48 protein-coding genes (1 of these 48 running past the window's edge) are annotated in these 57671 nt (G+C 44.7%); 19 read left to right on the top strand and 29 right to left on the bottom strand.

Features of this window, described 5'->3' with window-relative positions:
- The 3 genes from DVG78_RS14740 to DVG78_RS14730 all read right to left on the bottom strand — a co-directional run.
- A protein-coding gene (locus DVG78_RS14740; RefSeq protein ID WP_114461835.1) for a vWA domain-containing protein crosses the window boundary here: on the bottom strand, positions 1 to 722 show its 5' portion. Its footprint begins 325 nt before the window's first position; 722 of the gene's 1047 nt are visible here — the first part of the coding sequence; its start codon is at positions 720 to 722; the stop codon falls past the left edge of the window.
- Positions 723 to 793: 71 nt separating this feature from the next.
- Complete coding sequence (locus DVG78_RS14735; RefSeq protein ID WP_114067664.1) at positions 794 to 1033, bottom strand: DUF4834 domain-containing protein; 240 nt, start codon at positions 1031 to 1033, stop codon at positions 794 to 796.
- 51 nt (positions 1034 to 1084) lie between these two features.
- Positions 1085 to 3421: an efflux RND transporter permease subunit gene (locus DVG78_RS14730; protein ID WP_114461834.1), complete on the bottom strand. Its 2337-nt coding sequence runs from the start codon at positions 3419 to 3421 to the stop codon at positions 1085 to 1087.
- A gap of 100 nt (positions 3422 to 3521) precedes the next feature.
- Between DVG78_RS14730 and msrC the strand changes: the two genes are divergently transcribed.
- On the top strand, positions 3522 to 4007 hold the full coding sequence (msrC, locus tag DVG78_RS14725) for a free L-methionine (R)-S-oxide reductase MsrC (protein WP_114461833.1): 486 nt from the start codon (positions 3522 to 3524) through the stop codon (positions 4005 to 4007).
- Between the two features lie 427 nt (positions 4008 to 4434).
- Here the strand turns inward: msrC and DVG78_RS14720 are convergent, their stop codons facing one another.
- The gene (locus DVG78_RS14720) at positions 4435 to 5421 is read right to left on the bottom strand and encodes a glycosyltransferase family 9 protein (RefSeq protein ID WP_114461832.1); all 987 of its coding nucleotides are present in this window, start codon (positions 5419 to 5421) and stop codon (positions 4435 to 4437) included.
- Between the two features lie 78 nt (positions 5422 to 5499).
- Between DVG78_RS14720 and DVG78_RS14715 the strand changes: the two genes are divergently transcribed.
- On the top strand, positions 5500 to 5823 hold the full coding sequence (locus tag DVG78_RS14715) for a hypothetical protein (protein ID WP_114067660.1): 324 nt from the start codon (positions 5500 to 5502) through the stop codon (positions 5821 to 5823).
- Positions 5824 to 5855: 32 nt separating this feature from the next.
- On the opposite strand, the gene DVG78_RS14710 is transcribed toward DVG78_RS14715, so the two are convergent.
- The 4 genes from DVG78_RS14710 to DVG78_RS14695 all read right to left on the bottom strand — a co-directional run bounded on the left by DVG78_RS14710 (position 5856) and on the right by DVG78_RS14695 (position 8796).
- Positions 5856 to 6422, bottom strand: coding sequence for a precorrin-2 dehydrogenase/sirohydrochlorin ferrochelatase family protein (locus tag DVG78_RS14710; RefSeq protein ID WP_114461831.1), 567 nt, complete (start codon positions 6420 to 6422; stop codon positions 5856 to 5858).
- 41 nt (positions 6423 to 6463) lie between these two features.
- Complete coding sequence (locus DVG78_RS14705) at positions 6464 to 6904, bottom strand: DUF2147 domain-containing protein (RefSeq protein WP_114461830.1); 441 nt, start codon at positions 6902 to 6904, stop codon at positions 6464 to 6466.
- Between the two features lie 141 nt (positions 6905 to 7045).
- Positions 7046 to 7216 (bottom strand): hypothetical protein, encoded by a 171-nt coding sequence (locus DVG78_RS30085; RefSeq protein ID WP_158550035.1) that lies wholly within the window; start codon positions 7214 to 7216, stop codon positions 7046 to 7048.
- 104 nt (positions 7217 to 7320) lie between these two features.
- Complete coding sequence (locus DVG78_RS14695; RefSeq protein WP_114461828.1) at positions 7321 to 8796, bottom strand: xylulokinase; 1476 nt, start codon at positions 8794 to 8796, stop codon at positions 7321 to 7323.
- 214 nt (positions 8797 to 9010) lie between these two features.
- On the opposite strand from DVG78_RS14695, the gene DVG78_RS14690 reads away from it, so the two are divergent.
- A complete protein-coding gene (locus tag DVG78_RS14690; RefSeq protein WP_114461827.1) occupies positions 9011 to 9865 on the top strand; it encodes an alpha/beta hydrolase in 855 nt (284 codons plus the stop codon).
- Between the two features lie 136 nt (positions 9866 to 10001).
- Here DVG78_RS14690 and gatB read toward each other — a convergent pair whose 3' ends face one another.
- The 3 genes from gatB to DVG78_RS14675 are packed head-to-tail and all read right to left on the bottom strand — an operon-like array spanning position 10002 to position 12165.
- Complete coding sequence (gatB, locus tag DVG78_RS14685; protein WP_114461826.1) at positions 10002 to 11489, bottom strand: Asp-tRNA(Asn)/Glu-tRNA(Gln) amidotransferase subunit GatB; 1488 nt, start codon at positions 11487 to 11489, stop codon at positions 10002 to 10004.
- A complete protein-coding gene (locus DVG78_RS14680) occupies positions 11486 to 11995 on the bottom strand; it encodes a DUF6169 family protein (protein WP_147277089.1) in 510 nt (169 codons plus the stop codon). The genes gatB and DVG78_RS14680 overlap by 4 nt, the downstream gene beginning before the upstream one ends.
- Positions 11911 to 12165, bottom strand: a complete 255-nt coding sequence (locus DVG78_RS14675; protein WP_147277088.1) for a hypothetical protein — start codon at positions 12163 to 12165, stop codon at positions 11911 to 11913. The genes DVG78_RS14680 and DVG78_RS14675 overlap by 85 nt, the downstream gene beginning before the upstream one ends.
- Before the next feature lie 126 nt (positions 12166 to 12291).
- Between DVG78_RS14675 and DVG78_RS14670 the strand changes: the two genes are divergently transcribed.
- Both DVG78_RS14670 and DVG78_RS14665 read left to right on the top strand, forming a co-directional pair.
- Entirely contained in the window at positions 12292 to 14103 is a 1812-nt protein-coding gene (locus tag DVG78_RS14670) for an acyl-CoA dehydrogenase FadE (RefSeq protein ID WP_114461823.1), read from the top strand.
- Between the two features lie 179 nt (positions 14104 to 14282).
- Positions 14283 to 15656 (top strand): OmpA family protein, encoded by a 1374-nt coding sequence (locus DVG78_RS14665; RefSeq protein WP_114461822.1) that lies wholly within the window; start codon positions 14283 to 14285, stop codon positions 15654 to 15656.
- A gap of 151 nt (positions 15657 to 15807) precedes the next feature.
- On the opposite strand, the gene purN is transcribed toward DVG78_RS14665, so the two are convergent.
- Entirely contained in the window at positions 15808 to 16386 is a 579-nt protein-coding gene (gene purN / locus DVG78_RS14660; RefSeq protein WP_114461821.1) for a phosphoribosylglycinamide formyltransferase, read from the bottom strand.
- 171 nt (positions 16387 to 16557) lie between these two features.
- Here purN and DVG78_RS14655 point away from each other — a divergent pair, with 171 nt between their 5' ends.
- Positions 16558 to 17742, top strand: coding sequence for a hypothetical protein (locus DVG78_RS14655; protein ID WP_114461820.1), 1185 nt, complete (start codon positions 16558 to 16560; stop codon positions 17740 to 17742).
- Between the two features lie 6 nt (positions 17743 to 17748).
- On the opposite strand, the gene DVG78_RS14650 is transcribed toward DVG78_RS14655, so the two are convergent.
- Positions 17749 to 19062, bottom strand: a complete 1314-nt coding sequence (locus DVG78_RS14650; RefSeq protein ID WP_114461819.1) for an Nramp family divalent metal transporter — start codon at positions 19060 to 19062, stop codon at positions 17749 to 17751.
- 186 nt (positions 19063 to 19248) lie between these two features.
- On the opposite strand from DVG78_RS14650, the gene DVG78_RS14645 reads away from it, so the two are divergent.
- The gene (locus DVG78_RS14645) at positions 19249 to 20616 is read left to right on the top strand and encodes an alpha/beta hydrolase family protein (RefSeq protein WP_114461818.1); all 1368 of its coding nucleotides are present in this window, start codon (positions 19249 to 19251) and stop codon (positions 20614 to 20616) included.
- 2 nt (positions 20617 to 20618) lie between these two features.
- On the opposite strand, the gene DVG78_RS14640 is transcribed toward DVG78_RS14645, so the two are convergent.
- Together DVG78_RS14640 and DVG78_RS14635 are read right to left on the bottom strand one after the other, a co-directional pair.
- Entirely contained in the window at positions 20619 to 21251 is a 633-nt protein-coding gene (locus DVG78_RS14640; RefSeq protein ID WP_114068721.1) for a LysE family translocator, read from the bottom strand.
- A gap of 69 nt (positions 21252 to 21320) precedes the next feature.
- Entirely contained in the window at positions 21321 to 21878 is a 558-nt protein-coding gene (locus DVG78_RS14635; protein WP_114461817.1) for an NUDIX domain-containing protein, read from the bottom strand.
- A gap of 126 nt (positions 21879 to 22004) precedes the next feature.
- Here DVG78_RS14635 and DVG78_RS14630 point away from each other — a divergent pair, with 126 nt between their 5' ends.
- The 3 genes from DVG78_RS14630 to DVG78_RS14620 all read left to right on the top strand — a co-directional run bounded on the left by DVG78_RS14630 (position 22005) and on the right by DVG78_RS14620 (position 26198).
- Positions 22005 to 23000 (top strand): cation diffusion facilitator family transporter, encoded by a 996-nt coding sequence (locus DVG78_RS14630; RefSeq protein WP_114461930.1) that lies wholly within the window; start codon positions 22005 to 22007, stop codon positions 22998 to 23000.
- A 170-nt stretch (positions 23001 to 23170) separates the two neighbouring features.
- Positions 23171 to 25078 carry an amidophosphoribosyltransferase gene (locus DVG78_RS14625; protein ID WP_114461816.1) on the top strand — a complete coding sequence of 636 codons (1908 nt, stop codon included), beginning with the start codon at positions 23171 to 23173 and terminating at the stop codon, positions 25076 to 25078.
- A gap of 196 nt (positions 25079 to 25274) precedes the next feature.
- Positions 25275 to 26198, top strand: a complete 924-nt coding sequence (locus tag DVG78_RS14620; protein ID WP_114461815.1) for a sugar phosphate isomerase/epimerase family protein — start codon at positions 25275 to 25277, stop codon at positions 26196 to 26198.
- A gap of 3 nt (positions 26199 to 26201) precedes the next feature.
- Here the strand turns inward: DVG78_RS14620 and DVG78_RS14615 are convergent, their stop codons facing one another.
- Positions 26202 to 26624, bottom strand: a complete 423-nt coding sequence (locus DVG78_RS14615) for a hypothetical protein (protein WP_147277087.1) — start codon at positions 26622 to 26624, stop codon at positions 26202 to 26204.
- Positions 26625 to 26843: 219 nt separating this feature from the next.
- Here DVG78_RS14615 and DVG78_RS14610 point away from each other — a divergent pair, with 219 nt between their 5' ends.
- From DVG78_RS14610 to DVG78_RS14590, 5 genes are all read left to right on the top strand, one after another.
- The gene (locus DVG78_RS14610) at positions 26844 to 28424 is read left to right on the top strand and encodes a sensor histidine kinase (RefSeq protein WP_114461813.1); all 1581 of its coding nucleotides are present in this window, start codon (positions 26844 to 26846) and stop codon (positions 28422 to 28424) included.
- 43 nt (positions 28425 to 28467) lie between these two features.
- On the top strand, positions 28468 to 29214 hold the full coding sequence (locus tag DVG78_RS14605) for a LytR/AlgR family response regulator transcription factor (RefSeq protein ID WP_114461812.1): 747 nt from the start codon (positions 28468 to 28470) through the stop codon (positions 29212 to 29214).
- Between the two features lie 94 nt (positions 29215 to 29308).
- Positions 29309 to 29725, top strand: coding sequence for a DUF1761 domain-containing protein (locus tag DVG78_RS14600; protein ID WP_158550034.1), 417 nt, complete (start codon positions 29309 to 29311; stop codon positions 29723 to 29725).
- 96 nt (positions 29726 to 29821) lie between these two features.
- Positions 29822 to 31114 (top strand): MFS transporter, encoded by a 1293-nt coding sequence (locus DVG78_RS14595; protein ID WP_114461810.1) that lies wholly within the window; start codon positions 29822 to 29824, stop codon positions 31112 to 31114.
- 59 nt (positions 31115 to 31173) lie between these two features.
- Positions 31174 to 32394: an MFS transporter gene (locus DVG78_RS14590; protein WP_114461809.1), complete on the top strand. Its 1221-nt coding sequence runs from the start codon at positions 31174 to 31176 to the stop codon at positions 32392 to 32394.
- 68 nt (positions 32395 to 32462) lie between these two features.
- On the opposite strand, the gene DVG78_RS14585 is transcribed toward DVG78_RS14590, so the two are convergent.
- The 3 genes from DVG78_RS14585 to DVG78_RS14575 all read right to left on the bottom strand — a co-directional run bounded on the left by DVG78_RS14585 (position 32463) and on the right by DVG78_RS14575 (position 34827).
- Positions 32463 to 33536, bottom strand: coding sequence for a hypothetical protein (locus DVG78_RS14585; protein ID WP_114461808.1), 1074 nt, complete (start codon positions 33534 to 33536; stop codon positions 32463 to 32465).
- Positions 33514 to 34182, bottom strand: coding sequence for a hypothetical protein (locus DVG78_RS14580; RefSeq protein WP_114461807.1), 669 nt, complete (start codon positions 34180 to 34182; stop codon positions 33514 to 33516). The genes DVG78_RS14585 and DVG78_RS14580 overlap by 23 nt, the downstream gene beginning before the upstream one ends.
- Before the next feature lie 72 nt (positions 34183 to 34254).
- A complete protein-coding gene (locus DVG78_RS14575) occupies positions 34255 to 34827 on the bottom strand; it encodes an RNA polymerase sigma factor (RefSeq protein WP_114068732.1) in 573 nt (190 codons plus the stop codon).
- Positions 34828 to 35010: 183 nt separating this feature from the next.
- Between DVG78_RS14575 and corA the strand changes: the two genes are divergently transcribed.
- Positions 35011 to 35955 carry a magnesium/cobalt transporter CorA gene (gene corA, locus DVG78_RS14570; protein ID WP_114461806.1) on the top strand — a complete coding sequence of 315 codons (945 nt, stop codon included), beginning with the start codon at positions 35011 to 35013 and terminating at the stop codon, positions 35953 to 35955.
- 93 nt (positions 35956 to 36048) lie between these two features.
- Here corA and DVG78_RS14565 read toward each other — a convergent pair whose 3' ends face one another.
- The 7 genes from DVG78_RS14565 to DVG78_RS14535 all read right to left on the bottom strand — a co-directional run bounded on the left by DVG78_RS14565 (position 36049) and on the right by DVG78_RS14535 (position 44225).
- Positions 36049 to 36708 (bottom strand): OmpH/Skp family outer membrane protein, encoded by a 660-nt coding sequence (locus tag DVG78_RS14565; protein ID WP_114461805.1) that lies wholly within the window; start codon positions 36706 to 36708, stop codon positions 36049 to 36051.
- A 6-nt stretch (positions 36709 to 36714) separates the two neighbouring features.
- The gene (locus DVG78_RS14560) at positions 36715 to 37332 is read right to left on the bottom strand and encodes an OmpH/Skp family outer membrane protein (RefSeq protein WP_114461929.1); all 618 of its coding nucleotides are present in this window, start codon (positions 37330 to 37332) and stop codon (positions 36715 to 36717) included.
- Between the two features lie 69 nt (positions 37333 to 37401).
- Positions 37402 to 40041, bottom strand: coding sequence for an outer membrane protein assembly factor BamA (bamA, locus tag DVG78_RS14555; protein WP_114461804.1), 2640 nt, complete (start codon positions 40039 to 40041; stop codon positions 37402 to 37404).
- A gap of 159 nt (positions 40042 to 40200) precedes the next feature.
- Positions 40201 to 40950 (bottom strand): undecaprenyl pyrophosphate synthase, encoded by a 750-nt coding sequence (gene uppS / locus DVG78_RS14550; protein ID WP_114461803.1) that lies wholly within the window; start codon positions 40948 to 40950, stop codon positions 40201 to 40203.
- 155 nt (positions 40951 to 41105) lie between these two features.
- On the bottom strand, positions 41106 to 42491 hold the full coding sequence (locus tag DVG78_RS14545; RefSeq protein ID WP_114461802.1) for an MATE family efflux transporter: 1386 nt from the start codon (positions 42489 to 42491) through the stop codon (positions 41106 to 41108).
- Between the two features lie 121 nt (positions 42492 to 42612).
- On the bottom strand, positions 42613 to 43230 hold the full coding sequence (locus DVG78_RS14540; RefSeq protein WP_114461801.1) for a hypothetical protein: 618 nt from the start codon (positions 43228 to 43230) through the stop codon (positions 42613 to 42615).
- A gap of 80 nt (positions 43231 to 43310) precedes the next feature.
- Positions 43311 to 44225: a WD40 repeat domain-containing protein gene (locus DVG78_RS14535; protein WP_114461800.1), complete on the bottom strand. Its 915-nt coding sequence runs from the start codon at positions 44223 to 44225 to the stop codon at positions 43311 to 43313.
- Between the two features lie 96 nt (positions 44226 to 44321).
- Here DVG78_RS14535 and DVG78_RS14530 point away from each other — a divergent pair, with 96 nt between their 5' ends.
- Positions 44322 to 44957 (top strand): 4'-phosphopantetheinyl transferase family protein, encoded by a 636-nt coding sequence (locus DVG78_RS14530; protein ID WP_114461799.1) that lies wholly within the window; start codon positions 44322 to 44324, stop codon positions 44955 to 44957.
- 14 nt (positions 44958 to 44971) lie between these two features.
- On the opposite strand, the gene DVG78_RS14525 is transcribed toward DVG78_RS14530, so the two are convergent.
- Positions 44972 to 45820: a transglutaminase-like domain-containing protein gene (locus tag DVG78_RS14525; RefSeq protein ID WP_114461928.1), complete on the bottom strand. Its 849-nt coding sequence runs from the start codon at positions 45818 to 45820 to the stop codon at positions 44972 to 44974.
- Positions 45821 to 45913: 93 nt separating this feature from the next.
- Between DVG78_RS14525 and galE the strand changes: the two genes are divergently transcribed.
- Together galE and rfbB are read left to right on the top strand one after the other, a co-directional pair.
- The gene (gene galE, locus DVG78_RS14520; RefSeq protein WP_114461798.1) at positions 45914 to 46933 is read left to right on the top strand and encodes a UDP-glucose 4-epimerase GalE; all 1020 of its coding nucleotides are present in this window, start codon (positions 45914 to 45916) and stop codon (positions 46931 to 46933) included.
- A gap of 44 nt (positions 46934 to 46977) precedes the next feature.
- A complete protein-coding gene (gene rfbB, locus DVG78_RS14515; protein WP_114461797.1) occupies positions 46978 to 48033 on the top strand; it encodes a dTDP-glucose 4,6-dehydratase in 1056 nt (351 codons plus the stop codon).
- 68 nt (positions 48034 to 48101) lie between these two features.
- On the opposite strand, the gene DVG78_RS14510 is transcribed toward rfbB, so the two are convergent.
- Both DVG78_RS14510 and DVG78_RS14505 read right to left on the bottom strand, forming a co-directional pair.
- Positions 48102 to 53477: an SdrD B-like domain-containing protein gene (locus DVG78_RS14510; protein WP_158550033.1), complete on the bottom strand. Its 5376-nt coding sequence runs from the start codon at positions 53475 to 53477 to the stop codon at positions 48102 to 48104.
- 711 nt (positions 53478 to 54188) lie between these two features.
- The gene (locus DVG78_RS14505) at positions 54189 to 57134 is read right to left on the bottom strand and encodes an SdrD B-like domain-containing protein (protein ID WP_114461795.1); all 2946 of its coding nucleotides are present in this window, start codon (positions 57132 to 57134) and stop codon (positions 54189 to 54191) included.
- Positions 57135 to 57671: the final 537 nt, after the last annotated feature.

Genomic DNA, 57671 nt, shown 5'->3' with positions numbered 1-57671 from the left:
CCGATGGCGATGGTATAGACACGTACGCCGTAGGCTTTGGACAGTTTGGCAGCCGTGATGGGGTCCAAATTGCCCGCGGTACTTTCGCCGTCACTTAATAAAACAACCACTTTTGATTTAGAGGCACTTTCACGCAATCGGTTGATACATACCGCTAAGGCGCTACCAACGGCGGTTCCTGCAATGGTAATTTGGTCATGACTGACCTCGTCCAAAAAACTGTATAGTAATTCGTAATCGTTGGTTAAGGGACAAAGAGTGAAGGCCTCTCCCGCAAATAAAACAATACCGATACGGTCTTGTAAGCGTCCGCCAATAAATGATTTGGCAACCGATTTGGCAGAAGCCAATCGACTAGGAGGCAGGTCTTTATCGCGCATGGATTCAGAAATATCCAAAGCCAGCATGATGTCAATAACTTCGGCGTCGCGCTCGGTGAGGGTGTTGATAGACTGCGGGCGAGCCAGCGCCAACAAAAGACAACTTAACCCCAAAAAGCCCGAAATAGGAAAGAGTAACCGCAGCCACACCGAGAAACTTTTTGGAGGGTCGGTATTCACAAACGTAATTCCTAACCGTTGAAAAGCACCTGCATGAAACGCTTGTCGCAGCCAAAAAGCGATGGGAATCACCAATATTCCGTACAAAAAGTAAGGATGTGCCCAGCTGAAAGCACGTAATTTAGCGAGTGAAAACCATTCGACAGAAAACCAATCCCACATGTTTATTACTGGTCAAAAGTCGATGGTTTACAGAGGTGAGAAAGACTTATCTGTAGAACAACGACCAACACTTAATCTTTTACTTCTTCGTAATCAACGTATTCGCCGCCCCGAAACCGCGATTGGTCGGAGCTAGTGGGTTTTGGTTCTACCCTGATTTCGCCTTCGCGGCGTTGGGAGGGTTGGTTTGCCTTTTTCTGTTCTTTTACCAATTGACGTCCCACCAACAACCAAAACATGAAGCGCCGGAAGGGAGGAACAAAGGCTACAAAGAAGATAAAAATGAGGAGTATGTTAAAAAGTATTTTCATTGTTTTAGGGAGATTACCTGTTAAAGCTAACCATTGGTGTTTTTTTACTATTTAGCTATTAACTAACTTTTTATTCATCCAAAGTAAAAACGTTGGCAGCAGGATTAAATTGGACAACATTCCCATTAACAACGTAATGGCGACCAAAATTCCCAACGCAACGGTCCCTTTGAAGCTTGAAGCCGTAAAAATAACAAATCCTGCAAACAGTATGATGGCATTGTAAAACATACTTATTCCCGCAAACTGAATTGTTGCAGAAACGGCTTCGCTTACACTCTTTTTATTGTTACGAAATTCGTCTTGGTATTGGGTCAAAAAATGGATGACGCTCATAGAAGAAAGCCCCAAAGCAATGCTGAAAACAATCGTGGTGGTAGCGTTTAGAGGTATTTCTCCAAAACCCATGATTCCTGCCGTCATAACCAAAGGAAGGCAGCTCGGAACTAGGGCAATCAAAATCAGGCGCCAATGACCGAAAGCTACCACCATTAATATTGCAATCAAAACGATAACTAACAAGGTACTTTCGACTGAGTTTTGTAACAAACAATCATTGCCTTTGCTAAATACCACACCACGTCCCGTAATTTTGGCTTCGTATCGTTCCTCCTTCTCAACTTGTTTGCCAGTGTTGGTATCTATATTGAACAAACTATCAATTTTGGGTTGGAGAAGTGCATGCAATGCGGCAATCCGATGGGTGCCAATGTCGTCGATTTGAAAACTGACTCGGGTATATCGCCGCGTGCTGTCCATAAAACTACTTATACGATTATCGTTGCTTTTGAAATTGCCAGCGTATTCGGCCAATTTACTGAGTTCGAGCGCATCAGGCAATACAAAATACTTAGGGTCGCCGTCTCGGTAGCCTTGGTAAATGAATTTGGTGGCTTCAACTACCGAAAGCGGTTTGCTAAACTCGGGATACTGAGCAAATTCTTTCTGCAAAAGATTAATTTTTGTCAACGTTTGAGGCGTCAAAGCGCGTCCTGGGCGGCCAGTGTCAATGTTTATTTCAAACGCCATTACTCCTTTAAAATATCTTTTGAAAAAATCTAAATCATTCAGAAGTGGGCCGTTTTGAGGGAGATTATCTGCCATAAAGCCCGTGTTTTTGATTCGGGTGAGCCCCACCAAGGCCACGATAAGCAACGCCGCCAATGAACCATAAATAACGGGGGAGCGATGGTGTACCCATCCATCAATTTTTTTCAGAAAGAAGCTGATATGTTTGTTTTCTAGGTGTCGAGGGTGTTTTTCGGGGGGGAGGGACAAATAACTGTAAAGAATGGGAAGAAGCGCCAGCCCAATAATGTAGGTGCAAAGCAGACTCAAAGCCGCAATCTGGCCGAATTCCGCCAAGAACTTACTGCCCGTTACGGAAAAGACACCAAACCCAATGGCGGTCATCAGATTGGTCCAAAAAATGATTTCTCCGATTCTGCCGGCCGTACTTTTTAGAGCTTGGCGTTGATTGCCCAGTCGGGCTAATTCTTCGTAGTATTTATTGGTCCAAAAGAAGGTATTAGCTACGCCAATCACCACCATCAGAGAGGGTAGGAGACTGGTGAGTTGGGTGATTTCGTGCCCCAAGAGGCCCATAAACCCCACACTCCACACCGCCCCGACCACGGCTACCCCCCACGAAATAAGCACCACCACCCACGAACGGAAAAAAAGCAGAATAAGCCCCGTGACTATGACGGATAAAATGCTAAAAAGTACGATTTCCTGACGCACCTTAGCGACGTATTCGGTACGGATGTAGGGCAGGCCCGATAAATGTACTTTGAGACCGTGGAGGTTTTCAAAAGCCAGTGCTTCCTGCTTGATTTGGTCGATAGATGTGTTTCTGCTTGGGTGATTGAGAGCGTCTTGTGTAAACGTAATTGCCATCAAATACGCTTTGCCATCCTCGCTGACGATAAATCCTTGGTAAAAAGGTAAACGGCTGATTTTGGCTTTAATCGAATCTACTTCGGTCTGGCTATTGGGTTTGTTGGGGATGATTTGCCTGAAATCAAATTGTTTAAGGCTGTCATTGCGAACAATTTCCACTAGATTGGCACTAGAAATAACGTCTTTGACTCCGCTAATCTTTTTGATTTTATGATTCAGTTCGTACCAATCCCTGAAAATAGGTAACGTAAACAGTTGGTCAGTAGCCACACCGACTACCAACAGATTGTCATTTTCTCCGTATCGTGCTTTAAACGATTCGTACAATTGAAAATCAGGGTTGGTTTCGGATAAAATTTGGGGTAATTCGTAAGAAAAGCGAACTTTGGTGGCTTGATACCCCATAAAGACCGTCAGGCCGATATAGGCGACCAAGAGACCAAGACGGTGTTTGAGAATAAAAGTGGATACAGTATGGCTGAACATTCGATGAGTATCAAGGTACGAAAGAATGCAAATCTAAAAATATCAGTGGAATAAGTTTAAAGTTCAGAAAGTAGTTAGCCTCATCAACCATTAAAAAATCATGGCCGAAACCTTATATCTTCCCACTACCACCGACCGCGCTGCGCTGTATGAGAGTCTGGTGCCGCAGATTGCGGCGCTTATTGAAGGTGAAAACGATTTAATTGCCAATTTGGCCAATATTTCGGCGGCACTGCGCGAGGCGTTCGGCTTTTTCTGGGTCGGATTTTACCTCAAAAAAGACCAACAATTGGTGCTAGGGCCTTTTCAGGGACCGATTGCCTGTACGCGTATTCATTTTGATAAAGGCGTGTGCGGGGCGTGTTACACCCGTAAACAAACCATTGTTGTACCCGACGTGGAACAATTTCCTGGGCATATTGCGTGCAGTTCGGCGTCCAAATCGGAGATTGTATTGCCCGTTTTTGCCCCTGACGGGAGCGTGGCAATGGTGTTGGATGTTGACAGTGACCAATTAGATGATTTCAGTGCCGTGGATGCGCAGGGATTGGGAGCCGTTGTAAAATTGGTGGAAGGGTTGCTGTGATTATTTAGCAGAGAAACCAGAAAACCGAGGAATGTAGAACCGCGAAACTGAAAAATGTAAAACCGAAAGGTTAAATCGGGAAACCGAAAAATGTAGAACTGAGAAACTGAAAAATGCAAAACCGCGAAATGTAGAACCGCGAAACTGAAAAATGTAGAACCGCGAAATGTAGAACCGCGAAACTGAAAAATGTAGAACCGAAAGGTTAAATCGGGAAACTGAGAAATGTAGAACCGCGAAACCGTGAAATGTAAAACCGTGAAACTGAAAAATGTAAAACCGCAAAACTGAAAATGTAAAACCGCGAAAATGAAAAAGGCGTGTGGTTTGTAACAAGCTGTATTTTAAACCCTAAACTTTTACATTTTACATTTTTCTGTTCTTCTGTTTATCTGTTACTTTCTTCTGTTTATCTGTTACTTCCGCTCTACTGCCAGCTTTGTCGTTTTAACTCCTTGATTTCAAATGAAAACGATAGTTCGTTCATGCACTTGAAATGACCCTTCGGGCAGCGTTTGTGGCCGATTTTGGAGCACGGACGGCAGGTAAGCTGGCGATTCTCTAGCATTACAAACTGCGTTTGATACGGATACATACCAAACTCAGGAACGGTATTGCCCCAAATCGAATAGATTTTCTTTTTGAAAGCCGCCGCCACGTGCATCAGGCCTGTATCGTGACTAAATACCAGCTTGGATTGCTGAATCAGGGAAGCCGATTGGTTGAAATTACACTTACCGCAGGCGTTGTAGATAAAATGCTTACCGATGGCCTTCTCAATCATATCACCGTTGGCGGCATCCTCTTTTCCGCCCAAAAGAACGACGGGGAAGTTGATTTTTTCGCACAGCTCAATCATGCGGTTGAGGGGGAGTTTTTTGGTCTCGTGCTGCCCGCCGATAGCGTAGGCCACAAACCCCTTTTGGTGACTTTCTGGTAACCAATCAGGCTCGATAATATCGCGGTAAGGAATGAAATAATCCAACCCTCGGTCATCGTTGACCACTCCCAATGTTTGCAGTGTGTTGAGGTAACGGTCTACAATATGAACGTTGGGTAAAGCGTTTATTTTCCAGTTGACATACAACCACTTTTCCCAATTCAGCTTGTTAAAACTAATCGCTTGCACGCCAAGTGCGGCTTTGATTTGAAGGGTTCGGAGGTTTTGGTGAAGGTCAATGACGAGGTCAAATTTCTCCTTCCGAAGCTGCTTGGCAATGCCCCAAATGCTTCCTTCCAACAGGTGTAACTGGTCGATGTAAGGGTTGTCGGTGAGCAAGTATTTGTACGAAGCCTTGGTCAAATAATGAATTTCCACATCGGGGCGCTGTGTTTTGAGGCAACGAACAACTGGGGTGGTCAAAACAATGTCACCGATGGAAGAAAAACGAATAATCAACACTTTCAGGGACATAAAACGTATAAGGGTTGGAAGAATTTGACTTTTAGTACAAAACTAACTAATTTTACTGAAAACCAGCCTCCTACTCAGATGAATGATAAACTCTTTGATCTTAAAAATGATCGCCGTTTGAGCGTTTATTTATACCGAATGGGGTTCGGGACGTGGTTGCTTTATATTTTGATGGGGGCGCCTTTTCTGCATCAATTTATTATGTATCGCACCCATTGTGCCATCATGTGCGTGATGCTGATGGTGTTTGGCTTATCGGCTTCGATGTATTATGATTACTATCATCATCACCGTGAGTTTGAACAAAAGAAGAAATGGCTTATCGTTAGCTATATCGTATTGGCGGGCCTGATTTACTTCTTAATTCTGAGAGATAAGCCTTTCAATTTCAATTTGTTTTAAGTCTTAAAAACGGCATCGCTCCCTGCTTTACCCTACTTCATTACTTTTGTGATTTCATTCAGCTTATCCATTTTTTCCTGAAAATCTCCTTTCAGCTTATTTCTGATTTGCTGTAAATTATCCAATGTCTCCTGCAAAGTATCGGGCAGGATTTCTTCCAATACTTCACGGAATCGTTTGGCAAAAGTCGGCGACTTGCCATTGGTCGAAATCGCAATTTTTAAATCTCCTTTTTTGACGACTGAGCTTAAATAAAAATCGCAAAGGTCGGGGGTGTCGGCTACGTTTATGAGTAGGCGTTTGGCTTTGCAATCTTCCTGTATCTGCCGATTGACGCTCTTATCGTTGGTACCCACAATCACTAAATCTTTTTCCTCTAAAAAAGAGGGTTTGTATACATCAACCACGAGCTTAACATGGGGATGCTGCTGCGCTAATTCGTGGATTTCAGCCCTTATTTCGGGAGCAACGAGCATTACGTCGGTTTGGGGAGCATTGGCCAATACCGCCGTAAGTTTTTCCAATCCGACGTAGCCGCCTCCCACGATGAGTACTTGAAGTTGTTCGAGTTTTAGAAAAATAGGAAAGAGCGTATTCATTTAATGTGATTTATGTAGTGGGTTTTGATGAGCCGAGCCGTTTATTTTACTCTCACCCAACTGTCGGTGCGGCCAATGAGCGACACGCCAATAAAGCCGCGTACATCCAGTTGATTGGCATTGGTGAGTTTGATTTTACAACTGTATTCTTTGCCAGTTTCGGGGTCGTAGATTTTGCCTTCTTCCCAGGTATTATTGCCTTCATATTTAAAATTACTCAGGTTGACCAAGCCTAGTAAATGCCGACTTTTTTTATGCACATCTGGGTTTTTGGCGTCGGTTCGGGGTTTGCCAGTGGCGGGGTCGTTGGGTTCTTTGAGCCATACAATTTTTCCAAAATATTTATCACCCTGTTTATAGATTTGAACATGGCCTTTTTTGGAGCCAGTAAGCCAAGTACCCAGGCAGGCATCGGGATTGGTACCCGCCAGTGCCTGCATCGACAAAAACAGCAAAAAAAGAGAAATGCGGACTTTCTTCATGGGTAGGTAAGTTTGGATTGGTTTTGTAGAAAAACGTAAATCTGCCTCGGTTTGTTATGGTATCAATAAAAGGTTGTTGTCCAAAATACCACAAAAAAAGCCGACACTCGTCGGCTTTGTATTTTTTTACTCAAAGGTGAGCTAGATTTCTTTATGTAACTCGTTGTGGTATCCTGCAAAAATAATTCCCTGAATGAGGGTGCCGAGAAGGGCAACGAATACATCGCCAAATACGAACAACAAAACGATAATAACCAAAAAGTAGGCCAGTAGCCAACCCCAGTGAACTTCCTGTTCTTGATGCGCTTCCATGTGAAAACGTTGTTTTTGTGAGTGATTGCCTAAGAAATAACGCTGCAAGTTAGGGATAAATCCCCCTTTGTCAAAGTACAGCGCTTTGACAAAGGGGCGAAATGTTATATTTTTTTCAATGCTTCTTCCCAAACGGCGTAGGTGTTGGCGTATTTTTCTTGTAAATCGGCCAACGGCTCCACCGTGGCGATTTGCGTCAGACCGTTGAAAGCTGATTTGAAATCAAACACACCCGTACCAATACCCGCCGCCCGGGCGGCTCCCTGCGCTCCGTCAGTATCGTATAACTCAATGGTAGCGCCCGTGGTGTTGGCAAAGGCTTCGCGGAACAATGGACTCAGGAACAAATTGGCGTGACCAGCGCGTACGGTATGCGTTTGGACCCCCATTTCTTTCATTACCTGTAAACCATACTGAAGCGCAAATACAATACCTTCCTGCGCCGCTCTGAACACGTGCGCGGGCGTGTGGGTATTAAAGTTGATTCCCTGCAACTGACCACCCAACAAACGGTTTTCGAGCACGCGCTCGGCTCCGTTGCCAAAAGGCAAAAACGTGAGTCCTTCGGCACCGACGGGCGTTTGCGCGGCCTGTTGGTTCATTTCATCGTACGAAATGCCGCCTGCAAAACGACGTACCCAACTGTTCAGAATTCCCGTTCCGTTGACGCACAACAATACGCCGTTGCGCTGCTCTTCGGGGGTGCTGTTGACGTGCGCAAAGGTATTCACGCGTGAGAGTGGGTCGGAGGTAGCCTGAGCGTTGATGCCGTACACCACGCCCGAAGTCCCCGCCGTAGTAGCTACTTCGCCCGGATTCAGCACGTTGAGTGAAAACGCATTGTTGGGCTGGTCGCCAGCGCGGTAGGCGATGGGGATTCCTACTTTGAGGCCTAGTTCCGCTGCTGCCGAAGCCGAAAGCTGACTTTGGGGAGAGAAAGTATCCACTATCTCAGGTATCAATGACGAATCAAACCCGTATAAGTCGAGGAGTTTTTGGGAGACTTTTTGCTCGGCAAAATCCCAGAAAATCCCTTCGGAAAGCCCCGAAACGGTGGTTTGCGGCGTGCCCGACATGCGCATAGCGAGGTAATCGCCAGGGAGCATGAAATAGCGAATTTGCTCAAAGATTTGTGGTTCTTTGTCTTTTACCCATTTGAGCTTTGACGCCGTAAAATTGCCCGGTGAATTGAGCAAATGCTGTAAACTATAGTCATTGCCTAAGTCATCAAAAGCATGATTGCCGATTTCAACAGCGCGGCTATCGCACCAGATGATAGAGGGGCGCAGGGGGCGTAAGTCTTTATCCACTACCACCAAGCCGTGCATTTGGTACGAAATACCAATGCCCGCTACCAGCGCGGGGTCAAAGGGATATTTGGCTTTTAACTTATGCGTGGCATCGACGGCTTCCTGCCACCAACTGTCGGGGTGCTGCTCGGCCCAACCCGCTTCGTGGGCAATCATTCCCATTTCCTGGTCGGGCGAGGTGCCCGTGGCGAGGGCTTTGCCCGTTTCTATATCCAACAAAGCAACTTTTACGGACGAGCTGCCTACGTCGTAGCCTAAAAGGTATTTCACAGGTAAATAAGTTATGGTAAGTTAATATGCAAAAAAGCGAAAAATGGCTGATTTTACTTAAAATCACGGCAAAGGTAAGCAGTAAGCGCTTTTCAATCACGCAAAGTCGCTAAGGAGCAAAGAAATAAAAGTAGGGGCAATGAAAATTCTCATTGCCTACTCTCGCTTCCCACGTCTTTATTGCTATTTTCGTAGAAAAAATAGGTTAAAACCGATGCTTGAGTTTTTTACCACCGAACGCTTGATTTGGATTGGGGGGATTTATGTCGTCCTGTGCATTGTTGCGTATTTGATTCAGGGCAAATTTATCTTCAAACCCGAGAAACTCCCACAGGATTTTGAATACAAGTACGAGGATTTGTTTGAAGAGCTTTTTTTTGACCCCGAACCCAACGTTCGCATCAATGCACTGCGGTTTTATCAGGAAGAAGCCTCGCGCGGTTTGTTGATCTACTTTCACGGCAATACGCGCAGCATCAAAGGCTGGTCCAAATACGCCAAGGATTTTACGCAGCACGGCTACGATGTATTGATGATTGATTACCGTGGTTTTGGAAAAAGCGTAGGCAAACAAACTGAGGATGGTATCAAAAACGACGCCCAGTACATCTACAATAAAATGCGCTCCAAATATGGCTATGTTGAAGAAAAAATTATCATTTACGGGCGTTCGTTAGGCTCGGGCTTTGCAACCAAACTTGCCTCGGTTAACCACCCCAAAATGCTGATTCTGGATGCACCGTATTACAGTTTTACGCGTTTGACCACGCGTTTTCTGCCTTTTTTGCCCGTTTCTTACATCCTCAAATTTTCCATTCGGACCGATGTTTGGATCAAATACGTCAAGTGCCCTATCTACATTATTCATGGTACCAAAGATGTGCTGATTCCATTTCGGTCGAGCGTACGCCTCGCCAATCTGGTGCCGCAATCGTCGCGCCTGATTCCCATCTACGGCGGTGGGCACAATAACCTGCCCGATTTTCCCGAATACCATCGCCACTTAGCCGACATCCTCAATGACCGCTTTGATTTGATTTTTGATAAGTATGAGAAAAGATTGGAGTGAGGAATGTTTGAAGTTCTGCTTGTATTTTTCTGATTGAGCTACAGTAGAAACGTTTGATAATGAGAAGGTAATATCTGTTTTTGGTAAATTTATAGTTTAAAAGCAGCGGTCGGTTTTAAACCGACCGCCACAGATTTTACCCCAATTTCTTGCCCAATAGCTGATTGACCACTTTCGGGTCGGCGCTGCCCTTTGATTTTTTCATGACTTCGCCCACAAACAAGCCCATCAATCCTTTTTTGCCTTTTTTGAATTCCTGCACTTTGTCAGCCATCGCAGTCAAAACTTCATCGACTATGCCTTCCAAAGCACCGGCGTCGCTGTTTTGCAGCCAATTGTTTTGTTTTGCTACTTCTAGCGGATTTTGCGTTGGATTTTCGAGCAAAATCGGTAAAAGCTTGTGCGAAGCCGTCGTGTGACTTACCTGATTGCTTTCCACCAATTTGATTACTTCTGCCAATTGAACAGGAGAAAGTGGAAATTGGTCGGCTGTCTTATCGGAATTCTCGTTTAAATACGTTTTGACAGGTCCTAAAACCCAATTGGCGGCCGCTTGGTAATTTCCAGCCTTCGCGCTCAATTCTTCAAAATATAAAGCTACTTCTTTGGTGTCGGTCAGTGTAGTCGCGTGGCCTGCCGAGAGCCCGTATTTTGTGGTAAATTTCTCAAACAACTGACGCGGTAGCGGCGGCATTTCGTCTTGAATTTTGGCCATCCATGCGTCAGAAATAAATACTGGGGCTAAATCGGGCTCTGGAAAATAACGGTAATCGTTCATGGTTTCTTTCACCCGCATCCCTGAGGTTTCGCCCGTTTCGGGGTCAAACATGCGCGTTTCCTGCAAAATTGTTTCCCCATTTTCTACCATTCCTACCTGCCGGCGGAACTCCGTTTCAACGGCCTTCATTACGTTCCGAATGGAGTTCATATTTTTAACTTCCACCTTCGTTCCCAAGGGCAAAGTACCCTTCAAACGAACCGAAACGTTGAGGTCACAGCGCAGCGAGCCTTCTTCCATATTGCCGTCGCAAATGTCAATAAACCGAACCAACTGCCGAACGGCGGTCAAAAAAGCGCCTGCTTCTTCCGCAGAACCAATGCAGGGGTCGGTCACCATCTCAATGAGTGGCGTGCCAGCGCGGTTATAATCCAATAGAGTATCGGTCAAAGCTCCGTCATGAACCGACTTTCCAGCATCTTCTTCTAAGTGGATATGGTGAATCTGCACTACTTTCTCGACCGTTTTTCCGTGTTTATCTTTGTACATCACGGGAATTTGGCCGCCGACACAAATCGGGAATTTATCTTGCGAAAGCTGATAACCTTTGGGCAGGTCGGGATAAAAATAGTTTTTGCGATCAAAAATCGTATTTCGGGTAATAGAACACCCACATGCCAAGCCCATTCTTACGGCGTACTCAACGGCTTTTTTGTTCAACTTGGGCAAGGTGCCTGGATGTGCCAGCGTAATCACGCTGATGTTGGTATTGGGCTCACTGCCAAAGTGATTGGCATCAGACGCAAAAATTTTGGTGTTGGTCTGCAATTGGCAATGTACTTCCAGGCCAATCACAATTTCGTATTTGGCAAGTACTTCGGGCGCTAGGTTGAGTGTATCGGTCATTTATCTTCGGTGTAGCCTCCCGTCACTTTACGGAAAGCGTCAATAATTTCAACAAAATAGGGATTCTCTCGGTGTAAAATTAATGTGTTTATATAAATTACGCCCATTTCGTCAATAATAAAGGCATCAACTTTCATGAACTGAGTTGTTTTAAACTTCTCAAACCATAATCCAAACTTATGGGAACGGGCGAGATGGCGGGCATCGGAAGTATCACAGATATAGACAATAATTCTTTCACGATTTTTAAAGAAATCAGTCACTATATCTGCAATGGTAAACATAATGAATGCGTCAGGAGGAATTTTGTCGTCTGAATTTTTACGTTCAGTAATGGCAATGACCATTTCATAAACTTCAGTGGAAAACTCCTCCTTCTCATCAAATAAATAACTTGAAGGCTTAAATTTTACTTCATACGTTATTTCGTAATTTGTATCAAAGGTGTAAGAATTGTTACGCCCTCCACGAAAAACAAAATTATAGCCTTTTGAGTCGCGTCCCATTTTTTTTTATTTTGTTCACGTAGCTTACGTACTGCCTCCTGATACTCAGGTGTTTTTGCTTCTTCTTCAATTTCCTTTTCCAGTTCTCGTTTACTTGCCAATAGTCGCTTGGCCCAAGCAACTGCCCGCTCCTGACGAACTTGCTCCTCGGTTTTTGCTATCGTTTCCATAGTCATTGGATTTTTTACAAAGATAATGATTCAAGCTATAAAATTTTTTAATAGTATGCTTGCATACTATTTTTGTTTCTCCTAATTTTGTACACAAGCAGAACAATAACAAAATTCCTAAAGACCATGACAGCAGTAGAAAATCGCGCCGGTATTAAAGGAGGAGAATTCCTGATTAAAGACACCGACGCTTCTCAAGTATTTATTCCCGAAGAGTTTACCGAAGAGCAGTTGATGATTGCTCAATCGTGCCGTGATTTTTTAGCTACTGAAATTTGGCCGCGTGTGGAAGAAATAGACAAAGCCAAATCTCCCGAGTTGATGTCATCATTGATGGACAAAGCAGGTGAGTTAGGGCTTTTGGGTACCGCTGTTCCTGAAGAATACGGTGGTTTTGGAATGAGTTTTAATACTTCTATGCTCGTCGCAGAAGCTACGGGTGCGGGTAATTCTTTCTCGGTAGCTCTTTCGGCCCACACGGGCATCGGAACGTTACCTATTTTATACTACGGAAACGACGACCAAAAATCTCAATACTTGCCCAAACTTGCTTCGGGCGAGTGGAAAGCCGCTTATTGTCTTACTGAACCTGATTCGGGTTCGGATGCCAACTCGGGCAAGACCAAAGCCGTATTGAGCGAAGATGGCAAAAGCTATATTTTGAATGGGCAAAAAATGTGGATAACCAACGGCGGTTTTGCCGATGTATTCATCGTTTTTGCCAAAATTGACGAAGGCGGAAAAACCGATAAAAACCTGACGGCGTTTATCGTAGAAAAAACCTACGGAGGGATTACCATGAACGAGCCCGAGCATAAAATGGGCATCAAAGGCTCCGATACGCGTCAGATTTTCTTTAATGACTGTCATGTGCCAGTTGAAAATATGCTTTCAGACCGTGGTAACGGTTTCAAGATTGCGGTTAATATTCTGAACATCGGTCGTATCAAATTGGCCGTGGCGGCGGTAGGCGGTGCGAAGCAGGTTGCCACGCAAGCGATTCAATACGCCAACGAGCGCAAACAATTTGGTATTGCTATTAGCACTTTTGGCGCGATTAAACATAAGTTGGCCGAAATGGCCGTGAAGCTGTACGCTTCAGAATCAGCTTCCTACCGGGCAGGTCAGAACATTGACGATGCCATCGCTGATTTGAAAGAAAAAGGTTTGTCGGATGCCGAAGCAAAATTGAAAGCCTTGGAGCAGTTTGCGATTGAGTGCGCCATGATGAAAGTACATGGCTCAGAAGTGCTTGATTATGTGGTAGATGAAGGTGTTCAGGTGTACGGTGGTATGGGCTTTTCGGCGGATGCGCCCATGGACCGCGCGTACCGCGATGCCCGTATCAATCGCATTTTTGAGGGTACCAACGAAATCAACCGTATGTTGACGGTCGATATGTTGCTCAAGCGCGCTATGAAAGGTGAAATCGACTTGATGGGGCCTGCTATGGCGGTCGGTAAAGAAATCATGTCTATTCCTGATTTCAGCGTGAGCGACGACGAAACCCCGTTTGCGGCCGAGAAGAAAGTGATCAAAAATTTGAAAAAAGCGGCCTTGATGGTTGCGGGTGCGGCGGTGCAGAAATTTATGATGAAACTTTCGGAAGAGCAGGAAATCCTGATGAACGTGGCCGACATGGCTATCGAAATTTACGCGGCTGAATCAGCGGTTTTACGTACCGAAAAACTCATTGGGATGAAGGGCGATGCCGCCTGCGCGTTGCAAAAAGATTTAGCTATGTGCTACCTGCACGAAGCAGTGGAGCAAATCAACAGCGCTGGCAAGTCTGCCATCATGGGCTTTGCCGAAGGCGATGAGTTGCGGGTGATGCTGATGGGGTTGAAGCGGTTCACTAAGATTGAACCCATGAACACTAAAAATGCCCGTCGTCGCATTGCTGATGCGATGATTGCCGAAAATAAATATGTATTCTAAAAATTTACCTGTGTCAGCTGGTTCAAAACCGTCCGACACAGGTGTTATCAATTCATTTGACGGTCGCAAATCACGCACTGACAAACTAATAACCGTTTAATAAGTAGATAGTTAAGAAAGCCGCCTACCCTTTGGTAAGCGGCTTTCTGATTTATAACTTTAGCGTAAATTCTAATGTCATGAAAACGACTACGCTAAAGTTTTTAACCCTGATTGTCGGAATAAGCACCTGTACTTTTTCCGTAACGGCGCAAAATTATACCCGCCAACGGGATTGGGTGGTGGCGCCGTTGTACGGTATCGGGTTGGTTATTCCCTCCCGAATCACGCTATTGAGCGGTACTGAAGCCCCGTCTAATGCCTGGGTTTCGTCGTATCGGGGAGAGTTGGTCAAGAGTGATGGCACAACCTATACACGCAACTACCGTACAAGCCTCTGGGGCTTTGAGACGTATTATCGTTGGAAAGACCGGCGTTCTGACAATCGCTGGTCGATTGGACTGAGTACCGCTTGGCAACGGCAGGTTTTTAAGCTGAACCATCCGTTCAATTTTGAGTACAAAGGCCATAATCTGGTTTCAACTGTATGGAATTTTAATTACTTACGGACAGGGTTAATGTTGCGCCGAACTTGGATGAAAGAATGGGCCGGGACGTACTTTCAATTGGGAGGGTATTATTCAACCTTGTTTTATCGAAACACTGCCGACGGCCGAGAAAAGATGGAAGAATTGACGGGAGGGTACATTGAAGGTGGTACGGGAAATCGTACAAAAACCTATAATTTGCAAAAAGGAGTTCCGCTCATTGTTCCCGAAATTGGGATGGTTTATGGCGAAAACAGCGGGATTGAGTTTAGCATTGCCTATTATCATCCTTTACAAAGTGTTATTCAGGCCGAAACCACTTTTTACCGAGATAATCTGACCGTTGGGGTAAGTAATACCAACGTATCGCAGCGGGTTTTGATGTTTAATGTAAAACTGCCCATTGCTTTTGTTTCCAAACGAAAGACTATCTCTCGCGAACGGAAAGAGGCTACACCTAAGCCAGAGCCCGAAGTAAAAAGGGAAAAGCCCAAAAAAGAACCGAAACCAAAGCGGGAACGCAAGCCTATAAAAGAGCGAGCTCCGAAACCTGAAAAGAAAGTAGAGCCGGAAATCAAGCCAGCGCCGAAGCCTGTTCCAACATCTACACCCTATGATGCGGCGCTCATCAATAAACCGATGATCATGGATAATCTGTATTTTGAACTGACCAAATCAGATTTGTTGGAAAGCTCTCATAAGGAACTAGACCAAGTGGCAGAATGGATGAGGGCCAACCCCAGCGTTGAAATTCGTTTGGAAGGACATACGGATAAAATCGGTGATGCTGAAAAAAACCTGATTCTTTCCCGCGACCGGGTCAACGCCGTACGCGAGTATCTGATTCGAAAAGGGGTAAGCTCGGCGCGTATTGCTACCAAAGGCTACGGCGATACGCGACTGGTTTGTAAGCCAAGCCCGTGCGAGAAAAACCGCCGCGTAGAAATGGTGGTTACGAAACGATAAAGGCAGAAACTGTCTCTGCTAACAGACTCAAAAAGCGCCGTTCCTTTCTCGGAATGGCGCTTTTTGAGTCTAAATTCTAACCTCTTTTTACGAAAATTATGGTTTGCTAATTTTCTTCTTTTGCGCCAATTATCTGACCAAAGAAATTGCGTTAGCTATGCGTTTGTAATAATTTTTCAACTACTTCTGGATAATGTTGATGCTCCAATATTTGCACTTTAGCGGCTACGTCTTCGGGCGTATCGGTGGGTGTCACTGGGCAAGTGGCCTGAAAGATAATGTCGCCTTCGTCGTACCGTTCGTTGACGTAATGGATGGAAATGCCAGATTCGGGCTCCTGTGCCGCAACCACTGCTTCGTGGACAAAATGCCCGTACATGCCTTTTCCGCCATATTTGGGCAGCAAAGCAGGGTGAATATTGACGATTTTGTTGGGAAATGCGTGCACCATTGCTTCGGGTATCAACATCATAAAACCCGCTAGTACTACCAAATCAATGTGTTCGTTTTGGAGGATTTCGACTACTTTATGGGTTTCGTAAAACGTTTTTCGGTCAAACAAAATGACAGGAATGTGTAGCCGACGCGCTCGAGCAATCACGCCCGCCTGGGGATTATTGGACAAAATAAGGCTCACTTCTATCTCAGAATGATTGGCGAAGTGCTCGGCAATTTTCTCGGCGTTTGAGCCAGAGCCTGAAGCAAAAATAGCAAGGCGTTTTAGGGCCATTGAGGGTAAATGATTGGTGGTTTCAGGGAGCAAAGTTAGCTTTTTGTCAAAGTTAATGGTTCATAATTTGTGAGAAACGTATAATTTCGCTCCCTTGTATAGACATTCCAAGTCTGGACGACCTCGTCTTAAAGAGTTGGAATGTCTTCTATATCTGACTCAATCTCTGCTATGCAACTCCTCGAAGTAGGCCAAAATCCTCAGCGTCAACGTGAATTTTTATTGCTTCCCGTTCGGCTTTATAAAAACAATCCGTACTGGATTCGTCCGTTGGACAAAGACGTCGAAGATACTTTCAATCCGCAAAAGAATAAAAACTTCAAAGACGGAGAATGTATTCGCTGGATTGCCGTGGACGATGACGGGCAGACCGTTGGTCGAGTGGCAGCGTTTGTGAATCAAAATACGGTCATGAAAGGCAACGACCAACCCACGGGCGGAATGGGCTTTTTTGAGTGCGTTGAAGATGAAAAAGTTGCGTTTGCGCTGTTTGATGCCTGTAAAAAATGGCTTACCCAACGGGGTATGGAAGCCATGGACGGCCCCATCAATTTTGGGGAGCGCGACCGCTTCTGGGGCGTGCTCATCAATGGCTTTGACAAAGAGCCGCTATACGGAATGGGCTACCACTTTTCTTATTATCAATCATTTTTTGAAGCGTACGGCTTTCAAACGTATTTCGAGCAGCTGACTTTCTTTTTGTTGATGCCCAAAGACCGTTTCATGGAACGCGTCAATCGGGTGTTTTTTGAACGTGCGGAGCGGATTTTGACCATGAAAAACTACGAGTTTAGACATATTGACAAAAAACAATTGGACAAATACGCGGAAGATTTTCGGATTGTTTATAACAAAGCTTGGGCAAAAAACCTAGGCGCAGAAGACATGACGCCCGACAAAGCGCGCGGAATTATGCAGCGAATGAAACCGATTTTGGACGAAGAATTGATGTGGTTTGGGTACTATGAAGGCGCGCCGATTGCTTTTTTTATTATGCTTCCTGAGCTGAATCAAATCTTTAAACACGTCAACGGAAAGCTGGATTTGATTGGGAAATTGAAATTTCTATATCATAAACTATTGAAAACCAATCATAAAGCCTTTGGGGTGATTTTTGGGGTAGTCCCCGAATTTCAAGGGCGGGGCGTAGAATCGGCGATTGCGTTGTCGGCTTCTAAAGTGGCTTGGCGCCCCAACTACCAATATACTGAGTTGGAAATGAACTGGATTGGAGATTTCAACCCCAAGATGATTCGTTTTGTAGAGTTATTGGGCGGTACTCCTCACAAAGTACACGCTACGTACCGATATTTGTTTGACCGTACCAAAGAATTCAAGCGGCATCCCGCTATTTAGCAAAAATTACTGCGTTACCTGAAAGATACCGTACGCACTGACGCCTAAAATAGAAACCACACTTATCCAGAAAAAGACGTCGTACACACGGGTAGGAATAAGCGATTGAGGAAGCTGACGGTAGCGAAACTGCAAGGCGGCCCAAACGACCAATAAAAGTAAAATGGACGTAGCGATGCCTCCCAATAATACCATCAAAACGGGCATTTTGATGATGAGATATAGCGCACACCAAATGATAGGAAAGGCCCACGAAAGAAGGCCAATAACACGTTTTTGAGAAGCCGAATCGTTGAATTTTACCCAGCCGATTTGCCCGAAAGCATCTCCGAATATACGCGACCAACTGGCCGTAGCGGTAAAAAGCGTGGAGTAAAGCACAAAAAAAGCCCCAATCAAAAACATCACTTTGGCCCAAGGGCCGAGGGTTTCGGTAAAGAGTTTAGAGAGGGTTTCAATCATGGCATATCCTTCGGGGACTTCTCCGTGCTGGTGAAGTAAGGCAGCCCCCAGCAGGTAAAAAGCGGCGGTTACAGTGGTGTAAACCACCATTGAGCAAACGGCATCTAGGTACATTACTTCAATCCAGCCCTTGGCGCGGGCGGCCCATTCGGGCGAGCCGTCGTTGGGACCCGTGTAGGTAGCGTAGCCTTTTTCGATGCACCAATAATTGTAAAACATGATTTCATCACCTCCTACGCCCGTGATGCCAAACGCCCCGATGGCCACCATAACGGCCGAAGGAGGAAGCGAAAAAGTTAATCCGCTTGCTAGCTCACTCCAGCGGATGGCATAAGGTGTTAATTGTAAAGAAATGAGGGAAATTAAAATGGTAATCGTAAATAAAATAATCATCACCAAAGCCCCGATTTCAACTGATTTATAAAATCCCTGATACACCAAAGCGGCCGTAATCAAACTCGCCGTGATGGCCCATACGTTGGTGGAAAAAATGGGGAAAACCATGTTGAGTACAATGGCTACGCCTCCTACAATGCCTCCTACCTGAAGCAATTTTAACCCCTGCAATGACAGCCACGCCCAGATAGACCAATGCGCTTTTCCGTAGTGCTTACCTTTGAGGGTATTGAGGGATTGCATGGTAGGAATACCCGTATAAATGGCGTTCTTGCCAAACTCCAGTTGAAGCGTAACTTTGACCAAACAACTTACCAAAATCACCCAAAAGGTTACAAAACCTGCTTTGGCTCCCAACGCGGTGGTGGCGATGAGTTCGCCAGAGCCAACGATAGCGGCCGATAAAATAAATCCAGGACCTAAGTACTTGAGTCTTTGAAAGAATGTTTGAGGAGGTTGCATCAGAAACAGTCGGCGATTTATAGTTTTAAAGCAATCGCCTATTGTGTGTTACTGTTTTTTTATTTTTGACATCAAAGCACGCTGCCTCTTGTATTCATTTTACTTTTACATTTTGCACCGTGCCCTTGCGGTTTCTAGGATTTGCATTTTTCAGTTTTACATTTTTCAGTTATTGATATAATTCCCATGAAAATATTCGCATTGTACTGTCTATGTTTTTTTACTGCTTTTCATGTTTTTGGCCAAACGTATTATGAAGGAACCATTGGCCCGTTGAAGTTTGGCTTAAAAGTTGAAAAAGAAGAGCAAAAAGCCGCTTTATACATTCCCGAACAGGGCCTGTTTGAGTATGCACTTAAAGCGCCCGTTTTCCGAAACGACAGCCTGATTGCAGATTTAAAGGAGTTTGGAACGGTATTGAGTGGAAAAGTAAATACCGAAACTTTTTTGGGGCAATGGAAACAGAATGGTTTTCCCGCGCCACTCGCTTTAAAGCGGGTAGAGCAACTGTCGTTTTTGAAACGTCCTCAGGTGCCTGTACCGCCGTTTCCGTATGAATCGGAAAATGTCAATTTTACAAATGCCGACCAATCCATTCGGTTTGGCGGTACGCTGACGTTTCCAAAAGGCAAAGGAAAATTTCAGACGGTGATTCTTATTACTGGTTCAGGACAGCAAGACCGTGACGAAACACTGTTTGGACATAAACCGTTTTGGGTGATAGCCGACGCATTGAGTCGGGAAGGGTTTGCTGTACTGCGCATTGACGACCGAGGTGTCGGCGAAACCACAGGAACAGTGGGCACATCGGCAGATTATGCCCAAGATGTCTTGGCGGCTCTTCGCTTTCTTAAATCAAGAAAAGAAATCAATCCCAAAAAAATCGGGTTGATGGGCCATAGTGAAGGAGGAATGATTGCGCCGATGGTGGCCGCGCAATCCAAAGATGTGGCCTTTATCGTTTCTTTGGCGGGATTGGGCGTAGGTGGACGAGCGTTGTTACTGAAACAAAGTGATGATATTTTGGCAAAAACGGGGAGCAACGCGGCTTATCGGGCCAATGTACAATCGCTCAATGCCGCACTTTATGAGGTAGCCTTTCGGTTGCCGCTCGAAGGTGACATTAAGGATAGCCTTCAACTCGCTTTTGATAATTGGCTCAAATCGCAGCCTGACGCGGTATTGGGACAAATGGGCTTTAAAAGTGAAGCAGGGAAAAAGTCCGTCACTCGCCAGTTTGACCAAATTGGCTCTAAATGGTACCGTTATTTTTTGAAATATGACCCTCAACCAATTTTAGCCCAAATCAAAATACCAGTACTTGCCCTCAACGGAGGTAATGATGTACAAGTGTCTGCTAAGGAGAATTTGGCAGGTTTTGAAAAAGGTTTAACGGCGGCGGGTAACAAAAACTTCAAAACGGTGGAACTGCCTGGGTTGAACCACCTCTTTCAGAAATGCCAGAAATGTACTGCTGCGGAGTATGGAATGCTGGAGGAAACATTTTCGGTCGATGCATTGAAGGTTATCCTCGACTGGCTCAAAAAGCAGTAGCACTATTTTAAAAATTCTTCCCAAAGGAGTTTGGTGGCAACGCCCAAAAATACCAGCCCCGTAGCGATATTGATGTAATGAATTACCTTAATCGTCAGCAATCGACGCAGGCGATTTGCGTACACTGCCAAGGCGGATTCAGTAGCCCCCACTCCTACGAGACTCATGCTAAAAAACACAATCATTTCGCTCAGGTCGTAGCGACCTTTGGTGCGGAGATACGCGGCAATGGCCGCCCAAGACATAAAATTGATGGGGTTGAGGGCATTGAGCGCTACACCTTTCAGAAAATATTTCAGATTAGAACGGCGGCGGCTGCGGTCGTCGGCGTGGGTTTTGGGTTCGAGTGTGGGTACTTTAAGGAAGTTTCCGATGGCTAAAATGACCAAAAAAATGATGCCAATGGCGCCAATCCACTTATCAAAATGATTGATTTGGGGTAAGAAAGAAGTTCCAAAAATGGCCGTAAAAATAAAAAAAGCATCGCTGGCTACGACACCCATCGCAATCTGAACCCCGCTACGATAGCCCCGCTCAATACTCGTTTGTATCAACGCAAAAAACACTGTCCCGAAGGTCAGACACAAGATAATACCCGCAATCAATCCGTATATAGCTGCCAAAAAAAGGGGCATAAGTGAACTGTTAAGATTAAAAGTTAAGAACAAGGCGATTAATAAGCGACATACATCCGCCGCTATGCATTAAATTCCCCTCAGCCTTGCGACCTTTAAAAGGCCCATCACACTCAAAGAATCCGTAATCTCTGACCGCATGACCATTTCGACAGCTTCTTTTAACGGAATTCGCGCCACATGAAGCTGCTCGGTGTCTTCGGGCTGTTGTTGGGCCTGGGTGAGTTGTTCGGCAACGTACAAAAAGCCTTCTTCATCGCCGACCGAATTTGACAGGTGAACCCGCGCAATCTTCGTCCATTGGGCGGCAATCAGGCCTGTTTCTTCCAAGAGTTCACGTTTGGCGCCTTCAATTGGGTCTTCGTCCATCGGGCCACCGCCTTCGGGAATTTCCCAAGAATATTCTTCCAACGGATAGCGGTACTGGCCCACCAAATACGTAAATCCTTCGTCGTCGATGGGAATGACGCCGATGGCTTTATTTTTATAATGAACCACGCCGTAGATTCCCGGGCCGCCGCTCGGATTGAGCACTTCTTCGTGCCGTACTTGTATCCATTTATTGTCGTAGACTACGTTGGAAGTCAGGGTTTTCCACGGATTTTCTGTTTCAAAAGGAAGTGACATAACGGGTTGTATTTCTAATAAAGTTTGTTGAATAAGAAAAACGACGTTTTCCTGTAATGGTTAGAATTAATGTAAGGTTCTGGGGGTAAACTCGTAACTTTGAGCCAAAATTACCCTAAAAAAGTCGTGCAAGTTAGCCAAAATTCTAAATTCCGTTGGATTATCGTCTCGCTTAGTTTGAGTATAATTCTGATGGCAATCAAGTTTACAGCCTATTATTTAACGCGCTCAAATGCCATCTTAAGTGATGCTTTGGAGTCGATTATCAACGTCATTGCGAGTAGTTTTGCTTTCTACAGTATCTACCTTTCATCTCAGCCCAAAGACACTGACCACCCTTACGGACACGGAAAAATTGAGTATTTTTCGTCTGGTTTTGAAGGGGCGCTTATTATCATTGCGGGGGTTTGGATTGCCATTGAAGCCATTCAGCACCTGTTGCATCCGCAACCGATTCAGCATCTGGATTGGGGACTTTGGTTGATTTTACTGACTGTTGTTCTCAACGGAGTTGTTGGGTATTATCTCCAAAAAGTAGGTAAACGTACTCGCTCAGAAGCACTCATTGCCGATGGTAAGCACCTCATGACCGACAGCCTGAGCAGTGTTCTTATTTTGATTGGGCTGGGCCTCTTGATATTGACGGGTTTGCAGTGGATCGACAGCGCGGCATCGTTGGTGTTGTCGTTGGTTATATTTTACAATGGTTTTATGCTTATTCGGGGTTCGGCGGCGGCTCTAATGGATCAAACCGACCCCGAGTTGATGGAAAGCATCGTCAATATCCTCAAAAACCACAAGCGCGACTACTGGATTGATGTGCATAACATGCGTATTCAAAAATACGGCTCTGACCTGCACATTGATTGCCATTTGACTTTGCCATATTATTGGGATTTGCGTCAGGTACACGAGGCCGTACATGAATTTGAGGAAGCACTGGAAAAAGACGCTGGAGGGTACGTAGAGTTTTTTGTTCACGTTGACCCCTGTTTGCCTGAATGTTGTAAATACTGCCGCTTGGCAGATTGCCCCGTTCGGGCCAAAGCCTTCAAGCGGGACATTGATTGGAGTATTCATAACTTATCCAAAAACCAGAAACACTTTGTGGAGCCAGATTAAGGCTTCTAAAAGTTTTTTAAATTTTTAAATAAGTTTAAATGGTATATATTGTGCTGATAATTAAGGCGTTGTGGTATAATATTTTAATTGCCTTAAAATTTAACATAGTGTTTTGGAATCCGATTTCTTAACTTTGTGTTAACAAATCGTCACACACTTCACACTCCCTGATGAGCGACGTCATAAAACACGAATGCGGTATTGCCCTCATTCGACTCCGAAAGCCGTTTCAATACTATATTGATAAATACGGCACACCCCTCTACGCGGTTTATAAGCTTCATACATTGATGGAAAAACAGGTAAACCGAGGCCAAGATGGTGCCGGTGTAGCCAACATCAAACTCGAAGTTTCGCCGGGTAGCCGCTATATTAGCCGCTACCGCTCAGTAGACCCCCAACCCGTAGCTGAGATTTTTAAGAAGGTACAGAAGAAATTCAAAAAAGCCTTTAAAGAACTCAAAGGAGACCAAAAAGACCTCCGTTACGATGCCAGTTGGTTGCAGGAAAACGTAGCATTTACTGGCGAAGTCTGGCTTGGCCACCTGCGCTACGGTACCCACGGTGCCAACGAAATCGAAAACTGTCACCCGATGCTGCGCCAAAATAACTGGCGAAGCAGAAACCTAGTTGTGGCGGGAAACTTCAACATGACCAACGTAGACACGCTTTTTGATAAGCTCGTTTCGTTGGGACAGCACCCCAAAGACCGTGTGGATACCGTCACGGTTATGGAAAAAATCGGTCACTTTTTGGACGAAGAAAACCAGCGCGTTTTCGACCGGTTCAAGGGCATTTACGAAAACCCCGACCTTTCTGACGTCATCGAAGACAACATGGACATGGTGCGGGTGTTGCACCGTTCGTGCCGTGATTTTGACGGCGGTTTTGCCATGTGCGGCATGACTGGTTCGGGGCAAGCCTTCGTAGTGCGCGACCCCTCCGGGATTCGTCCGGCGTATTATTATGCAGATGATGAAGTGGTGGTGGTAGCTTCTGAAAAACCAGCCATCAAGGCCGCTTTTGATGCCAATTACGCAGATATTAAGGAAATTACGCCAGGTCACGCGTTGATTATTGATAAATACGGTGAGTACGACCAACACCAGATTCTGAAGCCGCTTGAGAAACGTTCGTGTAGTTTTGAGCGGATTTATTTTTCCCGGGCTTCAGATCCCGATATTTACCATGAGCGCAAGCAATTGGGTAAATTGTTGATTCCGCAGATTCTGGAAGAAGTCGACTACGACCTCGAAAATACCGTTTTCTCTTACATCCCTAATACGGCCGAAACGGCGTTTTTTGGATTGGTAGAAGGACTCGAAGAATACTTAGCCAAACAGCGCAAAAAAGCAATTCTGGACGGAAATCTGTCGCCCGAAGAGCTGGATAAAGTGCTGTCGTTCCGCCCCCGAATCGAAAAACTCGTTTCTAAGGATGTCAAGCAGCGTACCTTTATCACGAGCGATGCCGCCCGTGACGAAATGGTGTCGCACGTGTACGATATGACCTACGAGGTGGTCAAAAAAGGCGTGGATACCATAGTGGTAGTAGATGATTCGATTGTACGCGGTACTACCTTGGAGAAGAGCATTTTGCGGTTGTTGGACCGCCTCGGCCCTAAGAAAATCGTGATTGTATCGTCGGCTCCGCAGATACGTTATCCTGACTGTTATGGCATTGATATGTCGAAAGTAAAAGACTTCGTTGCTTTCCGGGCCACGCTGCAACTCCTGAAAGAGCGCGGTTTGGATAACCTACGCGACGAAGTATACGCCCAGTGCGTTGCCTCGCTCGAAACCGACAATGCGTATGAGCAAAACTACGTAAAAGCCTTGTTTGAGCCATTTACGCCCGAAGAAGTTTCGCGTAAAGTAGCTGATATTGTACGCCCGAAAGACTTAAAGGCGGAATTGTCTATTATTTTCCAAACGGTAGAAAACCTCCACGAAGCCTGCCCCAACCACAGCGGTGACTGGTACTTCACGGGAGACTATCCTACGCCGGGCGGTAACCGCGTGGTGAACAAAGCCTACGTAAACTTCTACGAAGGTCGCGGAGTAGTGAGAGCGTATTAAGCGTTAATTGTCAGCAATTATCCATAATTATAAACCCCTGTCAGCAAAAATGTTGATAGGGGTTTTTGTTTGTGTCTCATTGAAAAAAATACTTTTTCATTTTACATTTTTACGGTTTGTGATTTTTCGGTTTTTTAATGAGATTTAGGTCTTTTCTTTCTTATGTGAAGGCTTATTGTTTAAAAAAACTCACTCAATGAAATCCCTCACCCGCCGTCGTTTTCTGCAATCTTCATCGCTATTGGCTGGTGCTGCGCTGCTGCCTCAATTCGAGCTGGCTCCCAATGCATTACGTTTAGGCGGCCCCATTTTTGTGAAAAGCGATGACCCTGTAGAATTGGCAAAAGAGCATCGGCGTTTGGGATACAGCGCGGCTTACGTGCCGAAGGTGGAACTGAAAGATACCCCGCGCATTGCGGCGCTTCGCAAAGCCTTTGAGGAGCAGAATGTCATTATTGCCGAAGTGGGCGCGTGGGTCAATATGCTAGACGCTGATGCCGAAAAACGGAAAAAGAACATGGCTTACGTGACCGAGCGGCTGGCGTTGGCGGAGGAAATCGGCGCGCTGACGTGCATTGACATTGCAGGGTCGTACAATCCCAAACACTGGGACGGACCGGATGCTCGAAACCTGACCAAAGAATATTTTGACGCGACGGTTGAAAACTGCCGAAAAGTGATTGATGCCGTCAAACCTAAAACGGCGAAATTCGCCCTCGAAATGATGGGCTGGAGTCTGCCCAACGACGCCGATTCTTGCCTTAAATTTATCAAAGCCATGGACCGCCCCGCGTTTGCGGCACACGTCGACATTGCCAATATCATCAATTCTCCCGAGCGTTTTTACCAAAATACGGCTTTAATCAATGATACCTTCAAAAAACTGGGCAAGTGGATTATATCCTGCCACGCCAAAGATGTGGTGGGCAAAGATGTGCATTTTGCCGAAACCATGCCCGGACGCGGCTGCATGGACTACGCCACTTATCTGCGAAATGTAACGGCACTGCCCCGCGAAGTGCCTTTGATGTTGGAGCATTTACGTACCCCCGAAGAATACGACGAAGCACGCCTGTATGTGATGAAAGTGGCAAAAGATACGGGGATTCCGTTGGCGTAGGTCTTATGGAACACGAACGTATTCACGTTTCAAACTGATTCCACAATCGTCTAAAATAAAGGTATCTTCTGTCAATTTGATTTCCCAGAGTGCACACCCTATGCAATCCACATACGCGCAGGTAGGATTCTCTGGAAGAGCCGATTTAGGGATAATGGTAAACTCTTTTCCGTTGATATTCAAAGCATTGGGAGGGCAGCAAAGAGGGAGTTCTTTGCTGTCTAAAACAACGCCGTCGAAGCGAAAGAAAAGAAATGAAGGTGACTGCGGGTCGGCCTCTTTCCAGACTTTATTGCCGTTCTCTATCCGTTCATAGGCCACCAAACGCCATTTTCCGACCAGAGGCTGTAAGGTTTCGGGAGCAACATTTTTGTCACGGCATTGGGCCATTGACAGGAATAATAAAAAGTAAAGGAGGTATTTCATGATTTCCCACCGTGTTTGCTCTCAAGACGCTTGATTTGCCCAAATCGTTGGAATTTTAGGTGTCTGACGGGCTGGGCGCCCCCGTTAAAACCGTCGGACGCCTTTGCTTTTTCACCCCATTTTTGGCGGATTTCGTCACAGATTTTACTTCTGGGCAGCTATACAGTATACTTTTGAATTGTCTAACCTAAAACAGCCATTTTTTTAATCATTAACATTATGACTCTTCAACGCTTCCGTCAAATCGAATTTTGGGTGATTACTGCCCTTGCTGCTTTGTTCTTGTTAATCACGCTTGCTACTGATTACCAGCATTTTTCGCGCGTGTGGTTTCAACTTGACGCGCTCGAACAAAACCGTATTTATTTTCGATATGATTGGGCAACCAACGGGCTGTGGCCTATTCTGAGTATTTTTCTGACCTTATATGGCAGTTGGTACGTGCTAAACCACGTCATAATTCCCCGTTATTGGCCCAATCAGCTCAATTTTCTTGCCATGGGGTTGATGTTGATTGGTATTGTTGTGTTGACGGGAGCTTGGAGCTATTTGTATAGTTGGAAAGAACTTAATTTTAGACAAGACATCAATTACAACATCATCGGAGCGAAAGTTTGGTCATCGTTCCGCCTTAGAAATCTAGCTTTACTTGGAGGGGGACTATTTTTGGCTTTGGTATTGTACACCCTTATTTCTCAAGCTTACCAATGGGCGCTACAACAAACGGAAACTAACGTAAATCACAAAGTCATTAAAGATGGCAGCAGCTTGGCATTATTTGGATTTGTGCTATGGATTACCTTTCAGGTTGCCAGTGGCAGTAGGTTCCTGATTCCTGCGCTGATTTGGGTACAGGGCGCGTTTCTTCACGCTTATTTGTATCATCACAACCTCCTGAGATGGAAGACATTTATGTTTCGTCGAAGCAGTGAAAACCGCCAAGCTTTTCTCACTTTGTTAGCCGTTTTGACCGTTAGTTTTGGCAGTAGTATCGTTTTGGTTTTGTTGTACGGTGTGTTTAGAATGAGCCATTCAAGGGGTTTTGATGATGCTGATTTTGATGAAATTTTCGCTTTTTGGCTAGTTTCTTGGTTGGGGGCCTTAGCCGTTACGCTGATTCGTCAATACATGGTGAAACCATTAGAAACCAATCTCAATCGTAACCAAGCCGAGCTTTCGGCCCTTCGTGCCCAAATCAACCCGCATTTTTTGTTCAATGCCATGAACACGCTTTATGCCACGGCCATTGAAGAAAATGCCGAAAAAACCTCCCACGGGATTCAGCAGCTGTCGGACATGATGCGGTTTATGATGCACGAAAACAACCAAGAGCAGATTGATGTACAACAGGAAGTGGCTTATTTGCGAAACTATATTGATTTGCAGCGGCTTAGGTTGTCGGAGTCTGATAAGCTGGAACTGAAAGTTGACTTAGATGATGCCCTTTGTTTGCGGAGTATTGCGCCGATGTTGCTGATTCCTTTTGTCGAAAATGCCTTCAAACACGGCATCAGCTTGCGTAATCAATCATGGATTTATATTAAATTGTATTGTCAACAAGAACAACTTTACTTTTCGGTTTTTAACAGCATTCACCCGCGCCACGAAGAGGACCCCGAAAAATATTCGTCGGGAATTGGGCTGGTCAATGTGCAGAAACGCTTGGAATTGCTGTATCCTAAAACGCATGACCTCCGGATTCATCGTACAGAAAAGGAGTTTTCGGTGCGGTTGGTGATTGATTTTGCTAAAAAAGGTAAAAAGCTAAACTCAATATTGGCCACTTATGACCAACTCTAATCATCTACTATTTACTTTTACGATTCATAAATCAATCTGACGGATGATTGCCATTGCCATTGATGACGAGCCAAAAGCGCTGGATATTGTGCGGAATTTTGCCGACAAAGTGCCTTTTTTGTCCTTGAAAGCTACCTTTCAAGATGCTTTTGAAGCGTTAGACTTTCTTCAGCGGGAGCCCGTAGATTTGATTTTTTTGGACATCAAAATGCCCGACATTTCTGGACTTGAATTTCTAAGGGTACTTTCCAATCCGCCGTTGGTGATTTTTACGACCGCCTACGCCGAGCATGCCGTACAAAGCTATGACTTCGACGCCATTGATTATCTGCTCAAACCCTTCGCCATCAGTCGTTTTCTGAAAGCCTGTACTAAAGCCCATGACGTGCTGAAAGTGAGAGAGTTGGCCCTTTTGGAAGAAAACAAGCGACAGGCGGCGGGGAGTATTTTGGTCGAAAATGTTTCAGCTAAGCCCGTGTCTGCGGTACCAGAAAGCATTTTTGTCAAAAATGGCTATGAGCAGGTTCGGGTGTTGCTTGACGATATTCTGTATTTGGAGGCGGGTGGCAACTACGTTGTGTTTATCACTAAACATCAAAAAATCGCCTCCCGTATGACCATGAATGAAGCCGAATCATTGCTGCCGCCTGAGCACTTTGTGCGTATTCATCGCTCCTATATTGTGGCCAAAGATAAAATAGAGCGGTTTGACAGGTATGAGGTATATATTAATGGTCAAGTGATACCGATTGGTGCCAATTATAGTCATCAGCAATTAATGGGTAAATGATTGGTAATGAGTGAGAAATAAAGAAAAGGAAGGTTTTCTGAAAATGTGTATATTTCAGCTTTATTTTACAATACCTTCAAACCTTCCTACTTCAATGAAAACCTTAAGAATCAATTACATGGCGGTCTTTATGTCCGCAATCGCCACCTTTGTTTTAGGGGCTATCTGGTACATCACCTTCCAACCGCAATGGCTTGCCTTGACCGGCCTGACCGAAGATAAAATACAGGCGGGCGGCGGCGGAAGTATAGGGTATGCGGTTAGTTTTATTACGTATTTATTGGGAGCTTATGCCATGGCACTTTTGTTTAAATCCATGAATGTCAGCACTGCTCAAACGGGTGCCATGACGGGCGCATTGATTGGAGCGTTGATTGTGGGGGGGAATATCTTCACCAACAATGCTTACGAAATGAAACCCGTCGAATTGTCCATCCTCAATGCAGGGTTTAGTGCAGTAAGCGGTACGGCCATGGGAGCTATCTTGGGCGGATGGAGAAAATATACCTAACAATTCCCAAAAGAATCAGAAAAAGCGTCAGTTGGTATCAGACCAGCCGACGCTTTTTTAGTATTATTGCAGAAAATACAAAACCCTCCTTAACCAATGTCTAAACCCTCTACCCAAAACTCGCTTTTTGGACTTCCCGTGATTGTGGCCGCCCTAGGCTATTTCGTTGATATTTATGATTTATTGTTGTTTGGTATTGTACGCGTACCTAGCCTCAGAGATTTAGGATTGAATGAGCAGGAAGTGTCGGCCATTGGGGCTTCCATCATCAACTGGCAGATGGGCGGCTTGCTTCTTGGAGGGATTCTTTGGGGAGTATTGGGCGATAAACGCGGTCGCCTTTCGGTGCTTTTCGGGTCTATCATCACTTATTCTATTGCCAATGTATTGTGCGGATTTATTCAGGATACACCTTTCATGTCGGCGCCCGATTTATATAAATATTTACGCTTTATTGCAGGAATTGGCCTAGCCGGTGAACTAGGAGCGGGAATTACGCTAGTTTCTGAAATTTTGCCCAAAGAGCTGCGGGCCATCGGCACGTCGTTGGTGGCAGGAATCGGCCTTCTGGGTGCCGTTGTCGCTTATTTTACCGTCGAAATCTTCGGAGATTGGCGTATTGCTTATTTTGTGGGCGGCGGTTTGGGCTTCGGGCTGTTGTTGCTTCGTATCGGGGTGATTGAGTCAGGGATGTTTACGGAAGTCTCTGGGCAAAAGCACGTCGCTAAGGGTGATTTTCTGTCATTTTTTACCAATTGGGAACGCTTCACGCGCTACATGAAGTGTATCGGCATTGGATTACCTACATGGTTTGTCATCGGCATTTTGGCCACGTTCAGCAATGAGTTCGGCAAAGCCCTCGGTATTGCCGAACCCATCAAACCCGGTTTATCTATTATGTGGTGTTATGTAGGTTTGGCGGGCGGCGACTTGGCCAGTGGTTTTCTCAGCCATTATTTTCATTCGCGCAAGAAAGCCGTGGCGGCTTTGATGGCTTTTTCTGGAATATTCAGCATTATTTATCTCTACGCAGGCGTTAATACTCCTTTTGCTTTATATAGTCTTTGTACCCTAATGGGCTTTGGGATTGGCTACTGGGCCATGTTTGTCACGATTGGGGCCGAGCAGTTTGGGACCAATTTGCGGGCTACGGCCGCTACGACCATTCCCAATATGGTTCGTGGTATGGTGATTCTGATGACCACGCTTTTTGCGGGCTTCAAAAGTGGCACTTTGGATGTTTTCGGGGCTTTCGAGCTTACCGTACCGCAGTTGGGCGTGATTGGAGCGGGTACTTTAGTGGGTATCATCAGCTATGCTTTAGGCTTTTATTCCACCCTGACCGTTCCTGAAACGCACGGCAAAGACCTTGATTTTATTGAAGAATAAATAATTTCTCTTAAACCTCACCCTTAATCCTTCTCCTTGCCCAGGAGAAGGAAATTTTTATGAGCAAAATCTCTTACCGTGCGCTTTTTACGTTACCTGTCATCGTTTCGGCCTTGGGCTTCTTTGTTGATGTGTATGACCTGCTGATTTTCAGTATCGTACGGGTGCCGAGCCTACAATCAATGGGATATTCTGAAGCAGAAGTCTCTAAAATCGGAACCTTTATTTTTAATTCTCAACAGGCGGGATTGCTGGTAGGCGGGATTTTGTGGGGTGTTTTGGGTGATAAAAAAGGACGGCTCTCAGTACTATTTGGCTCCATTATTACGTATTCATTGGCCAATATTGCCTGCGGTTTTGTGCAGGAACCCAATACCTACGCGTTGCTGCGGTTTGTGGCGGGGGTAGGTCTGTCGGGAGAAATAGGGGCGGCAATGACCCTTGTTACCGAGATTATTCCCAAAGAGATTCGCAGTCTAGGCCCTACGATTGTGGCGGCGGTGGGCTACTTGGGGGCGGGAGCGGCTTATTTGACGCAGGAATGGTTTGAGTGGCGCACGGCGTATATGGTTGGGGGTGGTATGGGGCTGTTGTTGTTACTACTTCGAATTCGGGTATTTGAGTCGGGGTTGTTTGAAGAAATGAAGCAATCCAAGGTCAGTCGAGGGAATTTCTTTTACCTTTTTAGCAGTTGGCCCCGGTTTATTAAATACTTTCAATGCGTCATGATTGGTATTCCAACGTGGTTTGTGGTGGGTATTTTGGGCACTTTTGGCAATGAGTTCGGCAAAGCACTCGGTATAGCAGAGACCATTTCTCCTGGCAAGTGCGTGATGTTTATTTATTTCGGACTCACAGCGGGCGATTTTTTTAGCGGTCCGCTCAGTCAATGGCTTCAGTCGAGACATAAAGCCATTGGCTACCTGATGTTTTGTGGCGCGCTTAGTGTGGGTATTTATTTATACGGCGGTATCTCATCCCCTACGATGTTGTATGCGGTCTGCTTCTTGTCGGGGATATGTACGGGCTACATCGGTCTGTATTTGATGATGGTGGCCGAACTTTACGGTACCAATCTCCGCGCTACCGCTACTACTTCCGTGCCAAGCGTAGTACGAGGCATGGCGATTCCTATGACGCTTGCTTTTCAGGCCTTCAAACCTTCTTTGGGGGCTTTGGGAGGGGCTGCGTTATTGGGCTTGCTCTGTTATGGAATCGCGCTTTTTTCGCTTACCCGCATTGAAGAGACCTACGGCAAAGAGCTGGATTTTGTAGAATAAAAACTGCGTAGGGGCGGGGTTCACCGTAGGGGCAGACGCTAGGCCTGCCCCTACGGCGGTTTTTAATTTTATCTCAAATTCACTTCACCATATTTCGAGACAATTTTTACTTTGGTTCCGCTGCCGTTACCAAATTTACCCACGTATTGCTTGGTCATGCGGGGGCTGTGGCGGTTTGCATCATCTTTACGGTCGTCGTCGTTGTGGGTGAACGAAACCTTGCGGTCGCCAGGATACTTGAAACCACCGTAGCTTACCGTAATATCAAAGTTGCAGTCATTATTCTCCATCGGAATGGTCACGGATGAATAGCTAGCCTGAATGTCAACATTGTCGGCTGATTCATTCAATTGGTCAATTCTGAAGCCGCCCGAAAAACTGAGTTTGATTTTGCTGGAACCTTTCAAGTTGCCGATACGTCCGCCAGAATAGCTGATTTGGCCGTCGAGGGTTTCTACTTCACCGATTTTCATTTTCCCAAACTTATTGTTCAACACAATATTGTTAGCTTTGTCTAGTTCGAGGGTTGAGTAAGCAATATCAAGGTTTCCATTGAGTAAGTGCTGTATTTCGGCTTTACCGTAGGCCACATCAATGTCATTTTTACTGCCTGACAAGTCAGTTGCGAAAAAACTTCCGTACTTGGACTCAATCACGAGTGGTGCTTTGAAAAAGGGGATATTGGTGTTTCCAAAGCGGTTTTTCACCGTCAATGGCGTGTTTTTGGGCATGGATACTGTGTAATCAATTTGTACAAAGTTCTTCTCGCCGTTGTTACTTTTCCAGCTCCAGTTTGAATTGCCGTTTTTGTTGATAATGGTACGAATGCTGATTTGATTACCTTCTTTTTTATCTTCAATACTGACACCATCTAGGTACTGTTGAACGCGGTCGTCGCTGTTGGCATTGGCGGTGATGCTGATGTCAACCCGGATTTCACTTTTGTCCCAAAGGTTGACTTTTACCTGTCCGAATTGATTGTCAATTAGCAAGGTTTCTTTGGTCGAAACGTCATACATTTTAATGACGGATTTCTTTTTCTCGATGCTGCCGTATTCGCTGGCATGGGCGCTGAGGGTACATAATAAGCCGATAATTATTAACCAATAACTACCTGACTTATATGAGTTTATCGTTTGCATGGTTGTTTTTGTTTTTGATGCGTTGGAGAATATCCAACTGTTGGTTCAATAGGTCAATCTGCCATTGCAGGTTCTGAATCATGGCCTGAATCACCGTTTCCTGGTTGGGGTTCTTCGGAAGGTCGGCTTTCAGGTTTTGGTATGAGCGCTCAAGCTGGTCCAGTTCTACTGCAAATTCTTTATAAAGGGCGGGGTCACTTTCTGTCATTTGACGCAACTCCGCACGTTTGTTATCAATCAATTGGGTGTATTGAGTTACTTGTTTGGCGTAACCAGGATTGGCAAATGCCACTTCGGGTACTTCAGTAACTCCATAATTTTGATTTACTCGGTAGCCTACCCAACCCAGCCCAACAACGAGCGCGATGGAGGCCGCAATGCGCCAATTCAGGTTTTTGCTGACTTTCCTGAAAAACGGATTATAACTACCGCCATTCTGAAAATCTTCGTGGACAATCTGGTTTAGTCCTGTCTCTTGCAAAGTTTCATTTGAGGGTACTTCAGGGAGTATATGTTGGCCTGTTGGCGTAATCTCTTCAGCTTTGGGTAACTGTTCACTCAACCGACTCCAAAGGTCATCAGAAGGCTCATGCACATCAAATGCCTCGCGGTTGTCTCTGACGAATCGTTGCAGTTTATCTTTCATTTTATTTGTATTTTTGGTGCGTAGTGTTGATTATTAAGTACTTACAGTACATTAATGCTCTCTACTTGCGGCTCAATTGTCACTTCTGTTACTTAATAGTTCCAATAATTTTTTCTTCCCTCGCATGTACTGTGTGCGGGAGGTACTTTCACTGATGTTGAGGATTTCACCGATTTCTTCGTGGTCGTATCCTTCAAACAAATACAGCGAAAGAACGACTCGGTATCCTTCGGGGAGTTGGGCAATTCCTCTTCGAACGCGTTCAACGTCCATTTGGATACCTTCTTCGTCTGTCGGAGCATCGTCGGCAATGTCGTGGTCATCATCTCCGTAGCCATAGCCTTCGATGTCAACAAGTTGCATTTTTCGTTGACGGAGGTGATTGATGGCTTTATTGACCACAATCTGCTTCAGCCACGCCCCAAACGTGGACTGCCCCCTGAACGTATGTAAATTGCAAAAAGCATCCAAAAACGCTTCTTGCAGCACGTCTTCGGCTTCCCCAATATGGTTTACCACCCGTACGCATACGTTCAACATGGATTTCGAATAAAGCTTGTACAGTTCATACTGGGCTTTTCTATCTCCTTGTTTACAGCGTTCAACGAGTTCGACGTGTTTGTCTATGTAATGTTTAGGTTCCAATCGGCTGTATTTTCGAGGTAATGACAATAGTTAAAATCAAATGTTGCATCGATTTAAAAAAAAATGTTTTATAAAACATTTTCACCGTTAAGCACGTCAAAACGTAGGTACAAAATCTGCAAAATGTGCGTAAAATCCTAAAATCAATTGGCTAACTTTGGCCCAAATGAAGTAGATAAAGGTATGGTTAGAATATATTACCGCGAAGGCAAGCAAATCAAACGAGAAACGGATGTTCGGGAAATAGCCCATTTGAAGTCTATTTTGTGGATAGATTTGCAATCTCCATCTCAGGAAGAAGAAGAGTGGGTAGAAACCAAATGCGATATCAGCTTTCAAACCCCCCAAGAAATTGTGGAAATTGAAAGTAGTGCCCGGTATTTTGAACAGGACAACACCATTAATGCCAACTTTAATTTTTTAAAAGTTGAAACCGAAGGTTATATCACTTATCCTGTTTCGGTTTTGGTACGCGATGGAGTTCTATTTACGTACCGAAGCGGAGATTCAAAAACGTTTGCCGACACGGTGCGCAAAATGAAAGTAAGTCAGGATACTTTTCAGAGTGGCGTAGATATATTGCTGTTATTGTTAGAAACACGTATCGAGAGTGATGCGGACTTGTTGGAAGGGCTGGCCAGAGACATCAGTAGCATAAGTAGAGACTTGAACCGCGAGCAAAAAGCGAAACAAGGTATACTCCTGAAAATCAGTACAATGCAGGAAAATACAATGTTGCTTCGCGAAACCATCATTGATAAGCAACGCGTTTTATCGGGGATTTTACGGAGTCAGTTTTTTCCAGAAGGTCACAAAGAGCACCTCCGAATCATTCTAAAGGATATTTCTTCTATTTTGGAATACAGTACTTTCAACTTTGAACGATTGGAGTATTTGCAGAATACATTTATGGGTTTAATTAACCTTGAACAAAACCAAATCATCAAAATTTTTACTGTCTTCACCATTATCTTTATGCCACCCACGCTCATTGCGGGTATTTTTGGCATGAACTACGAGATTTTACCTACCACCAAACATGAATTCGGTTTTTGGTTTTCTCTTTTATTAATGGCAATGTCAATGATAGGAATTTGGACGTTTTTTAAACGGAAGAATTGGATTTAAGACGGGAAGCGCGGAAAACCGCAATTGTGGGAATCATAAAAAGAGGGAGCGCAAACATTGTTCGCGCTCCCTCTTTTTATGTGCGTTATTCAACTAGTTCTTCTTCACAGGGGCAGATGTTGCAGGCTTGTTAGCTGCGGGCTGCTGTGGAGTAGTTGTTGGCTTTAATTGCTGAACAGCAGCTTCAGCGGCGGCTTTTTGCTGCTTTTCGATTTCGGCAGGATCAACGCCTAATTTCTTCAACACAAGGTTGCTTACGTTCAAATCGTCAGAACCAGCAAACAAAATGATTGGGGTAGTTTGTGCACCACCGTCCATGTTGAGGATGTAGGTATAGCTGTTTTCTTTACCTACTGCTTCGATAGCCGTGTTGATTTTAATCAATACAGGCTGAATCAATTGCTGTTGTTTTTTCTGCAATGACTCCTGTGAAGTACGTTGAAAATCCTGAAAATCTGTTTGAAGACGGTTAAGCTCCTTTTCTTTATCAGCACGAATGATTTCCGACCACTTAGTTGCGTTTTGCTCGTAGGCTTTATATTTATCTTCAAACTCCTTCTGCTTGTCCTGCATTGCTTTTTGAATTTGTTGCTGCTGGATTTGGAGTTCGTTTTCGATTTTTTTGCTTTCGGGTAATACTGACAAGATATAGTCTACATTGGTCCAACCGATTTTAGGGGCTTGTTGGGCGTTCGTTTCTACTCCGATTAAAGCTACAATGGCTACCAGGGCCACGATGAATTTGCTCTTCATTTTTATCTACTGTTTTGGTTTGGTTGTTTTATTTGGGGTATCCGTTGCATTTGGTTTAGCCGCAGGCGTATTAACGCCGGGCGTACTCGTTTTATTATTTTTTGTGTCTGTTACTAAGCCTAGTTCTTCCATCACATAATCAGTATAATCATGGACGGGATTTGAATAGATAATGACAAAATCACTTGATTTGTCAAGCAGCATATCTAATCTCCGTTGCCGACATACGCGCTCACTTGCTTTGTATACTTGGTCGGTAATGGGTTTGATGAGTTCCTTCTTCTTTTGAAACAGCAAACCTTCAAAGCCGAAAATTTTATTGTTATACTCTCTTGCTTCGCGTTCTTTGTCGTTGATTTCCTGCTGGCGTTTGCGTTTCATTTCATCGGTCAGCAATACTTCTTCGGCTTGATAGAGGCGTTGGAGCTTGTCTATTTCGGAATATTTATCCTGAATTTCCTTGGCCCAGCGATCTGAAAATTTATCCAATTCGGCTTGTGCTTTTTGATAATCAGGCATTTTTGTCGTTACATACTCCATATCGATATACCCTAATTTTTGGGCTGATAATGAGTAGGTTACTAGAACAAATTGCAAAAGTAGTAAAAGCCGGCGGGTTTTCATACATCTTTTGGATTTTGGATACCGGATATCAGACATTAACTCAGTGTCTTATATCCAAAATATACCTTCTTATCTAAGTTGTTGTCCAATCGTAAAGTGGAATTGGGGGCCGCTGCGTTTGGTTTGTCCTGGTAGCGGATCAAATCCATACGCCCAGTCGATACCGATGAGACCAAAAGCAGGCATAAAGATACGTGCTCCAACCCCAGCAGAACGTTTAAGGTCAAACGGATTGAAATCTTTGTATTTTTTCTGCGGTGCATCGGTTCCCCAGTTGTTCCCTGCTTCGGCAAACACTAAACCAAAAATGGTGGCCGAAGGGTTGAGAGAGAGAGGATAGCGGAGTTCCATGACGTATTTACTATAAGCAACCCCTCCCAGACTCGATGCTACTCCCGTATTAGTGGCGCCTGTCGTTTGAGAGGCGTCAGTTGTACTCAAACGGTTATAAATCGGAACAAGCGCGCGGTCAGCATATCCACGTAAACCGATAATATCCTGTGCCAACGCAAACATTCCATAACCTGCCAACCCTGAGCCTCCAAGCACAAAGCGCTCAAAAGGACTGATGGAGAGGTTTTGATTGTATCTACCCAAGAAACCTAAGTGCGCCCGGGTACTGAGTACAAGTTTACCCGCTACGGTCTGGAACCAACTAGCGTCAAACATCCACTTATGGTATTCTACCCATTTGAAGCGGTCTTCGCTGTTGGTAAAGCTGGTTTTACCCGTAATGGCCGAATAAGGAGGGGTAAAGGTTCCGCTCAAAGAGAACGAAGACCCTCCACGTGGGAACTGAGGGTTGTCGATTGTGTTGCGCGATAAAGTCAGGTTAAGCGTTAAGTTGTTTGAAACCCCGTTAGGATAACCGATTCCGAACAAGTCAAGGCTATCCATTCGGTAGCGCTGATAAGACAATGCCGAACTCAACACAAAATAACGATCGGGGATTTTAAGACGCTTTCCTAGAGAAACCGTAACCCCCGTGTTTTTGTAAGAACCCAAGAAATTTAGGGCGCTGCTGTTCGAGCGGGTATAAAAGTTAGAATAATCAACGGTACGATACACGGTACGGCTGAGATTTATTCCAAAGGTTACGGGTTTTTTACCGCCTAGCCAAGGTTCGGTAAAGCTAATAGAATATGTTTGGTATTGACGACCGCTCGCTTGGAAACGTACCGCCAATTTCTGTCCGTCGCCCGAAGGCAAGGGCTTCCATGCTTTTAGGTTGGTGATGTTTTTTGTGGAAAAGTTGTTGAAAACCAATCCCAACGTACCTACAAATCCGATAAATCCACCCCAACCACCAGAAAGCTCGATTTGGTCACTTGGTTTTTCTTCGACGGTGTATTCAATATCTACGGTGCCATCTTCGGGGTGGGGGATAGGCTGAATACCGATTTTTTCCGCATCAAAATAACCTAATTGTGAAAGCTGACGCTGTGTGTTGATGATTTCTGTTTTGCTGAATTTTTGGCCCGGCAACGTAAACAGCTCGCGCATTACGACGTGGTCGCTGGTTTTGGTGTTTCCGTTTAGAATAATCTTGTTGATGGTGGCTTGTTTGCCTTCAAAGATTCGCATTTCGACGTCAATCGAATCACCTTCGATTGATTTCTCAACGGGACGGCAGTTGTAGTACAAATAGCCGTCGTCCATGTAAAGCGAGCTTACGTCCTGACCTGGGTTGGCTTCAAGGCGTTTTTGGATTTCTTCAGGATTGTAGATATCTCCTTTTTTCAACCCGAATACTTTATTCAAAATCTCGGTTGAATGGAGGTAATTGCCTTCCCAAGTTACATTACGGATATAGTAACGAGGCCCCTCCTCAAGATTCATGACCAAATCAATGGTTTTGCCGTCGGCATTTTGGATGATTGAATCTGAAACAATTGTGGCATCCCGGAAGCCGTTTTTGTTGTAAAGCTCAATTAGTTTCTCCTTGTCTTCGTCGTATTTTTTGGGGATGAATTTAGAAGGTGTAAACAAACGACCAAAACGCATTTGTTTGGTGCCTTTCATTTTGTTGCGCAGCTTTTGTTCGTAAATCTCAGTGCGTCCGTTAAAAACAATCTGGCGAATTTTGACTTTGGGGCCTTTAGAAACAAAAATTTTCAAAGTTGCATTGCCCCGGGTAGAATCCGTAATTTGAGCGATGCGTACTTTTACGTTCAAAAATCCTTTGTCCATAAAAAAGCGTTTCACTGCCAACTGCGTGTTTTTAATCATCGTGTTGGAAATAATACGCCCTTTTGGGAGTTTAATTTTGTCGTTAAGGGATTCTTGTTCTCCCTTACGAATCCCGTCGTAGGTTACTTTAAACAAGCGCGACTGCTCTTTGATATGAAGCTCAAGCCAGATTTGGTCACCTTCAATCTTACGGTAGAGTACCTCTACATCTTCGAGGATTTTTTGGTCCATCAATTTTTTGATGGCGCCAGTGATGGCATCGCCCGGAACTTTGATTTTATCACCAATTTTTAGCCCCGACATTGAAATCATGGAGTTAGGGTCCAAAAATTGATTTCCTGTCACCACGATGTCCGCAATTACTAGCTCTTTGGGATTGGCATAACTAACGGCATCTTCGACGGGCGCGGTTATAGTACGTTGTCCAAGGCCCAGTTGTTGGGCCATTGCTGATACTACAGTGCATAGAAAAACGACCACAAAAGTTGCTAAGCGGCCGGGGCGGTTAAAATTTTTCATAGGTAGGTACACAATTCTTGCGCTCACGGTTCGGTATCAATTCTTTATAATTGCTTTGATTGTACGTGTTTCGAGTTTGATAAAATAAGAAAGACAAGGGTAGAAATCCGTCGTAAAGAGCATTTTTATCCAAAATGGTATAACGATAAAAGTAGTGCTTTATTTCGCATCGCTCAGAATCTGTTCGCTGGTTTTTCCGAATCGACGTTCCCGCTGCTGAAAAGACAAAATGGCTTCGTGCAGGTGGTTACGGCGAAAGTCAGGCCAAAATACATCGTCATAAAAATAGAGCTCTGCATAGGCCAATTGCCACAACAGAAAGTTGCTGATTCGATGGTCGCCTCCAGTACGAAGCATCAGGTCTACTTCGGGGCGGTCGAGGGTCGAAAGCCTGGAGTTTAGTAGGTTTTCGGTAATGTCTTCAGGGCGTAGCGTTCCTGCCTTTACTTCGCGGGCAAGTTGTTGGGTAGCCTGAACAATATCCCATTTTCCGCTGTAGCCGAGCGCTAAAATCAAATTAAGACCCGTGTTTTGTTTTGTCTTATCAATGGCTTCCTGAAGTTCACGCTGACAGGATTTAGGCAGGCTGTCGATGTCGCCAATGCTGTCGAGTCTTACATTGTTTTTTTGCAACGTAGGCAATTCGTCCGCAATGGTATGAACTAATAGCTCCATGAGCGCCCGTACTTCTGCTTCTGGGCGGCCCCAGTTTTCGGTCGAGAAGGCATATAAGGTCAAGTATTCAACTCCCAGCTCGGCACAACCTTCGGTTGCTTCGCGTACTGCCTTGATGGCATTGCGGTGCCCGAAAACCCGCATCGCGCCGCGTTGTTTGGCCCATCGTCCGTTGCCATCCATGATAATGGCAATGTGTCGAGGGAGTTTAGTACGGTCAATTTGCTCTTTCATTACAAGGGATATTGAGTCGTTTCTTTGCTAAATCAGTAAGTAATAAAAAATAATAATGATAAGGCCCTGATTTATAGTTGACGACTAAAAATAGGGCAGCAAAGTTAGGTAAATTATCAGGGATTCAAAACGGGTCAACCAGTTGAATTTGAGTATTAGACCTTCTTATTTTTCCATTTTCCGCGTTTAAAAAGCACAATCCCGACTACAGCCAGCAGTGATTCGCTAAAAGCAACGGAGGTATAAACGCCTTCGGGGCCCATCTTGAGTTGTTTTGCGAGGATGTATGCTAGCGGAATTTCGACGGCCCAAAAGCAAAATAGGTTCATCAGCGTAGGCGTCAGGGTGTCGCCTGCGCCGTTGAAGGATTGGCTGATGACCATCCCATACGCAAAAAACAGGTAGCCCAAACAAACGATTCGAAGGCAATTGACGCCGGTATTGACAGTTACGGGGTCGGCATTGAACCACGAAATAATGGGGCGGGAAAAAATGAAAAAGACGAGTGCAATGACGGCTAGAAAAAGAAAATTCAAAAAAGCTGCCCGCCAAACCGATGCTTCGGCGCGGTCGGGCTTGTTGGCTCCGAGGTTTTGTCCTACCAGCGTGGCGGCGGCATTGGCCATACCCCACGAAGGTAAAATTGTGAACACAATGATGCGGATGGCAATGGTATACCCCGCTACAATGCTTGGGCCAAAATCAGAGAGGATGCGCGTCAGGAATACCCAACTCGCGGAGGAAATCAAAAACTGACCTGTTCCGCCAGCGGCTACGCTCACTAAATTACGAATGATGGCAATATTGACTTTAAATTGGGTAGCCAATACTTGAATGGTTCCTGTGGTTTTGGCCAGCGCATTTAATTGGTACAATACGCCCACGGTACGGCCGATGGTGGTTGCCATTGCTGAGCCTGCCACGCCAAACGCAGGAATGGGGCCCCATCCAAAAATGAATAGAGGACAAAGCAAAATATTGATGCCGTTGGCAATCCAGAGTGAGCGCATGGCAACGGCAGCATCTCCGCCGCCACGTAGTACGCCACTCAACGTATAAAGGAGCATAATGGCTGGGCTGCTCGCAAAAATGATTCTTGTAAAGTCGGACCCGGAAGCAATTAATGCTGAAGAGCCTCCCATGGCGCGTAAAATGGCCTCAGCACCCAAAAAACCGCCAAGTCCCATGGCTATTCCCAATCCCAATGAGACCAGAATGACCTGTGCGGCTGCGTGACCAGCTTCAATAAACTGTTTTTCGCCTACCCGCCTTGCTACAATGGCCGTGGCTGCGGTGCTTAGACCGATGGCAACGGAGTACACGAGCGTAAGCACCGACTCCGTAAGACCTACGGTTGCGATGGCATCGGTGCTGATTTTGGAAACAAAAAATACATCTACTACCGCAAACAGAGATTCCATGACCATTTCGAGAATCATGGGAACTGACAACAGAAAAATAGCGCGATTAATACTTCCAGATGTGTATTCCTGTTCTTCGCCTTTGAGGGCTTGAAGTAATAAGGTAAAGAATTTTTGCATGGCTGTTGACTACAAAAAGGATAATTTAGATAAAACCAAGTTACAAAATTCGCAAAAACTATCTAAACTCCTCTCAAAAGTAGGCCAATTAGCCGAAAAATGAACCTTAAGTAATGGTTATTTAATGTAAAGTGCCCACTTTTTGGGGCATTGAAGAAAGCGTTTGTTTGAATTGGCGTTTAGGGCCAAAATAAAATACATATTCACTCTCTCTCGCTCCAATACCGCCATCCCAATCAAATTCAGACCCGTGCATAATCAGCGCTGAACCGAAAAAATGATTTAGAAGAGGTTGAGCTTTGATGAAAAGTGAATGAGCGTCGTTTCTGGTCGTAAAACCTATGTGGCCGTTTTTATCGGCCACATTGATACTCATTAAATCAAAATCTGCGTGGATAGCGGCACCTTCGTATTTGACCAGTCCTTTTTCTGAACCGCTTTCTACTCTCGTAAAACCGCTGGGAAGTTGATTATTAAATGTGAACTTCTTCCATTTTTCGAGGGCATCAGTTAAGGTTGCCTGCGTAAATGCTTCAGGGCATAGAGTGGGATCTGTCACAAGACCTGCAAAACGAAAAGAGGGGTTGTCGGCGGTTTTGGCTTTACAGCGTTCGCCTTTGGCAATGTAGCCCACGCGGCCAATCCATTGGTCGGCTAGTGGGTTAGGCTCACGGAGTCCAATCCAACAGTTGAGCATATCTGCAACTTTGAAAAACGCTTCTTTATGAATGGCGAGCATTTGAAGAGTATCTTTTTAATCAAATTTACAAAAAAAATACAAAATAACCGTCGCTTTGGCGATGACAATTCTTCCCTTTTTTACGCATACTTTATATCCCACACCGAAATTCGTTTGTCATCGCTTGCCGAAACCAGCTGATTATCAAACGTTGACCAAAGAAGTTTGTTGATGGATGTGCCGTGCCCCGCGTGTCGAGCGCGGTCGATGACTTTGAGTAGTTTAAAGGTAGTGGCGTCCCATACTTTAATAGATTTGTCCATGCTGCAAGTAGCCAGCCATTGCGCATCAGGACTGTAAACTACATGATTGATGGCAAAAAGATGCGCCACAACATCCTGATGCAGCCTGTACTTTTCGGATACATCCCATACTTTAAGGTGCGCATCCCGACTACCAGAAATTAAAAATCGCCCGTCGGGAGAATACTGTAGGGTAAACACCGAATTGGTATGTGATACTAAGGTATAATGCAATACATGGTCGTCAAGTCCAAATATTCGGATAGTATGGTCACTATACCCCACCGCGAGTTCGCGGGTGTGAGGGTTGATGCTGATACAACGGGCGCTTTGGTTGGAGGCTTTCAAGTGTTTACGGACCGCAAATTGTTCTTTGTCCATGATTAACACTATGCCATCAGAAAGTCCAATAAAGGCCTGATTTTCAAAAAATTGAATATCGAAAATGGTGGCAGTGGTCAGACGAATGGATGACACAACCTGCTTCTCATACGGTGCAATGCGTTGAATTCCTTCGTAGTTTTGTCCTACCCATAGTTGGTTTTGAACCGAATCATACGCCATAGAATATACCGAAGCGGGTACCTGCGCTACCACTTCTCCCCAATCTGGACGGGTCAAATCCCAATGTACGACCAGGCCATCTCCCGCTGCCGAGAAAAAATGGTGCGGTTGGAGGGCGGGTTGGAGGGCGTAAACACAATCTCTGTGTCCCGAAAAAGTATCTGTTTTTTGAACTTGAATTTTCGTCATGGCATAAATGAACTCCCAACCTGAGGTTGGATAAGTATAAAATAACGGGCTATATTTACGAATTACAATGAATAAGTACTTGATAACTCCTTTATAATGCCGCTGGTTCGTCAATGGACAGTTTTTGATGACTGTGAAATTTTAGTTTGGGAAATTGCCGAGACTCCCGAGGTGTTGCTTAAGAACGTGGTGGCGGAGGCTGAAGAGTGGGAGGAATTCAAAACCATTTCTCACCCCCAAAAACAATTAGAGTGGCTGACTGGGCGGTATGTTATGCAATTGTTGGTGGAAAGTAAAGGCCTGCCGTACGAAGGTATGGTGAAAGATGAACACGGAAAGCCCCATTTACGACACCGAATCGCCGAGATTTCTATCACGCATACGGTTAAGTATGTAGGGGTTACGTTGCACCCTACCAAACCACTCGGAATTGACATAGAACGCATGGCTGATAAACTGGCCCGCGTAGCACCTAAGTTTTTGTCAGAAAATGAAAAGTTGGAGGTGCAGATGGAGCTTCCAAAATTAGTAACCTACTGGTGCGCCAAAGAGGCGCTGTATAAACTGGACGGTGTGCGGCGGCTTAACTTCAAAAATCACATTTTTGTCGAACCTTTTGGGGATAGCAATGCCTACGGGCAGGGCGTTGTTACTTTTCCCGAAATCCCTAAACAATTGCATCAGTTGCATCGGTTTTGGGTGGAGGATTTCTGCGGAGTCGTGGCTATTTAAGAGATATTGTGTTTTTATTCAGGCAACGGTTCATTCAGAATTAAGGCCATTTTTTCTATCTCATTGACCTTGTCGGTATCTCCCGTTTTTTCAAACGCCAGCGTCAGATTGCGAAGCACCCGTTTGAGAATGTCAAGATTACTGCAAGGTTGATAAAACGTCTCGTTGGATTTTAGATTCAACTGGGCAATGTAGTGGTCAATGTCCGAGCGCATAAATACTAGGCCTTTGTTAAACACATTGACATAAAACTGAATTGAATCCTGTTTGTACGTCAGAACAAATAGATTGGGCAAATTGACGCCATAAACGGGCATATTGAGCCGCTGCGCAATAATCATGTAGATACAGCAAAGGGAAATCGGATTCCCTTTTTTTGTTTCCAACACCACGTTAATCATGGAATTACCAGCCGAATGGAAATTTTTGGTATTTGAGCCAAACTTTAATTTCGAGAAAAAAACGTGGTTCAAGGCCCGAATTTGGTCGATTGGGTGCATATCAATCTTAAATTCAAGCCAAGTTTCGTAGTAAAACTGTTCAAAATCAGCGCGAATTTTTTCCAGTGAAAGGTCAGGATACTGATAAGTAGCCACAATCCACAACCCTTCCAAGAGGTCGACGGCTCCGCCGTTGTACCAATTGGTCAAGCGTTCGAGGGTCAATACGTATTGAAGTTCATGAATCAACTCCTCTATTTTTCGCTGTACGTCAGGGCTAAAGCCCGCACTTTCCCATTCATTCTCTAAAAAAGGAATGATTTTGCCTCCCTGTTGCCTAATTTCGCGTTCAACCAAACGAGATACTTCCTTGTCGTCGTCGTCGAGTAGCGAAACCAGCGCTTTGATTTCTTGCTCTGTCATACGGTATGATTTGGCGTTGTTGGCGATAAATAAAAACAATTTTTTTTCAGCGCCCAAATTTTATAGTTTTGTTACTCACTTTTTGCTCAATATATGAAAATATTAGTCACAGGCGGGGCGGGTTTTATTGGCTCACATACAGTCGTTGAATTACAAAAGTCGGGTTTTGAACCCATTATCATTGACAATTTTAGCAATTCAGAGGAGAAAGTACTGGAAGGCCTCGAAAAAATAATTGGTAAGCCAGTCGTTTGCTATAACGCAGATTGTAACGATGAAGTAGCGCTGCGTGCCCTTTTTGAAAAGGGAAAAATTGGGGGAGTAATTCATTTTGCGGCCAACAAAGCCGTGGGAGAATCGGTCGAGAATCCGCTACTTTATTACGGAAACAACATTGGCACCACGGTTCTTTTATTAAAATTAATGAAAGAGTACGGGGTACATAATTTCGTTTTTTCTTCTTCGTGTACGGTGTATGGCCAACCTGACCATCTGCCTGTAACCGAGGCTACACCGCGCCAAGAAGCGGCTTCGCCGTACGGCAACACCAAGAAAATATGCGAAGATATCATTCGTGATTTTATCTTTTCTAAGCCTGCCATGAAGGCCATTGCGTTGCGGTATTTCAATCCTGTGGGCGCCCACGAAACGGCCGAAATAGGGGAGTTGCCGCGCGGAGTTCCGAGCAATCTGGTGCCGTACATTACCCAAACGGCGGCGGGCCTGCGTCAGAAACTGACCGTTTTTGGCAGTGATTACAATACGCCTGACGGTACGTGTATTCGTGATTTTATTCACGTGGTCGATTTGGCCAAAGCGCACGTAAAAGCGTTGGAGCTGCTGGCGGGTGTGCAGGAAGAAAACTTCTATGATGTTTTCAATATCGGTACAGGCGAGGGCGTGACGGTGTTGCAGCTGATAAAGACGTTTGAAGAAGTAAATAATGTTAAATTAAATTACAGCATTGGGCCGCGTCGCCCGGGCGATGTGGAACAGATTTATGCTCAGGTCGATAAGTCGCGGGAAGTAATGAAATGGCAAACTGAAAAGTCGCTGGAAGATTCACTGCGGGACGCATGGCGTTGGGAACAAAAATTAGCAACACGCAAATAGTTTATATAAAGCTTTAGAATATCCGAATTTTATTCTCATCAACTATGCAAAAAATACTTATAACGGGAGGCGCTGGTTTTATTGGGTCGCATGTGGTACGACGGTTTGTGACCAACTATCCTACCACCCAAATTGTCAATTTAGACGCTCTTACCTACGCTGGTAATTTAGCTAACCTGACTGATATAGAAAGCCAACCCAATTATACGTTTGTAAAAGGGGACATTACAAACTCGGCGTTTATTGATGAACTTTTTAAAACGCATGATTTCACGGGGGTTGTTCACTTGGCGGCCGAGTCGCACGTCGACCGTTCTATTTCCGACCCGATGGCGTTTGTGATGACCAACGTGATTGGCACGGTAAATTTGCTCAATGCCGCTCGTATTGCGTGGAAAGGAAAAGAAGAAGGGCGACGTTTTTATCACGTTTCGACCGACGAAGTCTACGGAGAGCTTCACGACCCGAAAGAGTTTTTTGTGGAAACTACCAGCTATGACCCACGGTCGCCGTACTCGGCATCGAAGGCTTCTTCTGACCATTTTGTGCGGGCGTACCATAATACGTACAAATTGCCAGTGGTGATTTCCAATTGTTCCAACAACTACGGACCCAATCATTTTCCCGAAAAGTTAATTCCTTTGATGATTAACAATATTCAAAACAACAAGCCGCTTCCAGTTTATGGAAAAGGCGAAAATGTTCGGGATTGGTTGTACGTCGAAGACCACGCACGCGCCATTGACTTGATTTTTCACGAAGGCGTAAACGGCGAAACGTATAATATTGGTGGTTGCAATGAGTGGAAAAACCTTGATTTGGTATTTCTGTTGTGCAAAGTAATGGATGAGAAATTAGGAAGACCAGAAGGCACATCGGTGCAGTTGATTACTTACGTAACCGACCGTGCTGGCCATGATTTACGCTATGCCATTGACCCGTCTAAGCTGATGAATGAATTGGGCTGGAAACCTTCGGTTACGTTTGAAGAAGGGCTGGAGAAAACCGTGCAATGGTATTTGGATAATCAGAAATGGCTAGAAAATGTCACTTCTGGCAATTATCAAAAATACTATGACGGGATGTATGTAGATCGTTGATAATCAAGAAAACAGCAACAAAAAAAAGAGAGCCCCAGGAGCTCTCTTTTTTTTGTTAGAAGTGGCATTTAGAGATTTTTCCCTGCTTTTTTGGTTTGTTTAATGGTAAACGGAACGCATAACTCTTCGGGGCAGCAATGGTCGCCAGGCTCAATGATTACGGGGCAGCAGCCTTCGGCGGGGCAGGTATTGTTAATTGCTTTAAAAGTATACGTACCAGTTTCACTCAATAATACTTCATTACCACTTGCTACAGGTTCGGTGGTGCCAGTTTTAAACCATTCCACTCCCGTATACTTAGCAGGGACACTGGCCTGTACTTTTTCCCCTACACACAGCTTTATTGGAACGGTAAAACACTGGCGGTCAGTGTCATCTTCTCCTTCTTGGGCATTATTGGGGGAAGAGTCTTTGTCTTTTTCGTTGGTTTTGCTGATTTCGGCGGTGTTGAAATGGACGCCCTCCTGCACTGCTTTTACCTTGTAGGTCAGCGTGACGGTATCACCGTTGGCGGCGATGTTTCCAATGGTCCATTTGATGACGTTGTCCGAGATGGTTGCACTGCCTCGGCTGGTGTTGAATGTTGCGTTGAGAAACTGAACGGTGGTGGCAATGGAATCGGTTACTTCAACGCCAGTGGCATTGTTGGTAAATTCATTCCATACTTTGATGGTATAAGTCAGGGTATCACCGATGTGGGCGATTTTGGTGCTGATGAGTTTCTTTAAAGCCAAATCAACATCGCAATTCTGGGCCGTGACGATGACGGCACTGCGGGGTTGATTGATACATTCGGGAGCTCCTGTCAACGCTACATAGAAAGTATCGGTAGCGCTTATGATACCTGTTGGTTTGAAAGAGAGTCCTGTTGCGAGTGCAGTGCCTCCTGTTGCGCTAGCGTACCAATTAGCCGTAACTCCGTCGAGATTAGTTCCGATAAGAACGATTTTGAGGGTAGGGAGAGTATCTCCGATGCAGGCCGTGGCATTTGGGGTGAGCAGGTTAATCTGTGGGCAACTGCAATCGGGGGCAATAAAAGTGGTATCAAACACACAGTTGGCTCGTAGACTGTCGGTTACAATCAGATTGGTTCCGTTTGGAATACCTGTTACGGTGTATGGGTTGGTTCCAGAAAGTGTACCCGCATTGACTTTTAAGCTACCATTTTTGTTAGCAATGGAGAAACTAACGCTGTAGACGGCGGTGCTAGGCGAACAGATTGGGGTTGATGTAAGCGTCCAAACAGGCTTGACACATGGGATAATCAAAGCAGCATCAACGGTTGGATTGTCTTTGACGATGTCCGTTCCCAAAGTATTGATGTTGATGATTGGGCTTTCTGCCGTGGTTGGGTCAAAGTCGGAGTCATTTGTGTCGTTACCGCCATTGCTCGTTATATCCTTTTTAGAGCTTATTTGGCAGGTATCTGGCAGAGAGTTAAGCACGATTTTGACTTTGTAATTACCTGAACCCAGATCTGAGAATCCGTATAATCCGTTGGTATCGGTGGTATCGGTTGCGAGCAGAGCATTGGTATCTCCGTTGAGCAGTTGCACAATTACCCCTTTCACACTAGGTTCGTTGGCATCCTGTAAGCCGTTATCGTTAAGATCTTTCCAGATAAAGTCACCGATGCTTCCTTTGAGGCAGTTTTTGGTTTCGACGGCAACGGTATCGGCACAACCCGTGGCTGAGTTAGTCAATATAAATTGATAGATACCGATGGCATCCATGCCAGTAACGATACCCGAAGCGGGGTCGATGGCAACGTTTTTAGGATTACTGCCGAGCTGAGTCCAAGTTTCGCCGTTGGCGGCATTGGGCAGATCGACACTGGCAATGGTGTTACAAATGGCGTTGCTACCTATAATATCAGCGCCGGCGATGGGTTTGGCACTCACAGTAAGTTGGACAAAAGCTGTGTCTTTACAGGAGGTTTGAGAATCAGTTATTACTACCGCATAGTATTTCGTCCCCACCGTGGTAATGGCGACACCTGTAGGGGTAAAATTTGCTGATGTAGCATCGTCTATAGCTGCACCTATACTACTAGTGGTATCCGAAAGTACACCGTACCATTTGTATATTACGCCAGTATTTGGGGTAGCAATATAAGCTGTTGGCATAGTTCCTATACAGATGCTTTGTTTTTTAGCCGTTACATTTGCGACTGGGCGAAGGTTGATGTTTAATGATACAAATGCGGTATCTGCGCATGAAGGTGCGGCACCGATGGCCACTACCGCAAAGTATTTCTTGCCTGTAAAACTGGCGGTTGGCGTATAAGTGGCTGAAGTAGCGCCACTGATTTCTGTTCCCAAACTGCCAGTTGTATCATTCAATGGACCGTACCATTTAAGCGTCAGACCCGTACTTGGCGTGGTACTTGCCGTATAATTGACAACCGTTTCTCCCTGGCATGTGACCTGATCTTTAGGGGTAGTCGATACGATAGGTTTAACACAACTGCAATCTTTATAAGGAAGAATAATCAGGGTATCTTTAAAACAGCATAGACCGTTGTATAAACGAACATAGAATGTATCTCCTTGGGCAGTCGCAGGGTTAGCTAAATTGTTCAAAGTGATTGTTGTACCTGTCAGGGCAGTAGCAGACGCATAAGCAGCACCGCTGAATGTACCTCCCGAGTTTTTTGAGAATGCATATTTGTCGGCACATTTTACATCTGTCAGCTCAATCTTAGCATCGCTATTGGCCGAAATACCAGTACAGGTAGCCTGCGTGACAGTGGCCTTGTAGTTATAAGGGTCAATGCAATAGAAACCCGCATCATAGGTGTGATTTGTACTAGCGATGGCTTCGGTAGTGACGCTTATGATGGGATAACTGCCTCCTTCTGTAGCAAAGTTGGTTTTGGCAGCATCGCTGTCATTCAAATCATTAGCGGTATTGGCAGCTACATCTTTTTGGGTGAGTAAAAATTTACCGATTCCGCTTACTTTCAACGTGTCGTTACTGTTAGTGATTTGGCCGCCTGTGCCAAATACTAAACTGTAACTACTGTTGGGCAACACCGTAGTATCAGCCCCTGTACCTGACCAAATACCTCCGATGAGTTTTGATTTTCGATTGAAAAAATACTCACCATTGGCGTCTGTTTTCGTAGTGGCAATTTTGGCCGTGCCCTTGTAAAGCGTGATATTGACATCTTTTAGCCCTTTTTCGCAGGCATCCTGAATTCCGTCTTTATTGGTATCTAGCCAAACACGGTTTCCTATTTCAATAATTTCAAGATTGCCGCAACTCAATTCAATGTCGCCCAAACCCGTAGCTTTGGCAAAAGTGCCAGGATTGGGGCTACCATCTGGACCACGAGTAATATAAACGGTATAAAAACCATTAACAAGCCCTGTTGTGTTATTCATATACCGAACCCCCCCAGCGTAGGGGTGTCTATCTTGGGGGTCAATGGCAGTGGCAACTACCTCACCCGAACCTGGCTTTAAAGCTAAGCTTCCTATCATTTCTTCGGCGTGATATAAAACATTGCCGTTTTCTTGTACCCAGTTATCATTATAAAATTCGCCAAAACCCGGACCTTGCTGGTTACCTGCGCCATACCCAATGTTGGGGCCTGCCTTCGCATTGTTCTCCAATACAAAAGTGCCATTTGCGTTAAAAGCCCGTAAAATATCGCCCGCTTGAGAATTGGTTTCGTAGAGCGTTGTACTGGTTCCGTCGGGACGGTAATTTCGGTCACCTCCCTGCCAACCCGTACGGTCCCCAAATCCGAGTACCATAGAGCCGTCTATGTCAAATTCAATATCGGTAAACATAGGGACGGGATGTCTTAATATTTCGCTTCCATCAAGTAAATCATTAAACGTGTCTGTCCATGGAAACCAGCCTGTTATGTCTGTATTGGCTGCTGCTGGATAACCTTTTGGATAAGTAAGTGGAAAATCAAAAATTTGGGTAAAGGTATTGCCGTTCAGTTCATAAACCGAAGCTCGTAAGTTTGATTTATTGCCAGACGATTGGGCGTCGCATATTCCACCGACATAGACTTTACCATTATAAGCCTTCAGTGCCCAAGGACGATACTCGCCACCCGTACAGGTGGCAGGGATCGTGAAGGAGTTAACATTCGCCGAGGTTGGTTTAGTTATTCCGTCCTGATTATACTGAGTGATGTCTACTGAGTACAACTTTTTATCAAACATATTTACGAACCAAAGCTTATTGCCGTCGTCGGATATATCCAGATCTCCCAATCCTACTTTACCAATTTTACTAAATGCATCATTATCTCGACTGGGTAGGGTCTTATCTGCTTGTAATCCACGTCCTCCTGATCCGCTATTATTGGCAATTGTTCCTACACTGACGCCTAAATCTGTAGTTACGTTCAAGAACGAGGTTGTTGTTGGGGTGGCAGCATTGGTGTAGTTCGTTACATACAATCCTCCTAATCCCTGTGGTCCTAAGCCAGCATGGCGTTTCAAGACCGCTGATTGAAAGAGTCTCTTCGTATATTTATTATAAGCCAACCCCCAAATTGTTCCAATTTGACTTGCTTTGGCGATTCCTTTTTCATCAAAAAAAAGCGCATTTGTTGTCGAAACTCCTGCCGTAATTCCGTAGGGAATACTGGCGAGGGCATCGGCATTCCCCGATAAATTTGCACTCGTAGCACCGCTCGTTAGCAAAGGGTCACCATAGGCGAAACAGGGAACAAATATCCTGAGGTTATTATCAGTACAATAATCAATTGGGTTAATGAGGCCTAGATTAACATTGCAGGCAGGAGCACTTACGAACTGTACCGAAGTACGTGAATTTGTGCCATTTATTCCTAATTTATAGACCGAAGGGACATTGCCAAACTCAACCCGGACGGGGTACTTATTGGCAGGTACAGGCAATGAATAATAACCATAGCCATCCGTAGTACCTGTATAAACAGTTCCGTCGCAGGCAATTCCTTTTACCAAAACCGATGCAATACCAGCGCTTTCGCCAGTTTCCTTTACACCGTTGTCATTGAAATCTTTGAATACGACTCCCCCTATATTGTTACCGCTGCAAGCTGTAATGGGACAGGCTGCTGGTGCGTTGTAAGTTGTGGAAGTAGTACAAGTATTGTTAAATCTGGCCGTAATCGTATTATTAGTACTTCCGTCAGCATTGATTTCAAAAGCTACTACTTGAGGGGTAACAATGGTTTGGTCACCCGTTCGACTAGAATTTCCAGCAACTTGCGGATACGTAACCGTGATTAAGCCAGGAGTGATGGTTCGTGTTTGCGCTCCCAGCGTCACCGTAATTGTACCACCAGTTGGTGCGTTGGTCCAAGCCACTTCTACACTTACGGTAGCTTTGCTTTGGCTGCCAACTAAATAACACCCCGAAACGATAACTTTTGAAATGGATATGGTGCACTGGCTATACGCAGTAGTACCAGCACAACATAGTAAAAGCAAGATTGATATTTTTGTAAGTAGGGGTTTACTTGGCAGGCGAGATAGCAACATTTTGGCAGAAAAGTTATTGTAGTTGTTTGAGTCCATAAAAGCTGAGATTGCGACGTATACCTGATATAAGTTTTAAAATAGAATATTTCTTAATAGTGGCTTTTTGAAATAAAATGTAGCACTATTAGGGATATTTATTTGGTATACAAATTATATGCCAATTGTGGGATTTTAGGCAATTTATATACCTATAATGATGTTTATTGGTATATAAATTGGCATAAATAACTATTGAAATAATTATAAATTATATAAAAATATCCATAAAAATGTATTTAATTTATTCCAATAAGTTTAGCTAAAGAAACTTGAATGACTGAATTGAAGACGGATTGAAGGGGGGTATTGTATTTTCGGGACTTTTAATATTGTTTTTTGGTGTTTTTTTGATGCTGTTTTTGCGCAGTCAAAAAGTTAGCTTCCGCCCCTGCATTATTAAATAAGTAAGCCCAATCTGAGCTCACTTATTTTTCTTTTTTAGAAATGATTTGTAGAAATTGAAAACGCAGTAAGCTGAAAATGGTATTTAGCTTGCAGTTTTCATCTTAAAAATTTGCCCTCTTTTGCAGGTCTGCCCCTTCTGCAAAAACTAAGCCAAACCCTTGATAACAAAAAGAGAGAGCCCTTGTGGGCTCTCTCTTTTTGTTATCAAGATAAATTTTAGATGATTTTCCCTGCTTTTTTGGTTTGTTTAATGGTAAACGGAACGCATAAATCTTCGGGGCAGCAATTGTCGCCAGGTTCGATAATGATGGGACAACAACCCTCTGCGGGACAGGTACTGTTAAGTGCCTTAAATGTATATGTGCCAGTTTCACTCAATAATACTTCGTTGCCACTTGCTACAGGTTCGGCGGTGCCAGTTTTAAACCATTCCACTCCCGTATACTTAGCAGGGACACTGGCCTGTACTTTTTCCCCTACACACAGCTTTATTGGAACGGTAAAACACTGGCGGTCAATGTCATCTTCTCCTTCTTGGGCATTGTTTGGGGTTGAGTCTTTGTCTTTTTCATTGGTTTTGCTGATTTCGGCGGTGTTGAAATGAACACCCTCCTGCACGGCTTTTACCTTGTAGGTCAGCGTGACGGTATCACCGTTGGCGGTGATGTTTCCAATGGTCCATTTGATGACGTTGTCCGAGATGGTTGCACTGCCTCGGCTGGTGTTGAATGTTGCGTTGAGAAACTGAACGGTGGTGGCAATGGAATCGGTTACTTCAACGCCAGTGGCATTGTTGGTAAATTCATTCCATACTTTGATGGTATAAGTCAGGGTATCACCGATGTGGGCGATTTTGGTGCTGATGCTTTTTTTGAGGGCTAAGTCTACTGGATAATCGGTGAAACCTGCGTCGACTTTAAAATTATTTTGGCCAGCACCGCCAGTAGTAAATGTAAACGTTAAGTTAGCTCCGACCTCTTCAAAGTCAGAATCTATATTATCGGCGGAGCTATTGGGAGTAGTGAGGCGCAAACCAAGGAGAGCTGTTTGCGTAGCAAAATCGCCGATTTTAAGGATATATTTAGTGTTTGTTTTAAGGCCCACTTCGTACTTAACATACGAAGGCCCACTGGAAGCCGTTGCTGATGAAAAGTAATATTGACCTCCGTTGGCGGATTGTACGTTGGCTAAGGCCGTGCCATTTGAATCACAAAGTGTGACTGTTACCCCGTCAATCCCGGCCTCATTGGCATCTTGTATTCCGTTTTTATTTTTATCCCACCATATTCTGTTGCCGATTTCGATGGGTTGAGGTGCGCACAAAATTTCCAAATCTCCCAAACCATTCGCTTTGCCAAACCCAAATACGTCGTCAGTATATAAAATGGCACCTCCGTTGGGATTGGGCTCCTCTCCAGTAGCATTTCCATCTTTATTGCCATTTGAATTAATGAGGCGTTTGATTCCCCCAGCATTGGGTACATCAGTGGGGTTGATGGCGGTCGTAGCGAGTTTTCCGCTGCCTGCCAAAAGTGCTAGGCCCGCCTGAGAGTTCATTTCGTGGTTGCTACCGTCTTGAGAACGGTCACCCCAGTAGTACTTGCCTCCGCCAATTCCTTGGGCATCCAATTGCTGCATTGATGCTGTACTTCCACAAACCGAACCATTGTTTTCAATAATCCATGTCCCGTTGGGACCGCATGGGCCTGCCCGTAAAATTTCTCCTGGGCCGATAACGGTTACAAAATTGGTGTCATTTGCAATGGGGAATCGATTGTTGAATCCCATTTGATCGGCAAAACGGTCTCGTAGGCCAATAATCATGGAACCGTCAACATCAAACTCGATGTCGGTGAGCCAAGCTTGCGGATAGGTTGTGAAATTGTTGTCTCTGTCGGGGACCAAATAAGGAAGCGGAATCCAAGGACGCCATTTGTTCCCTCTCCCATCACCAATGAGGATGTCGGCGTTGGAAGCACCTTTTAAATAAGTGAGTGGAAAGCTTAGTACTTGGGTAAAGGTGCCATTTTCAAAAGCATAAACGGTGGCGGCCAGTCCAGTGGTGTCGCTTTTGTCAAGTGCATCTTCGCGGGTACAAACTACACCTATGTATACTTTGTTGCGATAATATTTGGTCGCAAACGGACGATAACTTTGCCCATTGCAAGGATTGGGAATGGGGTATGAAACGGTATCTTTCGTAGCAATATCCAAAGCGTACAGTCTTCGATTGTTTAGGTTGGTCAACCAGAGGGTTTGCCCATCATCCGAAATATCCAAATCACCAATGCCCACTTTCCCTACGGCATCGTATGCTGGAATATCATAACTGTCGAGGCGAGCATTGGCCGTAATACTGTCGGGGAGGTCAGTGTGCATGTCAACGCCCGCTACCGAGCCCAAGTTAAAAAACTCAGCGGTAGTGGTATCCGAGCTTCCAAGGGTTGTGACAAAAATGGCCCCTGGCCCCTGTTCTGCAAAACCGACATGACGTTTGGTAAAAGCGGCGGTGAAAATTTGGGCGGTTTCGCGTTTGTAAGCAATCCCCCACACCGAGCCGAGGTCTTTAACGAAGGCATAATGGGAGACAACCTTGGTGGTGTCAATCACTTCAAACGGGACTCCTACCAGTATATCAAGGCTGCCGAGGGGAGTAGTGGCGGCATTGACGGATACAAAACAAGTCGTTACCAATTGTGGATTGTCAGTATCGCAATAATGATTAGGGTAATTAATCCCTAAATTAACCCCATTCGAATTTCCGCTGACAAACTGAACGGAAGTATTGCTTCCAGTTGGATTAAACGGGCCGTCATAGTCGCTTACTAGAAAATCCTTGAATTCTACACGTATTATATCCGAATTAAGTGTATTAGTGAGCGTATAGGAGCCATCGGCGGCGGTGCGGGTAGAGTCGACCAACGAACCGTCTTTATTATAAGCACAAACCAAAATACCTTTTACGCCTATTTCATTAAAGGTAGTGGTGTTAGTTTTAAGTCCATCGGCGTTAAAATCCCGGAAGACAACCCCCTGAATTGTCTGTGCTTCGGCCGATGTTTCTATTAAAAAGTAAAAAAAAGTACATTGTACTATAAAAAAAGCAACAAAACGCAGCCCCTTCACGCCTTTGGAGAGCGTATACTCGTAGAAAGCCCCCATACCCGAATGTTTAATTGTGATAATTCTTGCCTGAGAAATAAAAGGATATATATATACCGTTTGATACGGTTTTGGAGCAATAAATATACCATAACTCTCGGTAAAGATTGAAAAAGAGGAAGTATATCTTAGTAAAGAGTCGAAAAGGAGGAGAAATTTCTTTTTGAAGTAAAAATCATGGGTTTTAAATGGGTTCCCCCCACCCACGAGCTATGAAGCACGCAACAAATGGAAGGCATCAATAACCGTACCAAAAAATAAGTTTTGGAGGTTATACCCCTTTAGACTGTCTATGGCTGATTTATTCTAGCTTAAAAGTGTAGGAAGAGCAGTTTATGCTTTTTTAAGTCAATAAATCGGCTATTTTTAATTAAGCTGCTAAACATTCCAGCTTACTTTATATTAAGATTAGAGCATGTTTAAAAATTAAGTATTGTTATTATCAGAATCGATTAATAATTATTTGGCAATTAGCCCATAATATCCATGCTTCGGCAGAACTGACTGTTCTTTCATAGTCTTTGGAGTGCCTTCGGA

The sequence above is a fragment of the Runella aurantiaca genome (assembly GCF_003339505.1).
Classification (GTDB): Bacteria; Bacteroidota; Bacteroidia; order Cytophagales; family Spirosomataceae; genus Runella; species Runella aurantiaca.
The sequence above is the reverse complement of the archived record's forward strand: the minus strand, read 5'-3'. Positions and strand labels throughout refer to the sequence as shown.

What these genes read in the sequence shown, in the direction of transcription:
- DVG78_RS14645 (WP_114461818.1), top strand. Translation starts at nt 19,249, where the DNA reads ATGAAAATATTCGCATTGTACTGTCTATGTTTTTTTACTGCTTTTCAT.
- DVG78_RS14540 (WP_114461801.1), bottom strand. Translation starts at nt 43,230, where the DNA reads ATGCTCGCCATTCATAAAGAAGCGTTTTTCAAAGTTGCAGATATGCTC.
- DVG78_RS14675 (WP_147277088.1), bottom strand. Translation starts at nt 12,165, where the DNA reads ATGGAAACGATAGCAAAAACCGAGGAGCAAGTTCGTCAGGAGCGGGCA.
- DVG78_RS14585 (WP_114461808.1), bottom strand. Translation starts at nt 33,536, where the DNA reads ATGCAAACGATAAACTCATATAAGTCAGGTAGTTATTGGTTAATAATT.
- DVG78_RS14640 (WP_114068721.1), bottom strand. Translation starts at nt 21,251, where the DNA reads ATGCCCCTTTTTTTGGCAGCTATATACGGATTGATTGCGGGTATTATC.
- DVG78_RS14705 (WP_114461830.1), bottom strand. Translation starts at nt 6,904, where the DNA reads ATGAAGAAAGTCCGCATTTCTCTTTTTTTGCTGTTTTTGTCGATGCAG.
- DVG78_RS14655 (WP_114461820.1), top strand. Translation starts at nt 16,558, where the DNA reads ATGCAACTCCTCGAAGTAGGCCAAAATCCTCAGCGTCAACGTGAATTT.
- DVG78_RS14605 (WP_114461812.1), top strand. Translation starts at nt 28,468, where the DNA reads ATGATTGCCATTGCCATTGATGACGAGCCAAAAGCGCTGGATATTGTG.
- DVG78_RS14720 (WP_114461832.1), bottom strand. Translation starts at nt 5,421, where the DNA reads ATGTCCCTGAAAGTGTTGATTATTCGTTTTTCTTCCATCGGTGACATT.
- DVG78_RS14730 (WP_114461834.1), bottom strand. Translation starts at nt 3,421, where the DNA reads ATGTTCAGCCATACTGTATCCACTTTTATTCTCAAACACCGTCTTGGT.
- DVG78_RS14525 (WP_114461928.1), bottom strand. Translation starts at nt 45,820, where the DNA reads ATGACAGAGCAAGAAATCAAAGCGCTGGTTTCGCTACTCGACGACGAC.
- DVG78_RS14615 (WP_147277087.1), bottom strand. Translation starts at nt 26,624, where the DNA reads ATGAAATACCTCCTTTACTTTTTATTATTCCTGTCAATGGCCCAATGC.
- DVG78_RS14545 (WP_114461802.1), bottom strand. Translation starts at nt 42,491, where the DNA reads ATGCAAAAATTCTTTACCTTATTACTTCAAGCCCTCAAAGGCGAAGAA.
- DVG78_RS14610 (WP_114461813.1), top strand. Translation starts at nt 26,844, where the DNA reads ATGACTCTTCAACGCTTCCGTCAAATCGAATTTTGGGTGATTACTGCC.
- corA (WP_114461806.1), top strand. Translation starts at nt 35,011, where the DNA reads ATGGTTAGAATATATTACCGCGAAGGCAAGCAAATCAAACGAGAAACG.
- DVG78_RS14505 (WP_114461795.1), bottom strand. Translation starts at nt 57,134, where the DNA reads ATGGGGGCTTTCTACGAGTATACGCTCTCCAAAGGCGTGAAGGGGCTG.
- DVG78_RS14530 (WP_114461799.1), top strand. Translation starts at nt 44,322, where the DNA reads ATGCCGCTGGTTCGTCAATGGACAGTTTTTGATGACTGTGAAATTTTA.
- DVG78_RS14535 (WP_114461800.1), bottom strand. Translation starts at nt 44,225, where the DNA reads ATGACGAAAATTCAAGTTCAAAAAACAGATACTTTTTCGGGACACAGA.
- DVG78_RS14715 (WP_114067660.1), top strand. Translation starts at nt 5,500, where the DNA reads ATGAATGATAAACTCTTTGATCTTAAAAATGATCGCCGTTTGAGCGTT.
- DVG78_RS14620 (WP_114461815.1), top strand. Translation starts at nt 25,275, where the DNA reads ATGAAATCCCTCACCCGCCGTCGTTTTCTGCAATCTTCATCGCTATTG.
- DVG78_RS14625 (WP_114461816.1), top strand. Translation starts at nt 23,171, where the DNA reads ATGAGCGACGTCATAAAACACGAATGCGGTATTGCCCTCATTCGACTC.
- galE (WP_114461798.1), top strand. Translation starts at nt 45,914, where the DNA reads ATGAAAATATTAGTCACAGGCGGGGCGGGTTTTATTGGCTCACATACA.
- DVG78_RS14580 (WP_114461807.1), bottom strand. Translation starts at nt 34,182, where the DNA reads ATGAAAGATAAACTGCAACGATTCGTCAGAGACAACCGCGAGGCATTT.
- DVG78_RS14590 (WP_114461809.1), top strand. Translation starts at nt 31,174, where the DNA reads ATGAGCAAAATCTCTTACCGTGCGCTTTTTACGTTACCTGTCATCGTT.
- DVG78_RS14665 (WP_114461822.1), top strand. Translation starts at nt 14,283, where the DNA reads ATGAAAACGACTACGCTAAAGTTTTTAACCCTGATTGTCGGAATAAGC.
- DVG78_RS14595 (WP_114461810.1), top strand. Translation starts at nt 29,822, where the DNA reads ATGTCTAAACCCTCTACCCAAAACTCGCTTTTTGGACTTCCCGTGATT.
- msrC (WP_114461833.1), top strand. Translation starts at nt 3,522, where the DNA reads ATGGCCGAAACCTTATATCTTCCCACTACCACCGACCGCGCTGCGCTG.
- DVG78_RS14680 (WP_147277089.1), bottom strand. Translation starts at nt 11,995, where the DNA reads ATGGGACGCGACTCAAAAGGCTATAATTTTGTTTTTCGTGGAGGGCGT.
- DVG78_RS14710 (WP_114461831.1), bottom strand. Translation starts at nt 6,422, where the DNA reads ATGAATACGCTCTTTCCTATTTTTCTAAAACTCGAACAACTTCAAGTA.
- bamA (WP_114461804.1), bottom strand. Translation starts at nt 40,041, where the DNA reads ATGAAAAATTTTAACCGCCCCGGCCGCTTAGCAACTTTTGTGGTCGTT.
- DVG78_RS14560 (WP_114461929.1), bottom strand. Translation starts at nt 37,332, where the DNA reads ATGAAAACCCGCCGGCTTTTACTACTTTTGCAATTTGTTCTAGTAACC.
- gatB (WP_114461826.1), bottom strand. Translation starts at nt 11,489, where the DNA reads ATGACCGATACACTCAACCTAGCGCCCGAAGTACTTGCCAAATACGAA.
- DVG78_RS14650 (WP_114461819.1), bottom strand. Translation starts at nt 19,062, where the DNA reads ATGCAACCTCCTCAAACATTCTTTCAAAGACTCAAGTACTTAGGTCCT.
- DVG78_RS14600 (WP_158550034.1), top strand. Translation starts at nt 29,309, where the DNA reads ATGAAAACCTTAAGAATCAATTACATGGCGGTCTTTATGTCCGCAATC.
- purN (WP_114461821.1), bottom strand. Translation starts at nt 16,386, where the DNA reads ATGGCCCTAAAACGCCTTGCTATTTTTGCTTCAGGCTCTGGCTCAAAC.
- uppS (WP_114461803.1), bottom strand. Translation starts at nt 40,950, where the DNA reads ATGAAAGAGCAAATTGACCGTACTAAACTCCCTCGACACATTGCCATT.
- DVG78_RS30085 (WP_158550035.1), bottom strand. Translation starts at nt 7,216, where the DNA reads ATGGAAGCGCATCAAGAACAGGAAGTTCACTGGGGTTGGCTACTGGCC.
- DVG78_RS14670 (WP_114461823.1), top strand. Translation starts at nt 12,292, where the DNA reads ATGACAGCAGTAGAAAATCGCGCCGGTATTAAAGGAGGAGAATTCCTG.
- DVG78_RS14635 (WP_114461817.1), bottom strand. Translation starts at nt 21,878, where the DNA reads ATGTCACTTCCTTTTGAAACAGAAAATCCGTGGAAAACCCTGACTTCC.
- rfbB (WP_114461797.1), top strand. Translation starts at nt 46,978, where the DNA reads ATGCAAAAAATACTTATAACGGGAGGCGCTGGTTTTATTGGGTCGCAT.
- DVG78_RS14565 (WP_114461805.1), bottom strand. Translation starts at nt 36,708, where the DNA reads ATGAAGAGCAAATTCATCGTGGCCCTGGTAGCCATTGTAGCTTTAATC.
- DVG78_RS14690 (WP_114461827.1), top strand. Translation starts at nt 9,011, where the DNA reads ATGCTTGAGTTTTTTACCACCGAACGCTTGATTTGGATTGGGGGGATT.
- DVG78_RS14735 (WP_114067664.1), bottom strand. Translation starts at nt 1,033, where the DNA reads ATGAAAATACTTTTTAACATACTCCTCATTTTTATCTTCTTTGTAGCC.